This window comes from Streptomyces sp. NPDC040589, from assembly GCF_055594445.1.
The window spans coordinates 56879-114549 of the sequence record NZ_JBVIWP010000014.1 but is presented as its reverse complement, the minus strand read 5'-3'; the positions used below and the strand labels follow the sequence as shown (position 1 = coordinate 114549).

Below are 57671 nucleotides of genomic sequence, written 5' to 3'. Positions count from 1 at the left end.
CCGCCTCCCCGCCGATCAGAGCCGCTCGGCACTCTGGGAGACGGCAAGCGCCGCCCACTGCTCGCCGGTCCCCTCCTGTCGACCCGCATCCCGACGACCGGCGGACGGCCGCCTGACTCGGGGGTTGACATGGCCACACGGAAAATTGGGATACAGGGACTGCGCTCCGCTGCCGCGGCCGGCCTCGGCATGGTGGCCGGCGCTCTCGTCGCCATGGCGGCACAGAAGCAGGCGATGGACACGCTGCACGAACGCCTGGACCAGCTGGAACAGCACGCTCGCACGCAGCAGCGCTCCAATCTGGCCAGGCAGCAGCGGCAGCACTGGGAGCTGTTGAGCAAGGCGATCGACGACACCGAACTCGCCGAGGTCCTGGACATCTTCGAGAGGCCCGTCACCCCTGAGCGGCGTCGGCAGTACCTCTTCGCCAACGCCCTGTACACCAACCTGCTCTGCTACTACCGCATCGGCAACATGGGAAGGGACGAGTTCTTCAAGCACGTCCGGGGCATCTTCCAGAACCCGATCGTCAGGGAGTACTGGTACGCGACCCAGCAACAGCGCGCGAGTCTCACGGGCACCGAGGAGGCGGAACTCGGCCGGCTCGTCGACGACCTGCTACTGCAACTCGAGGAAGCGGACACCGATGAGTGGTGGGTGGTCGGCGAGCCTCCCACCGACCCGTGACGCGAGGAGCCGGCCCGTACGGCACCGCCGAGACGGACCGGCTCCTTCACGACGACGGCACCACTAGGCGTCGGGGATGTCCTTCTTCGCCTTGACCAGGGTCTCCCTGGTGATGACGACGATGCGTTCATAGTCGGCGCGTCCGGCGTCGTCGGGCAGCTGAGTGTCGAGCGAGTCGGTGACATCCGTGCCGATGACCGCGAAGTTCCCGTCGGCCAATTCAAAGATGTCAGGACATGTCCCGCCACCGGCACTGCCTCGATAGCGGGGAGCGACACCGAGGCGGCGGATGATCTGACTCACTGTTGAATTCCCTCTGTTCTCAAGGCACAAGCGCCTGCGCCCGCGGCCGCGCGAGCGGTGGCATCCTCGCAGGCCCGAGCCCTGGCCGCCGTGCGACACGCACACACTCCGCCCCCGCGCCCCAAGGAAGCAAGGCACCTTTGCGGCCCTGTTTTATCACCCGCGAGGGTGGGGGCACTCGCGTTCCTGGAGAACATCCGCAAGAGTGACGGAAGGCAGTGAAGAATCGATCATCAGCCCGTTTAGGACAGTTGTGGCTGTTTATGCAGTCGGCGCGATTACGCAGTCGGCACCGACACCGGCGCCTCCGGCCCCACATACCGCGCCACCGGCCTGATGATCTTCGTGTCCTCCGCCTGTTCCAGGATGTTGGCGCTCCAGCCCACGGCGCGCGCGGCGGCGAAGGTCGGAGTGAACATCTCGCGGGGCAGGCCGCAGAGTTCCATGACCACGCCCGCGTAGTACTCCACGTTGGTATGGAGTTCACGGCCGGGCTTCAGCTCCGCCAGGATCGCCTCCACATGACGCTCGACCTCCACGGCGAAGTCCACGCGCGGCCCGCCGAACGCCTGGGCGACCTCGCGCAGCATCCGGGACCGCGGGTCCTCCGTGCGGTAGATCGCATGCCCGAAGCCCATGATGCGATCCCCCGCGAGCACCCGCTGACGCACCCAGGAGTCGATCCGGTCCGGGGTGCCGATCGCGTCCAGGGTGTCCAGCGCGCGGCTGGGCGCACCTCCGTGCAACGGCCCGGACAGCGCCGCCACCGCACCGGCGAGGCACGCCGCCACGTCCGCACCGGTCGACGCGATGACCCGGGCCGTGAAGGTTGACGCATTGAATCCGTGATCAATGGTTGAGATCAGGTATTGCTCGATCGCCCGTGCGTGCTGCTCGGTCGGTACCGAGCCGGTCAGCATGTAGAGGTAGTTCGCCGCGTACGACAGGTCCTCGCGCGGCTCCACGGGCTCGAGCCCTCGACCCAGCCGGTGCAGCGCGGTGAGCAATGTGGGTACGGCGGCGGCGGCCTCGAGCGTGTCCTGCAGGCGCCGCTCGGCGTCGACGTCGTACACGGGGCGGAACCCCTTCGCCGCACCCAGCAGCGACAGCGCCGTGCGCATCCCGGCGAGCGGGCCGGAGCGCCCGCCGGCCGCCGCTATGGCCGGCAGAGCGGCTCGGACCTCGCCGGGGAGCCGCCGCAGCGCAGCGGTCTCGGCCGCGAAGGCCGCGCTCCGCCCCGCGTCCGGCAGTTCGCCGTGCACGAGCAGGTGCCAGACGTCCTCGAAGCCGCGGGTCCGCGCGAGGTCGACGGCCGAGTACTGCCGGTAGTGGTAGAAGCCCTCGAGACCGCGGACGTCACCGATCCGGGTGTCGGTGACGACGACCCCGGCGAGTCCCCGTGGCACGTCGAGAAGAGTGGCTGCGGACCTGTTGACGGACATGTCTTCCTCCCTGGACTTGATTCGACTGTCCATGATTGACTTTAGTCGTGTCAATATTGATTCAATCAATACATCAATCAATGGGCCGCTAGGCGGATACGGTGACCCCCATGCGCGATCAAGAACCCGTCCCCCGCGACGCGGACAGGCGGCTGAGCACCAAAGAGGCCGCCGAGCTGCTCGGCGTGAAGCCGGAGACCGTGTACGCGTACGTGAGCCGCGGTCAGCTCAGCAGCCGACGGGTGACCGGCGGCCGGGGCAGCACCTTCGACGCCGAGGAGGTCGAGGCGCTCGCCCGGCGCAACAGGCGGGAGGGCGCGGGCAGTTCCGGATCGGGCGGTGAGCTGTCCGTACGGACCCGCATCACGCTCATCGAGAGCGACCGCTACTACTTCCGCGGTGTCGACGCGACCGAGCTGGCCGCACGGCACACCTACGAGGAGGTCGCCGAGTGGCTGTGGACCGGCCGGATGCACCGGGGCGGCACGTTCACCGCGCCCCCCGCCTCCGTCGCCGTGGCCCGCCGCGCCGTCGACGCACTGCCCGAACACGCCGCGCCCACCGACCTGCTGCGCGTCGCGACGATCGCCGCCGCGACCGCCGACCCGCTGCGGTTCGACCTGTCCGAGGAGGCCGTGCTCGGCACGGCACGCACGCTCATTCCCACGCTCGTCGACGCTCTGCCACCCGTGAGGCACGACCGCCGCGACGAGGGCCCCCTGGCCCACCGCCTGTGGACCCGGTTGTCCGGGCAGGACGCCGACGAGGCGTCCCTGCGCGCCCTGGACGCCGCTCTCGCCCTCCTCGTCGACCACGACCTGGCCGCCTCCACGCTCGCGGTGCGCGTCGCCGCTTCGGCCCGTGCCCACGCCTACGCGGCGGTCTCCGCGGGGCTGGGCGTGATCGAGGGCCCGCTGCACGGCGCGGCCAGCGGGCTCGCCCACCGACTGCTCCTCGATGTGCTCGACCAGGGCGACGCGGCGCCCGTCATCGCGGACGAGCTGCGCGCCGGCCGCCGTATCCCGGGACTCGGCCACCGGCTCTACCCGGGCGAGGACCCACGCGCGCGTGCCCTGTTCACCCTCCTGGAACAGATCCCGCGCGCGGAGCCCGCCCTCCTCGCGGCCCGCGACATCGTCGAGACCACCGCCCGCCACGCCCCGCTGCACGCCAACGTCGACCTGGCGCTCGCCGTGCTCACCACGTCCTGCGGCATGCCCTCGACCGCGGGCGAGACGATTTTCGCCGTGGCCCGTACGGCGGGCTGGATCGCTCACGCCCTGGAGGAGTACGGCGAACGCCCGCTGCGCATGCGCCCGAGCGGTCTCTACGCGGGTCCGAAGCCGCCTCAGCCACTGCCGGAGTAGGGCAGGGCGGGCCCGGCCGTCGCCGCGCACCGACTCAGGTTAGGCTCACCTGTGTGAGTACGTGCACGAGCGTCTCCCGGGACTTCGACGAGCCCGTTTCGGCGACCGCGGCCACCGCGAGGACCTGGCTGTTGCTGGAACAGCCCGGTCCGTGGGGTGCCAAGGCGCTCACCTCGAGCCATCTGGACCCCGCGCTGGGCCGTGCCCTGGAGGCGGCCGCGAAGGACACGGGCGTGCGGATCGTGCTCATCCGCCGCCCCGGGCGCCACGCGGACCGCCGTATGCCCGCCTCGCGCCGGGTGTACGCGGCCCACACCGTTCCGGGAAACGTGTGGCTGCACGGCGCCACGGCCTCGGACCCGGAACAGCTGCTCGATCTCGACTTCGCCGCGCTCGGCCGGGGCGACCACCACACGTTCGACTCGGTCCTCGGCGGCCGGCCCCACGACGGTGATCCGCTCGCCCTCGTCTGCACCAACGGCAAGCGGGACCGCTGCTGCGCCCTCCTGGGCCGGCCCCTCGCGGCCGAGCTCGCCGCGTCGGGCGTCGAGGGCGTCTGGGAGGTCACCCATCTGGGTGGTCACCGCTTCTCCCCGACCGTGCTCGTGCTGCCGTACGGATACGCGTACGGCCGGGCCGAGGCCCACACCCTCAAGGAGGTCCTGCACGGCGCCGGGGAGGGGCGGATCGTCGTGGAGGGCTGCCGGGGCAGCTCGGCCTGGGAACGGCCCGGTCAGGCGGCCGAGCTCGCCGTGCGCACCGGGACCGGCGAGTATGCCGCGCAGGCGCTGAGCGTCGTACGGACGTCGGGCGCGGCCCCGCGCTGGGAGGTGACCGTCGCCCACACCGACGGGCGCCGCTGGCAGGTTGAGGTGGCCCAAGGTGCGGCTCTGCCGCCCCGCCCGGAGAGCTGCGGGGCGTCCGTCCTCGGTTCGCCCGCGCGGATGGACGTCGTGGCGGTGCGCGAGATGAGGGTGACGACGACGCTCGCGAGCTGACCGATCGGCCACCGGGGCGGCACCATCCCGATCAAGCATTGATGCCACCTTCGCCCGGCGCGTGGCCGCGCCGGCTTCGCGAGCATTGATCAAGAGATCCACGCCACACCCGTTACGGCAGGTAGGCAGCCGCACGTACCGTCTTGGGTATGAGCCCCACTCCCCCCGCACGCCGCCTGCGCCTCGGCCTCCCGCGGCGGGTGTTCTCGCAGGTGCTGCTGATGCAGGTGGCGATCGCCGCGGGAGTCGCGGTCCTCGCGACCGGGCTGTTCCTCGCGCCTCTGAGCAATCAGCTGGACGATCAGGCGATGCGCCGGGCGCTCGCGATCGCGCAGACGACCGCCCAGCAGCCCGATCTCGCACAGGACCTGAGGGACACCCCTCCCTCCCCGAACGGTCCGGTGCAGCAGGAGGCGGAGCGGATCCGGAAGGCCACCCAGGCCGAGTACATCGTGGTGATGGACTGGCGCGGTGTGCGCTGGTCGCACACCGACAAGAAGCAGATCGGCGGTATCGTCTCGACCGACCCCGGCCAGGCTCTGGCCGGCAAAGAGGTCATGGAGATCGACAGCGGCACCCTGGGCCGCTCCGCCCGGGGCAAGGTGCCGCTGCGCGACAGCGACGGCTCCGTCGTCGGCGCCGTCTCGGTCGGCATCGCCTACGACAGCGTCCGGGCCCGGTTGATCCACGCGATCCCTGGGCTGCTCGCGTACGCCGGCGGCGCCTTGGCCGTCGGTGCGATGGCCGCGTGGCTCATCTCCCGGCGGGTCCACAGGCAGACCCGGGACCTGGCCTTCTCCGACATCGCGGCGCTCCTGTCGGAACGCGAGGCGATGCTGCACGGCATCCGGGAGGGCGTCGTCGCCCTGGACCGCACCGGCCGCATCCGGCTCCTCAACGACGAGGCGCAGCGGCTGCTGAGCATCGGCGACGCCGCAGTGGGCCGTTCCCCGGACGAGGCGCTGGGCGCGGGCCGCACGTCCGATGTGCTGGCCGGGCGCGTGACCGGCACGGACCTGCTCACCGTGCGCGGCCAGCGCGTGCTGGTCGCCAACCGGATGCCCACCGACGACGGCGGCGCCGTGGCCACCCTGCGCGACCGCACCGAGCTGGAGCAACTGGGCCGCGAACTCGACTCCACCCGCGGTCTGATCGACGCCCTGCGCGCCCAGGACCACGAACACGCCAACCGTATGCACACGCTTCTGGGGCTGCTCGAACTGGAGATGTACGACGACGCCGTCGAGTTCGTCGGCGAAGTCGTCGGTGATCACCGGGCCACCGCGGAGCAGGTCACCGAGCGAATCGAGGACCCGCTGCTCGCCGCCCTGCTGGTCGGCAAGGCGACCGTCGCGGCCGAGCGGGGCGTCGCCCTGTGGGTGTCGGACCGGACCCGGCTGCCCGACCGGCTGATCGACCCCCAGGGGCTCGTGACCGTCGTCGGCAACCTGGTGGACAACGCCCTCGACGCCGTGGCGGGCAAGCCGCACGCGCGCGTGGAGGTCGAACTGCGCGCCGAGGGGCGTACGGCGATCCTCAGGGTGCGCGACACGGGCCCGGGAATCCCGCCGGAGCAGCGGGAGTTGATCTTCACCGCGGGATGGTCTACGAAGAAGCCGCCGGCGCACCGCGAGCGGGGCATCGGCCTCTCCCTGGTGCGCAGGCTCGCCGAGCGGCAGGGTGGCAGCGCGACCGTCGACGAGGCATATGGCGGGGGCGCGGAGTTCACCGTCGTCCTGCCCGAGGCGCTCGCCGAGCCGGGCCCCGAACCGGCCCTGACCGTGCCGTCAGCTCCGCAGACCGCCAAGAAGGAGTCGTGATGATCGAGGTCCTGGTCGTGGACGACGACACCAGAGTCGCGCGGGTCAACGCCGCCTACGTCGAGAAGGTGCCGGGCTTCCATGTCGCCGGCGAGGCCCACAGCGCCGCCGAGGCGCTGCTCCAGTTGGAGACGCTGCCCGGGCTGGACCTGGTTCTCCTGGACCACTACCTGCCCGACGAGACGGGACTGACGGTCGTCCAGGAGATGCGGCGACGCGGCCACCAGACCGACGTGATCATGGTGACGGCGGCCCGGGACGTGTCCACCGTGCAGGCGGCGATGCGGCAGGGCGCGCTGCAGTACCTGGTCAAGCCGTTCGCCTTCGCCGGCCTGCGCGCCAAGCTGGAGGCGTACGCGGAGCTGCGCCGCACCCTCGACGGCGGTGGGGAGGCCGAGCAGGCCGAGGTGGACCGCATCTTCGGGGCGCTGTCGACCCCGTCGGAGCCCGATCTGCCCAAAGGGCACTCCCCCACCACCGCGGAGCTGGTCCGTCAGTCCCTGATGCACGCCGACGGCCCCCTGTCCGCCCAGGAGATCGCCGAGCGCACCGGGGTGAGCCGCCAGACCGCCCAGCGCTACCTGAAGCTCCTGGAGCGCACGGGACGGGCCAGGCTGACCCTCAAGTACGGGGACGCGGGCCGCCCGGAACACCGTTACGTGTGGGCGACCCGCGCCTAGTCCAGGACAGTCCGGCGGGGAGGGGGAAGCACCGCCCCTACGCCGCTCCAGCCCCGGTCAGCGACCGCACCTCGGTCTCCGCGTGCCTGGCCTCGTCCGGGACGTCCGCCGAGGTGACCGTGCCCAGCCAGCCCGCGAGGAAGCCCAGCGGGATCGAACCCAAGCCCGGGTTCTGCAGCGGGAAGTACTGGAGGTCGGCGCCCGGGAACAGCGAGTCCGGGCTGCCCGAGACCACCGGTGACAGCACCACGAGCACCACGGCCGGAACGAGACCGCCGTAGACGGCCCACACGGCGCCACGGGTCGTGAAGCGGCGCCAGAACAGGGAGTAGAGCAGCACCGGAAGGTTCGCCGACGCGGCGACGGCGAAGGCGAGACCCACCAGGAACGCCACGTTGAGATCCCGCGCCAGCAGGCCGAGGGCGATCGCCACCACGCCCACTCCGACGGCCGCGACGCGGGCCACCGCCACCTCGCTGCGCGGCTTGCCGCCCCGGCGCCGCAAAGACGCGTACAGATCGTGGGCCACCGAGGCCGAGGACGCGAGCGTGATCCCGGCGACCACGGCGAGGATGGTGGCGAACGCGACCGCGGCGACGATCGCGAAGAGCACCGTGCCGCCTGTGGATCCGGCACCTCCGCCCAGATCGAGCGCCAGCAGCGGAACCGCCGTGTTCCCGGACGCGTTCGACCCTCGTACGGCGTCCGGCCCCACGATGGCGGCGGCGCCGAAGCCGAGCACGATCGTCATCAGGTAGAAGCCGCCGATGAGTCCGACGGCCCAGACGACCGAGCGGCGTGCGGCACGCGCGGTGGGCACCGTGTAGAAGCGGGACAGGATGTGCGGCAGCCCCGCCGTACCCAGCACCAGGGCCAGTCCCAGACTGATGAAGTCGAAGCGAGCGGTCCAGTCGCCGCCGTACTTCAGCCCGGGCGCCAGGAACGCCGCCCCGTGCCCGCTGCGCTCGGCCGCCGTGAGCAGCAGCCGGTCCAGGTCGCCGTGGAAACGCATCAGGACGAGCACCGTCAGCGCGATGGTGCCGCCGAGCAGCAGAACGGCCTTCACGATCTGAATCCACGTGGTCGCCCGCATCCCTCCCAACGACACATAGATCACCATGAGCGCGCCCACACCGATGACCGTCCAGGACCGCGCCGCCTCGCTCGTACCACCCAGCAGCAGTGCCACCAGGCTGCCCGCGCCGACCATCTGCGCCACCAGATACAGAACGGACACGGTGACCGAGGAGGTTCCCGCCGCGATCCGTACCGGCCGCTCCCTCATCCGCGCCGCCACGACGTCGGCGAGCGTGAACCGGCCGCAGTTGCGCACCAGTTCGGCAACGAGGAACAGCACCACCAGCCACGCCACGAGGAACCCGACGACATACAGCAGCCCGTCGTAGCCGAACAGTGCGATGAGCCCGGTGACTCCCAGGAAGGAGGCGGCCGACATGTAGTCACCGGCGAGGGCAAAACCATTCTCCATGGGTGAGAAGAGCCGCCCGCCCGCGTAGAACTCCTCCGCCGAACCACGCCGTTTACGACTCACCCACGTCGTGATCGCCAGCGTGACCGCCACGAACGCGCTGAACAGCAGCAGCGCCAGCGTCTGGTGTTCCCCGGTCATGAGACACCGCCGTTCGCGCCGCGCGTCAGTTCCTGTGTGTCCCAGCGCAGTTCGAGCGCCGCCCGGTCCCTGCGCAGCCGCGCGTGCCGGGCGTATGCCCAGGTGAGCAGGAACGTGGTCAGGAACTGCCCGAGCCCTGCGGCCATCGCCACGTTCATGGCTCCCGCCACGGGCCGGGCCATCAGCTCCGGCGCGGTCGTGGCAGCCACGACATAGCCCACGTACCAGGCGAAGAAGGCCACGAAGGCCGGCACCACGAACCTCCGGTACCGCCGCCGCACCTCCTGAAAGGCCGCACTGCGCTGCACCTCCAGGTACACCTCGGCCGGCGCGGCCCCGGTCTCGCCCTCCCTACGCGCCGACGGCACCACCGCCTGCGCGGGCACCTCGGCACCGGCCGACTCGCCCCAGCCGGAGGCGAGAGCGTCATACCAGGGGTCGTCATACCTGAGGTGCCCGGCCTCTTCGGCCGGGACCGGGTCATGAGCGTCGAGAGCCTCGACCCAACTTTCCTTACCGGCCCCGCTTTCGTGGGGACGGCCCTTGCTTGGCTGCATGCCCAAGGATGGACAGAACGGGAAGATCCCCGACTCTTCTTCCCCTCTCTCTTCACCCCTTCAGGTGACTCAACCCGCTGGTGGCCGCACCAGACCCTTCCGATAGGCATAACGCACCGCCTGGGCACGGTCCTTGATCCCCGCCTTGCCGAAGAGGTTGTTGATATGGGTCTTCACGGTGGCGGTGGAGACATGCAGTCTGCGGCCGATCTCCTGGTTGCTGAGCCCGTCGGCGATGAGAACCAGCACCTCCGTCTCCCGCACGGTGAGCCCGTCCGGCGCCTCGGCAGGCGCCGCCGCCGGTCTCGGCTCCGCCAGGCGCTCCAGCAGCCGCCTCTGGATGCTCGGCGAGAGCCCCGCCTGCCCGGACAGCACGCTCTGCACGGCCCGCACGATCTCGTCTCCGCCCGCGTCCTTCGTGAGATAGCCGCGCGCTCCGGCAGCCAGTGCAGGGAACAGGGACTCGTCGTCCGCGTACGTCGTGAGCACCACGACCTGCGTCCCGGGGTGCTGCGCGCGGATCCTGCGGGTCGCCTCCACTCCGTCGCAGCGGGGCATGCGCAGGTCCATCAGCACCACGTCCGGGGCCAGTTCGGCGACGAGCCTCACCGCGTCCTCACCGTCACCGGCGGCGCCGACCACCTCGATCCCGGGCAACAGACCGAGCAGCATCACGATGCCCTCCCGCACGACGGTCTGGTCGTCCACGACCACCACCCGAGCGGGCTTCCGCTCGGCCTCCTGCGTCATACCGGCACCTTCAACGTCACCACGAACCCCTCCTCGCCCGGCCCGGCCTCGAGCGAGCCGCCCAGCAGCTCCGCACGCTCCCGCATGCCCAGCAGACCGTACCCGGCGCCCGTCCGGGTCAGCTCACCCGGCGAGCCGCCCGAGTCCCGCACGTCGAGGGTCACTTCGTGCGGACGGTAGTCGAGCCGCAGGCGCACCTTGGCACCCCGAGCGTGCTTGCGGACGTTCGTCAGAGCCTCCTGGGCGGCTCTGCGCACGGTCTGCGAGGCCTCGGCCGGCAGCGCCCTGCGTTCACCCGTGATGGTGATCTCGGCGCCGTCGGCCGAACCCACCAACTGATTCAGGAAGTCCTCCAGCGGGGTCAGCTCCCCACGCAGGGCCGAGAGCGCCTGCCGGGTCTCGGAGAGTCCGCCGCGCGCCATCTCGCGTGCCGCCACCACTCGTTCGAGCACCTGCTCACGTTCCCCTCCGCGCTCGATGAGCAGCCGGGCCGCCTCCAGGTGCACGAGCTGGGCCGAGAGGCTGTGCGCCAGCACGTCGTGGATCTCACGCGCCAGGCGGGCCCGCTCCGCGAGCGCGGCCGTCTCCGCCTCGGCCGCGCGTGCGGCCCGCTCCTGGGCGAGCAGCCGCTGTGCGCTGCCACGGGCCTCGGCGTCGAGACGCAGCGTGTATCCGGCGAGGGCGATGCCGACTCCGGTCACCACGGCCGTCAGCATGTCGTCGTTGTTGACGGCCCCGTACGAACCGAGTGCCACGCCCGCTGCGGCGAGGGCGACGGCCGGGGGAAGCCGCTCCAGCGCCGAGACGGCACACCCGCACCACATGACCAGGGCCGCCACCTCGAACCCCGAAATATGGGCCGCGACGGCAAGGCCCTGGAGCAGCGCGAGCGACGCCAGCGACGGCCACAGGCGGTGCTGGAGCGTAGTTCGGAAGAAGGCCCAGGCGAGCAGTGCCGCCAGCAGCACTCCGCCGGCACCGGCAGCCGCCCTCCCGCCACCCGCATGACCGTCGGAGAAGGCACCCCACAGCAACAGGCCGAGAACCAGGGCCCTCACCGTCCAGGCCAGCATGCAGCGGGAGCGTGAGATTCCCTCGCGGCTGAGCGCCTCCCGGGAAGGCCAGCGCGTCCAGGCGTTCTCCTTCACACACGCTCCTTCCCCGCCGGTCGGGCCGTGCTTTCACGGTACGCCCCGCTCATGTTCGCGGCGGGGCGCAGCGACTGACCGCGCCAGGCCAGGATTCCGGCCCGGACAAGGAGGGTTCCCGCGAGCCCCAACAGCAGGGCCGAACTGTCCTGGTGAACACCCACCGCCGCCCCGAGCGCGAAGAGGCCGATGCGCAGTCCGATGCCCACGACCCAGACGGCGGCGCTCGCCATGCTGCTCCTGCTCCACACGGTGCCGTCCGGCTCTGCCCATATGCGGGTGGTCCAGGCCCAGCCGGCTCCGGTGGCCAGGCCGACGAGCAGTTCGGCGCCGAGCAGGAGCACCGAGGCCGTGTGGTGATGCGGATCGAGTATGCCGGGCTCGCGCAGCGCGACGACGGCCAGGATCGCGGGCAGGAGCCACCAGCGGCGCTCGCCGTCGATCCGGCTCGCGCGGAACTGACGGGCGATCACCACTACGGCAACGGCCACGATCACCAACGCGTCGACGAGCCCGGACATCACAACCTCCGTGAGCGAGAAGGGAGTCGCCGGCAGCGGGTGCCGCCGACGCCTTCGACGCTACGGAAATCGCCAGGTCACAGGATCGGAGTCAGGGTGGATCATGGGTGGATGACGGGTGGATCCCAGACCGGGCATCTCTCCACCCACGGGTGGAGAGACACCTCTGGCAAGGCCGGGGGCATGTCCGGACGCCTCATTCGGACACCGCTGGTGCCGCACCTGAACCAGGGCGGCACAGCGATGTCCACGAGCGGTCCACCCCGGTCACCGACGCCCCGCCCCTGCCGGCTACAGCCCGGCGCAGCGGCTACGCGTCGATCCGCGACCGGTCCAGTGTCGCCGCCGAGTTGGAGATGAACTCCTTGCGCGGCGCGACGTCGTTGCCCATCAGCAGGTCGAAGACCTGCTCGGCCGACTCCAGATCGGAGAGGTTGATCCGGCGCAGAGTGCGGTGGCGCGGGTCCATTGTCGTCTCGGCCAGCTGGTCGGCGTCCATCTCGCCGAGACCCTTGTAGCGCTGGATCGAGTCCTTGTAGCGGATGCCCTTGCTCTGGAACTCCATGAGCTTGTCGCGCAGTTCCCGGTCCGAGTACGTGTAGACGTACTTGTCCTGGCCCTTCTTCGGCTGGACGATCTCGATGCGGTGCAGCGGCGGCACCGCCGCGAAGACCCGGCCGGCCTCGACCATGGGCCGCATGTAGCGGTGGAACAGGGTCAGGAGCAGGGTGCGGATGTGCGAGCCGTCGACGTCGGCGTCGGTCATCATGATGATCTTGCCGTAGCGAGCCGTGTCGATGTCGAAGGTCCGGCCCGATCCGGCTCCTATGACCTGGATGATCGCGCCGCACTCGGCGTTCTTCAGCATGTCCGTCACGGATGACTTCTGGACGTTGAGGATCTTGCCCCGGATCGGCAGCAGCGCCTGGAACTCGGAGTTCCGGGCGAGCTTCGCCGTACCGAGCGCGGAGTCGCCCTCGACGATGAACAGTTCGCTGCGGTCGACGTCGTCGCTGCGGCAGTCGGCGAGCTTGGCCGGCAGAGAGGAGGACTCCAGGGCCGTCTTGCGGCGCTGCGCGTCCTTGTGCTGGCGGGCGGCGATGCGCGTACGGGCCGCGGCGACGGCCTTCTCCAGCACGACACGGGCCTGCTGCGCGGCGTCCCGCTTCGTGGAGGTCAGGAACGCCTTGAGCTCCTTGACGACCACGTTGTTCACGATCCGGCGGGCGGCCGAGGTGCCGAGCACCTCCTTTGTCTGGCCCTCGAACTGGGGCTCGGCGAGGCGCACGGTGACGACCGCGGTGAGGCCTTCCAGGGCGTCGTCCTTGACGATGTCGTCCTCGGCGACGCGCAGGAGCTTCTTGGTGCGCAGCACCTCGTTCATCGTCTTTGCGACGGCCTGCTCGAAACCGGCGACGTGCGTACCGCCCTTGGGGGTGGCGATGATGTTCACGAACGACTTGAGCGTCGTGTCATATCCCGTGCCCCAGCGCAGCGCGACGTCGACGCCGAGTTCGCGAGTGACCTCGGTGGGCGTCATCTGGCCGTGGTCGTCGAGGACGGGGACGGTCTCCTTGAAGCTGCCCTGTCCGGAGAAGCGGAGGACGTCGCAGACCGGCTTGTCGTTCGCCAGATACTCGCAGAACTCGCTGATTCCGCCGTCGAAGCGGAATGACTCCTCGCCCTTACTGCCGCCCTCGCCGAGCCCGTACTCGTCGCGCACGACGATGGTCAGGCCGGGCACCAGGAACGCGGTCTGGCGGGCGCGCTGGTGCAGCGTCTCCAGGGCGAGCTTGGCGTCCTTGAGGAAGATCTGGCGGTCGGCCCAGTACCGCACGCGCGTGCCGGTGCGGCTCTTCGGGATCTTCTTTGCCTTGCGCAGCCCGCCCTTGGCCTCGAACTTGGCGTCCGGGCCGTTCCCGGCGAAAGCGCCCGGGACGCCGCGCCGGAAGCTGATGGCGTGGGTGTGCCCGCCGCGGTCCACCTCGATGTCCAGGCGGGCGGAGAGGGCGTTCACCACGGAGGCGCCGACGCCGTGCAGGCCACCGGAGGCGGCGTACGAGCCGCCGCCGAACTTGCCGCCGGCGTGCAGCTTGGTCATGACGACCTCGACACCGGAGAGGCCGGTCTTGGGCTCGACGTCGACCGGGATGCCCCGGCCGTTGTCCCGGACCTCGACGGATCCGTCGTCCTGGAGGATGACCTCGATGTGGTCGCAGTAGTTGCCCAGGGCCTCGTCGACGGAGTTGTCGATGATCTCCCAGAGGCAGTGCATGAGACCGCGGCTGTCGGTCGACCCGATATACATGCCCGGGCGCTTGCGCACGGCTTCGAGCCCCTCAAGGACGAGCAGGTGCCGCGCGGTGTAGTTGGATCCGTCCCGGTCTGCTCCTGCCAGCAGAGCTGTGGACGGCACGGACGTTTCGGCGGTCACGCGGTTCGCTCCTCGCTGAATTTCAGATGGGGCCCTCATGGGTAAGGGCGCGGCTTCAGTCACCGGTGAGAGGGTACCGAGGCCTGGTAGAGCCGTTGTAACGCCACCCTCGTCAGAGACTCAGACTAGTCCAGGCTCGTATGCGTGTTCGATCCCTCGATGGAGTGAAGTACACATCACGTTCCCTTCCAGGCATGAACCATTTAGGCTCCGGGCACGTCCTCATGAACAACCGGCAACCCAGCCGGGAGGACCGACCACCGATACAACGCGAAGCCCCGTAAGACACATGGACACGCAATACGGCACATTCGCCGCCAACCGGCAGCAGACAGCCGCCTCGCAAGATTTTTTCGAGGAAAAGCCACGAGCGGGAACGTTTTATGGCTGGTTGGATGTTGACCCTGGTACGACAGCTCGTCGAGCTAGAGAAGAGGCGACGTGACTACTGTTCTGACCCCCGCGAGCCCGTTGACGGCCGCTGATCGCTGCGACCGCTGCGGCGCCCAGGCGTACCTGCGCGTCGTCCTGCTCAGCGGCGGAGAACTGCTCTTCTGCGCCCACCACGGTCGCAAGTTCGAGCCGGAACTCAAGAAGATCGCCGCTGAGATACAGGACGAGACGGAGCGGCTCACGACCGTTCCCGCGACCGCCTCCGAAGAAGAGCGCTGACACCTCGCGTTCCGACGACGAGCCAGCCCGGCACAGGCCGGTGAATGGGCGGCTGCCTCTGACAGCAGAGGCAGCCGCCCGTCCTCGTCCACACAAGCCCGCCCAGGCTCCGTCGGACACCCTTCGAGCCTTTCCTCACCTCCGTGTCCAGCCGAGCGTCCGCATGACGTCGGACACACGCATGTACACCCCGGGGCTGTCGGCCCGCCCACAGCCGATCCCCCAGGACACGAGCCCGATCAACCGCCCCCGGGCCACCAGCGGCCCCCCACTGTCACCCTGGCAGGCGTCCCGGCCTCCCTCCCTCTCCCCCGCGCACAGCATGCTCTCGGCTTCGTACGTGCCGTCGGATCCGCCCGGATAGGCGTCCTCGCACAGTTCATCGGAGATCACGCGCACACGCGCGGCGCGCAGACTGTTCGGATACTGGCCGGCGCCGGAAGTGTCGCCCCACCCGTACACCATCGCAGTCCCGCCCACCGCGTACGCGGGATCACCGTCGGCCGCCATGCCGATGACCGAGCCGGCGGGCAGAGGTTCGGCAAGGGTGAGTACGGCGTAGTCCCCGAAGTTGCTGACACCGTCGTACGCCGGGTTCACCCAGGCACGCCGCACGGCGACCTCCCGGCCGCTGCGGTCCGAGAGCAGGTTCGTGCGCCCCGCTATGACCTTGAGGTCACGTACGCGCTCCGGTGCCACACCCAAGACCTCCTTGTCCAGGCAGTGGGCGGCGGTGAGCACCGTGCTGCGACCGACCGCCACTCCGCCGCAGAACTGCCCCGCACGCGTACCTCCGAACCGGTCACGGCTGGACAGGGCGACCGTCCACGGACTCTCGGACACATCGACAGGGAAACCGCCTATGACCACGCTGTCGGCGGCCACAGGGGCGCTGGAGGCCGCTGATATGGCGGCTGCCACGGCTGCCAGGACCAGCGGTCGGGCCAGGGGCCGGGCAAGGCGACGACGCATACGCACTCCTCACTCCGTGGTGTTCGCTGAGCACCCAGAGTGATTCACCCTGCGCCGCGCCGCACCCCCGGAGAAGCACGGCAGGACGAAGGCCCGGCCCCCTGAGGGGACCGGGCCTTCCGCGTCGTACGACCGGCGACTAGTCGAGGTAGTCGCGCAGCACCTGCGAACGGGACGGGTGGCGCAGCTTCGACATGGTCTTGGACTCGATCTGGCGGATCCGCTCGCGCGTGACGCCGTAGACCTTGCCGATCTCGTCGAGGGTCTTCGGCTGACCGTCGGTGAGACCGAAGCGCATGGAGACGACACCCGCCTCGCGCTCGGACAGCGTGTCCAGGACGGAGTGCAGCTGCTCCTGGAGAAGGGTGAAGCTGACCGCGTCGGCCGGGACGACCGCCTCGGAGTCCTCGATGAGGTCACCGAACTCGCTGTCGCCGTCCTCGCCCAGCGGGGTGTGCAGCGAGATGGGCTCGCGGCCGTACTTCTGGACCTCGATGACCTTCTCCGGGGTCATGTCGAGCTCCTTGGCCAGCTCCTCCGGGGTGGGCTCGCGGCCCAGGTCCTGGAGCATCTGGCGCTGGACGCGCGCGAGCTTGTTGATGACCTCGACCATGTGCACCGGGATACGGATGGTGCGGGCCTGGTCGGCCATGGCGCGGGTGATCGCCTGACGGATCCACCAGGTGGCGTACGTGGAGAACTTGTAGCCCTTGGTGTAGTCGAACTTCTCCACCGCGCGGATCAGACCGAGGTTGCCCTCCTGGATCAGGTCCAGGAAGAGCATGCCGCGGCCGGTGTAGCGCTTGGCCAGGGAGACCACCAGGCGGAGGTTGGCCTCCAGGAGGTGGTTCTTGGCGCGGCGGCCGTCCTCGGCGATGATCTCCAGCTCGCGCTTGAGCTTGGGGGCGAGCTTGTCGGCGTTGGCCAGCTTGTCCTCGGCGAACAGACCGGCCTCGATGCGCTTGGCGAGCTCGACCTCCTGCTCGGCGTTGAGCAGCGGGACCTTGCCGATCTGCTTGAGGTAGTCCTTGACCGGGTCGGCGGTGGCGCCGGCGGCGGCGACCTGCTGGGCGGGCGCGTCGTCCTCGTCCTCGTCGGACAGTACGAAGCCCGCGTTCTCCGGCGTGCTCTCGGGCTCCTCACCGGCCTTGCCGGGGGCTGCCTCCTCGAGCACCTCCTCTTCGAGGAGTTCGGCGTCGTCCTTCTTGGCGCTGGTCTTCTTGGCCGCCGTCTTCTTGGCGACGGTCTTCTTCGCGGCCGCCTTCTTGGCGGTCGTCTTCTTGGCGGCTGCCTTCTTGGCGGGCGCCTCGTCCTCGACGGAGGGCTCGGCGGCGGGCGCCGCCGGCGTGGCGGTGGCGGTGGCCTTCCTGGTGGTCACCGCCTTGGCCGCGACCGTCTTGGTGGCGGTGCGCTTGGCGGGACTCTTCGCTGCGACGCTCTTTCGGGTGCGCTTGGGCTCTGCGGCACTGACCATCAGCGTCACACCCTCTTCCTCGAGGATCTGGTTGAGGCTGCGCAGTACGTTCTTCCACTGAGTGGCCGGAATCTGGTCAGCTTCGAAGGCCCGACGCACGTCATCGCCGGCGATCTGCCCCTCAGCCTTTCCCCGCTCAATGAGCGCCATGACAGAGACGGACTCGGCGATCTCCGGCGGGAGCGTACGGGATGTGCTGGCCGACACGAACAACCTCTCGGAACGTTGGAAAACGGCTTCCGGCCCCGTCCACAGTGGACAGGGGCCGACCGCCGGCTTGGGGATGGGCCGACGGCGCGGGCGGGGGCCGGGAAGATGCACAGCGCCGTGAACGGCGTCCGTATTCCCTCCGCGGCTGTCACCTCTTAGGTCATCGCGTTCTTCCCGCGAGCGTTACGCCCAATCCGCGTGGCCCGAGTCACACCCCGTAAGCGAATAAAAGCGGTCAGATACGGATAGAGGCTGTCACTCCTGGACGTGACTTTACCGCTGCGGCGGATGGATGGCCCCCTTCGCGCCGTCGGACCCCGCAGGATCGCGAAGGATCCTGCGGGGTCCGACGGGAGGCGGTTCATCGATCGGGCGCTGCCACAGGAGGGGGGTGGCACACCCGACCGCGCCGCCCGCGGAACGCGGTCAGTGCTCGCGCGGGGCGGGCACTACCCGTTCCACCTCGGGGTGGACCGTGAGGAGTTGGCGCATCGCCGCCTCGGACGCGGCTCCGTCACCGGCGGCGAGGGCGTCACAGATGCGGCCGTGGTGCGTCAGCGACGCCTCGTTCGGCCGGTCACAGCCCGTGACCGGACCGCCCGAGACCTGGAGGGCCGAGGACACGATTCCCGAGAGGTGCTCCAGCATGCGGTTGCCCGCGACCTGGATGAGCAGCGAGTGGAACTCGGAGTCGGCGCGGGAGAACGTGAGCGCGTCACCCTGAGCCATCGCGTGCCCCATGATCTCGACCATGTCCACCAGGCGCTGCTGGACGTCCTCGCGGCCGTGGCCGGCGGCGAGGCGGGCGGCCAGCGGCTCGATCGTCCACCGCAGCTCGCTCAGCTCGCGGCGCTGGTCGTCGCGCTGCGGCCCGAAGGCCCGCCACTCGATGATGTCCGGATCGAGGAGGTTCCAGTCGCTGACCGGGCGCACACGCGTGCCGACGTTCGGGCGGGCGCTCACCAGGCCCTTGGCTTCCAGGACGCGGAGCGACTCGCGGACGACGGTGCGGGAGACCTCGAAGCGCTGGCCGATCTCCTCGGGCACCAGCGGGCGGTCGGCGCCCAGGTCGCCGGAGACGATCATCTGACCCAGCTGCTGGACGAGTTGGCCGTGCAGCCCGCGTCCGCGGCTGCCCGCGGCGCGTCGTCCCACACGGCCCAGCTCGGGGTCCGCGCCATCCCAGGCAGAGACCCCGACGCGGTCGACGGCGGGCGCCTCGGCGTACGGGTAGCGGTCGAGTTCGCCCGGGCTCGCGAGGCCGGAGTCAGCGGAGCGGGCGGCGGTCATCATGGTGTGCGCAAGGGTACTCACGCATCCTTTGTCGGCGCCGTCTTCAACTCCCTTGAGGTCTTTGGTGAAAAGCACACGAAAGGGTGATCGCTCACCCCGTCGCAATTGACGCCTTATCGGAAAGAAATGGGCGTTCTGCGGGGAGTTGTGCGCATGGCTGGACGAGGGGTTACGGACAGTCGTCACCGGAACCTGCTCCGCAGGGTGGAGAGCAGGTACGCGCAGAGCAGCGCGGTCAGCGACAACGTCATTGCGCCGCCGACGGGTTGGGACAGCACTCCGAGCGCGGCTTCCAGGTAGCGCTCCCCTCCGAAGGGCCACCGCGGCACGAGGACCTCTCGCAGCCGCATGGGCAGTCCGGCCGCGGTTCGAACGGACGGTCCGTCCAAGACCTTGTGCACGACAGGTACGACAAGGAGGGGTACGGCGGCCACCGCGGCGAGACCCGCCGTAGTGGACCGGAAGACTCCGGCGGCCAGCACGCCCGCCCAGGCGCAGCCGACGACGAGACCGATCCAACTCGCACTCAGCGGCAGCCAGTCGGCGGGAACCTGCGCGAGCTCCCGTCCGTAGACGAGATAGAGCACCTCGGTGTCGCAGCCGACGGTGAGGACGGCCAGCACCAGCGCGGTGGCCGAGGCGACGAGCAGTTTGGCGGCCAGCAGCCCCAGCCGGCGGGGCACGGTGCCGCGGTCCGCGGCCAGGGCGGGGTGGCGGAACTCGTCACCGAAGGCCAGCGCGCCGAGCAGGCCCGCACCGAGCGCCGCGGGGGGCAGGGGCAGCTCCCGCGGCCACGCGGCCAGCAGACGCGGCTGCGGCGTGTGCCCGATACGGGCGAGCACGACGGCGGTCACGGCGGACACGACGAGCACTACGGCCCCGGTGAGAAAGCCGGTGCCGATCCCGGCGGCACGGCGGATCTCGTAACGGAGGGGGCGGAGCGGACTGGGTGCGGGGCGAACGGAGATGGGAGGCGGCAGAGGGGGCAGTGCGCCGAGGGCACGCGCCATGCGGGCTTCGACGGGGTGCGGCGCTGGGCGAGGGGAGGGGGCGGTCGTCTCCCCCTGGGGAGGGGCGGCGGCATTGCCCACGTGGCCGGCCGCGGGCACCTCCGGGCGCTCGTGGGGCTCGGCAACGGGCTGCGCATGACCGGAGGGGGGCAGCGCCTCGTCGGCGGCTGGTTCCGGTGCGTCAGCGATGGGCTGCAGTTCGAGGGTGGGTCGCAGCTCACGAGAGGGCTGCGTATGCCCGGGGGCGGGCAGCGGCTCGTCTGCGGCTGGTCCTGAGACGTCAGCGGCAGGCTTCAGCTCGATGCTGGGTCGCAGCTCAGGGACGGTGGCCACGGGGTCCGCCGCGGTCGGCGTCGACGCGTCGGGGGAGGGCTCCGGCTCATCGGCCCGGGGGGCGGCGATCGGCCAGAGTGCGTGGGTGACGTGACCCGGCTGGGCAGGGATTCGCTCCGGCTCGGCACTGGCTCCCGCCGGCTCGGCGCTGTCGTGATCGGGCTCGACGCCGTCGCGATCCGGCTCGACGCCGTCGCGATCCGGCTCGACGGCGGAGGTTCGCGCCACGTCGGCCCGCTGCCGCTCGTCCGCGGGTGGCTCCGATTCGACCCGGCCCTCATCACACTCGCCGCACGGCTCACCCAGCTGCACAGCTCCCGCGCCGGGACCCATGTCGCCGATCTCGTCGGCGAGTTGGTGGACGACGATGCCGTGGCGGAACGCGGTCTCGCCGACGTCCGCGCAGGTGCTGCCGTACACGGAGAGGCGGTTGTCGCCTTCTCGTGCGACTTCGACGGAGCGCTGCGCGGTACGGGCCTGCTTGGCCAGGAGAGCCGCCAGACGGGCCGCGTGCGGGCTGCGTACGGCTACACGGGGACGCAGGCGGGTGCGCGAGAACTCCGCGGCCTCCTGGTCGGCCACGAGCCGGCCCTGCTCCAGCGTGACGACGCGGTCGGCGGTGCGCGCGGCCTCCTTGGGGTCGGCTGTGGTGAACAGGACCGTGCCGCCGTGGCCGGCGTGTGCGCGAAGCATGCCGTGCAGCCAGTTGCCCTCGCGGGCGGTGAGCCCGTCGGCCGGATCGTCGAGGACGAGGGTGTGCGGGTCGGCGAGCAGGACGCAGGCCAGGCCGAGGCGGCGGTCCATGCCGCGCGAGAGGGCACCGAGGCGTTCGTCGCGCAGGCTCACGAGTCCGACCGCCTCGAGCACTTCGTCGGCGCGCCGGACCGGAACCCCCGCGGCGGCGCACAGCATGCGCAGATGACCACGGACCGTGCGGGCCGGGTGCCCCGGCACGTCGCCCAGCAGCACGCCGACCTCGCGTGAGGGATGGGCGATGCGATGCAGGGGGCGGCCCCGGAAGTACGTGATGCCACGGCCGTGTTGGAGCTCGAGCATGAGCCTGAGGACCGTCGTCTTGCCGGCGCCCGGCGCTCCGAGCAGCGCGGTGACGCGGCCCGCTCGCGCCTCGAAGGAGACGTCGTCGGCCGCGGGCGGAAGCTCTTTGCGAGGGTTGCTGGTCAGTCCGAAGGCCTGGATCACTCACAGCAAGATAGCGCGCTATGTCCGTTTTTCCGGGCAGCGCGAGGCCGTCTCGGGTAGGGCAATCACCCTTGTCCGGGCTGCGGGCGGGTCGCGTTCCAGGCCCGGCGTCACACCTCGGGGCGCAGCATCGGAGGGTTGAGCAGTGTCGCGCCACCTGCCCGGAAGAGCTGTGCCGGGCGGCCTCCCTGGCGGGTGGTCGTCCCACCGGTGGGCACCAGGAAGCCAGGGGTGCCCGTGACCTTGCGGTGGAAGTTGCGCGGGTCGAGCGCCACCCCCCACACCGCCTCGTAGACACGACGCAGTTCTCCGACCGTGAACTCGGGCGGGCAGAAAGCTGTGGCCAGCGACGAGTACTCGATCTTGGAGCGGGCTCGTTCCACTCCGTCCGCCAGAATCTGCGCGTGGTCGAAGGCGAGAGGGGCGACCGGCTCGGCGTCCCGCCCGTAACCGCCCTGCTGCAGCAGTTCCTCGACCGGAGCCCAGCGCGCGTTGCTGGCGTCGCCGCCCGCCCTGGGCGCGGGCAGATCGGGAGCCAGGGCGAGGTGGGCGACACTGACGACCCGCATCCTGGGATCCCGCTTGGGGTCGCCGTAGGTGGCCAGCTGCTCCAGGTGCGCGCCGTTGTCCTGGGCGGGGACGGCCGGGTCGTGGACGCGCAGCCCAGTCTCCTCGGCCAGCTCGCGCGCCGCGGCCTGTGCCAGGTCCTCGTCGGCCCGTACGAAACCGCCTGGGAGCGCCCAACGCCCCTGGAACGGTGGTTCGCCCCTCCGTACCGCCAGCGCGCACAGGGCATGGCGACGCACGGTCAGTACGACCAGGTCCACGGTGACGGCGAAGGGCGGAAACGCTGACGGGTCGTAGGGCATGCGGCGATCATAGTCGTCTGCCTGACGATAAACACTCCCTTCGCGGCTCGCTTCGCTTACTGATCCACTTCGGTCAGGTATGGGCTGCACTGCCGATTCCCGGTGATCCGGCGGTGGTCTGTCGTGGCAGGTCAGGCCCCCAGCTGCAGTCCGTCGGCCGCCTCCTCGACCATGACGAGGCCGAGCCGGCTGACCCGCACGGAGAACGGGGCGCCCACCACGCGCAGCCCCGTGAAGCCGACCTCTCCCAGGGGTGCGCTGCGCACCGGGCGCAGGGTGACAGTCCCGGCCGGGGCGTCGGGGCGGATGCCTGCGAGCGTGGTGAGCAACAGGACCCCGGCCGCCGCGGGGGTGGCTGCGGGACGGCAGGCCGCCGGGTGCGGGAGGGGAGCGCTTCCCTCCGTACGCTGTTCCCCCGCGTACATCTCGGGCAGGCGATGGGCGAAGGTCTCGGAGGCCTCGAGTACGCCGCGCAGCAGCGAACTCGCCTCCTTCTCGTAGCCCGCGGCGGCCAGACCGGCGACGCCGAGTGCCGTCTCCTGGATCCGTACGGCCCCGGCGCGGTGGCCGAACGGATTGAATCCCGGTTCCTTCGCGCCCAGTCCACGCAGGCCCCAGCCCGAGTCCATGACGGGGCTGCCGAACAGCCGGGCCAGCTTCTCGGTCTGGACCTTGTCGAGCAGACCGGGTGCCACAGCGCCCCCGCCCAGCAGGCCGGTATCGAGGAGGTGGACAGCGGCCGCACCCAGGTGAGGCACGGGCCTGCCGTCCGGGGCACGGGCTGCCGCGGGCCGGCCGCCCCCGCGGTCGTCGAGCCAGAAGTCCTCCCGGAACGCGGGTCGTAAGGCCTGCGTCCACTCCCGGAGTGCCGCTCCGCCCGTGCGGCCGCAGGCGTCGAGCAGATCGGCACCGAGCAGTGCGGCACGGTGGGCGTGGGCCTGTGTCTCGCAGCGGATGGGGCCGCCAGGGTGTGGGTCGCGCAGGTACGCCTCGTCGCCCACGGTGGTCCGCAGCCAGGTCAGGCAGCGCTCGGCGGCGGGCAGCAGTTCCTCCGTCTCCTGCTCGCCGAGCCCCCAGCGTCGGGCTTCGGCGAGCAGCACCGGGAAGAGCAGCGTTGCCTCAGTACCGGTGCACTGCGGCGGAAGGTACGGCCCGGCGTCCCGTCTCGGGCCGGGGATCATCCCGGACTGCGGTCCCGGGCCGGTGAGTTGGGTCCGGGCGAGGATCCGCAGCGTCCCTGCTGCCAGGCCGGTGCCGAGCGGCAGGGCCATCCGGGCGGCGACGAGCGCGTCGGCGGGTGCCAGACCGCAGCGCCAGGGTGCCCCGGCCGCGAGATGGGTGTCGGCGGGGTTCGCGGAGTCCCGCAGCAAGAGGGCCTGGAGGTCTTCGATGCTCGTCCGTAGGAGAGCGGAGACTCTGGGGTCGTCGCCTTCCGCACACGCCGCAGCCAAGGGGCTGGTCGCGGCGCGGCCCACGGCTCGGAGAGGCCCCGCACCGTCCGGCCGCACCCGCAGTTCCACACTTCTGCTTCCGCCCGGCGGCAGGTCGAGTTCCCACCGCAGCAGCCCGGCCGAGGCCAAGGCGTCCGAGGGAGGCGGTTCGGCCGTCACGGACGCGTTGCCGGTGGGGCAGGACCAGCGGAGTCCGGAGCCGTGAACGCTGGCGGGGAGTTCGGGTCCCGCAGTGCCCGAGGCGATCGAACCGAGATCGGCCAGGTCCGTGCCCAGGACCACCTCGAGCGGCAGACGCATCGGGCGGGGGGCCGCGCTGTGCAGGGTGATCCGCTCCGTGCCGTCGGCGAAGCGGTTGCGTTCCACCACCACGTCCGGATCCGGGCCGGCCTGCGGGGACGAGCGGAGCGTGCCCACGAACCTGGCGCGGTCGGCCGAGGCCATGCGGGCCTGCACCGCGAGGGGTTCCCGTCCGCCCACGCGGATCTCGCACCGGGAGAGCACGCGCCGGCCGCCGCGGTAGAACCCCTCCAGCCCCCGGCCGGTCATCTGCCCTTCCTCCGTCGAGATGGCCAGGCCGGGAAGGGCGACACAGATCATCGCGGTGTGGGCGGGCGGCAGGTCTGCGGACCAGCGCAGTCCGGGGATCGTGGCACCACGGGGCGGGGGCGTGTGCCCCGGGGACGCCGGCGCTCGGTCTTGGACCGAGGGCGGTGCGGGTGAGCCGTGCCCGGACGTGGATCCGGGGCGACGGCTCTGGCCCGCCCATCGGGGCGACGAACGGCCCGGGCCCGGCGGCGAGGGGGAGCGAGAGTCCGGGCCGGTGGGCGGCGAGACGTGTGAGGCGCCTCCAGGGAACCTGGGCCCGTAACCGTCGACACGGGCCACGGGTCGCGGAGGGGCCTCGTGGTCCCCCGACCGCGGAGCTCCGCCTCCGGGCAGGCCGAGGCCCGGCGCGAAGGGCGGTGGGGGCCCGTCTGTGGAGCGGCGGTCGCCGGCAGCGGAGGAGGGCGGAGTCGGCTGATGCATGGGAAGGCTTCCTCTGCGCTCTGTGCGCCTCGATCGGGTTCGGCGCCGGTGCCGGAGGGCTCCGACGGGGCAGGGGCGGTGCGGCGTCACACCCCGTTCGGGCGTTCCGCCACTCAGGTGAACGCCGTGGACGTCTTCCGAGTCACGCCTGTGTCCCGGCCCTCGTGTGTCAAGGCCACCTGGCGGCAGGGCGCGATGGGTCACTCCTCCTCCGTACCGTGGCCGGGCTGCACGCCTTCCTGGCCCGCGTCCCGGCACGGCATGGCTGCCTTCCGTGAGGTGCGCGCACGCGTGCCGCCCGTGCGCGCACTGCCGGATCGCGCGGGGCCCGTCGTCGCACGCTCGGGGCGCAGGCCCGCTTCCGCGGCACCGGCAGGGCGCGTGGTGCCTGCCGGCTTACGCCCGAGCGAAGTAGGTGTACTCGTGTCGCGGCCGGCGCGGGTACGGCCGGAGGCGGTGTCGGCAGCACCGACGGAACGGGAACGGCGGCGACGGCGTGGAGGCGCCGCTGTGGGCGTGGGGTCGGGGTGGGGCTGTGGCACCACTGTCTCTCGCCCGACGGCCTCGGCGACGTGCGCACGGATCATGGCGTGGTCGACCACCGCTCGCCCACGGCCTTCGCGCTCCGCTCGCAGGCAGGTGCGGATCGACTCCGGGTCGAGGCCTTCGTTGCAAGCCTGGTGCAGGAGACGGGCGAAGAGGTAGTCGGGATCCGCACCCAGGGCCATGGCGAGGGCTTCCCTGGCCTCCAGTTCGTCGCCGGTGGACCATGCGACCCAGCCCGCGAGAGTGAGCGGCGCAGCGGCATGTTCGCCATAGGGCCCGACACAGCGGCGGGCCAGCGTCCGCCAGAGGCGAAGGGCGCGTGCAGCCTCGTCGCCCTCCATCCACTCGGCCGCACGGTCGCGGGTCGCGCGGTCCTGGAGACCGAGGATCAACCGGGCGGCCTCGTCGTACCTCAGAAGTTCGTCGTCGCGGAGGTCCGCCAGGAGCATGCCGGAGACGGGCCGCGCCTCGGCGAAGCGGTCCAGGACCCTCCCGGCCAGTTCCAGCGTCTCGTCGGCCACGGAGGCGCGGCCCACCTCGTCCAGGAGCCTCGGGACCAGCGTCATGCTGGCGGTGTCGAGGGCGGCCTCCTGTTCGAGGGCGGCGGCGTTCTCCCAAGGCAGCAGCCGGGCCCGTAGCTCCCGCAGCGTGCCGCGCACCTGGATCCCCGCGTAGGTGGCCGCGGCGGCCAGCACGGAGGTGCCGGGCAGGCCCATGGGGGCTCCCTCGGGCGGGCAGCATGCCGCGTTGTCACAGCAGTAGGACCAGTAGCGACCCTCCGAGATGCACAGCGCCTCGACCACCACCACGTCCAGGGAACCGCACTCGACGCGCAGCCTCTGGGCCAGAGGCCTCAGCCGCTCCATGACCTGCTGCCCGGACTCGCCCTTCTGCGGCTCCTGGCAGAGGAAGGCGACCATCGACTCGGGCCTGACCCCTCGGCGCTCGCTGCCCGCCACCAGGCCGTGGGCCAGTTGTCCGGCTGCGGACGGCCAGTCGTCCGCGTTGGCGGGGATACCGAGCCGGGCCCGCCCTCCGAACCGTCCGCGTCCGTCCCTGTCGTGCAGGGCCACCAGGACGATGCTGTCCTCGGGGCGGTACCCGAGCAGATACGGCAGGGCATCGGCGAGTTCGGCCGGGGTGCGCAGGGTGACCTGGTGCTCGCCGCCGTGACTGTCGTGCACGGCTTCGGGGGCGTGCAGTCCGGCGGTGTCGCCCGCGTTCGGCTCCCGCTTCCGCTGCCCACCGTCCTTGTGCCCGCCCTGTGCGTCGGGCCCGGTGATGTCGCCGTTTTCAGGGGATCCAGTCGCTTCGCTGTGGTTCGTCATGCGGAGACGATCTCGCGGAATCCGAAGCTCCGGTTTGCCCTGTGGATAACTTCAATCAGGGACACGTCACCAGGAGCCCCAAGGCTCTCGTGTCTGCCGGTGCACCGCTCCCGTTGTCACTGCCGTCCTGTTTCATGGAACGCATGGAGCACACGAGCAACGCGGATCTACGGGCGACGGCCGACACGGTCCTCGCCCGTCTCGTCGGGGACGTCTCGGGAGCGGCCCGGCTGCGCGAGGACCAGTGGCGGGCGATCGAGGCACTGGTCGCCGACAGACGACGTGCCCTGGTCGTCCAGCGCACGGGCTGGGGCAAGTCCGCGGTCTACTTCGTGGCGACCTCGCTGCTGCGGGCGCAGGGCAGCGGTCCGACGGTGATCGTTTCGCCACTGCTCGCTCTCATGCGGAACCAGGTCGAGGCGGCAGCCCGGGCCGGCATCCACGCCCGGACCATCAACTCCTCGAACACCGAGGAGTGGGAGGCCGTTCAGGACGAGATCGCCGCAGGTGAGGTGGACGTCCTACTGGTCAGTCCGGAGCGGCTCAACAACCCGGACTTCCGGGACCAGGTGCTGCCCCGGCTCGCGGCCGCCACCGGGCTCCTGGTGGTGGACGAGGCCCACTGCATCTCCGACTGGGGCCACGACTTCCGGCCGGACTACCGCCGGCTGCGCACCATGCTCGCCGACCTCCCGCCCGGTGTGCCGGTGCTCGCGACCACAGCCACCGCCAACGCGCGTGTGACGGCCGACGTCGCGGAACAGCTCGGCACCGGCGGGAGCTCGGACGCCCTCGTGCTGCGGGGCCCGCTGGACCGCGACAGCCTGAGTCTGAGCGTGCTGCGGCTGTCGGACGCCGCGCATCGGATGGCCTGGCTCGCCGAGCACCTCGACGAACTGCCGGGCTCCGGGATCATCTACACGCTCACCGTGGCCGCCGCCGAGGAGGTCACCGCCTTCCTCCGGCAGCGTGGGCACACGGTCTCCTCGTATACGGGCAAGACGGAGAACGCCGATCGTCAGCAGGCCGAGGAGGACCTGCTCGCCAACAAGGTGAAGGCGCTGGTCGCCACCTCCGCCCTCGGCATGGGCTTCGACAAGCCCGATCTGGGCTTCGTGGTGCACCTGGGCTCGCCCTCCTCCCCCATCGCCTACTACCAGCAGGTGGGCCGCGCGGGACGTGGTGTGGAGCACGCCGAGGTGCTCCTGCTCCCGGGGAAGGAGGACGAGGCGATCTGGAAATACTTCGCGTCGCTCGCCTTCCCCTCGGAAGACCTGGTGCGCCGCACGCTCGATCTCCTCGCGCACGCGGAGAAGCCCCTGTCGCTGCCCGCCCTGGAGCCCCTGGTGGAACTGCGCAGGTCCCGTCTGGAGACCATGCTCAAGGTCCTCGACGTGGACGGTGCCGTCAAGCGGGTCAAGGGCGGCTGGATCTCGACCGGGCAGCCGTGGACGTACGACGCCGAGCGGTACGCGTGGGTGGCACGTCAGCGGGAGACCGAGCAGCAGGCCATGCGCGCGTACGCGTCGACGACGGACTGCCGCATGGAGTTCCTGCAGCGCCAGCTTGACGACGAGGCCGCCAAGCCGTGCGGTCGCTGCGACAACTGCACGGGCCCGCGCTTCGTCGCCGACACGTCCGAGGAGGCACTCGACGCCGCGCGCGTGGACCTGGGCCGGGCGGGGGTCGAGGTGGAGCCCCGTCGCATGTGGCCGACAGGGCTGCCGGCGATCGGAGTGGACCTCAAGGGACGTATCCCGGCCGGCGAACAGGCCGCATCGGGACGCGCCTTGGGGCGTCTGTCGGACATCGGCTGGGGCAACCGGCTGCGGCCCCTGCTCGCACCCCAGGCCCCCGACGGGCCCGTTCCGGACGACGTGGCGAAGGCGGTGGTGAGCGTGCTGGCCGACTGGGCCAAGGGTCCCGGCGGCTGGGCTTCTGGCACCTCGGACGCCCAGCCGCGCCCGATCGGCGTCGTCACTGTGGCGTCCCGCACCCGCCCCGCGTTGATCCACTCGCTGGGAGCGCGCATCGCGGAAGTCGGCCGACTGCCGCTGCTGGGTGCCATCGAGTACACCGACGACGCGCACCCGGGTTCCCGGAGCAACAGCGCCCAGCGGCTGAAGGCACTCGACGGCGCCCTGACCGTGCCGCCCGCCCTCGCCTCCGCCCTGGCCGAGGCCCAGGGCCCGGTCCTCCTCGTGGACGACTACACGGAGACCGGGTGGACCCTGGCGGTCGCGGCCCGCATGCTCCGACGCTCCGGTGCGCAGGGGGTGTTGCCGCTCGTGCTGGCCTTGCAGGGCTGACGACCGGCGCTCCGGGGTCAGGTGTCCGCCCCGGAGCACAGGGCATCCGCCACCTGACCACGTGCGCGCACCTCTGGACGCCGCACGTCCCCGTGACGTACGAACGTGTCGTGCTCGAACGCCCCATGGGTGGCCCGGCGGCGCACTGGGTAGGGATATTAACCGCGCATCATCTGATAACGGTCGACGGCCTCAATTGCTCGTTGCCGCATTCAAGTTCGACAGGAAGAATTGAGGTCCGCTCCCGCACGGCGCGCCCGCCGATCCGGTAGGGCTTCGCTGCGGTGCGCGCTCCCAGGAATCCGACCTCGCCCGCAGTGTGGGCGCGTAGCCGAAGGGAGGACCGTGACCTTCGGATTCGCTCCGGCCTCGGCAGCGGCGTCGATGTCCGCCGCTTCCGCCAACCGCTTGCTCGAACCCGCGGAATGGGCCGCCGCCGGGATCCCACTGTTGCGCGACCCCCGTGAGGTCGTCAGCGGACTGCATGCCCGGCACCACCCGCAGCCGGCGACCGCTGTCGTCGCCGTGCTCGACCCGGACGAGCGGCTGCGGGCGAGCGCCTCGTTCGTACGCCGACAGGCCCTGGCCGACGGCTGGATGTTCCGCAACGTGCTGCTCGCGCAGCTGCGCCGGATCATCCCGCACGATCTTCGGCGCCGCACTCCGGTGCGGACCGCGGTGCTGCTCTACTGCCGTGAGGGCGACGCGCGTTGGACGGAGGAGGACGGCGCGTGGATGTGGGGCCTGCGCGACGCCTGCACCCTGCACGGGCTGCGCTGCGGGGCGTACATCACGCTGACGCGTGACGGCTGGCAGGTCCTCGGCGAGGGCCGCGGCGGACGCCGCCCCCACTCGGCCTCGGCACCGGAGCCGTTCGCCACGTCCGAGGCGGCGCCACCGCTGCCGCGCACCGGTGGCGCCGCCTCGGAGGTCCTGCGCCGCGCAGCGGCGGCACGCTGAAGCTCTGGCCACACCATTTCACGCGGGTGCTGTGCCGTGCCCCCAACGCACGGCATACAAGCCCTTGCGCCGACCCGCGACCCGCGCAGGGGCACAGGACGCGCTCCCCACCCGTACGCAGCCACGGCGTCCAGCCCTCCGGGCATGCCGAACCGCCCGCCCTGCGGAGCCGCAGCAGCGGCGCCTGAAGTCCTCCCCAGCGCCCGACCGGACGCTGAGGAAGCGACTCAGACGCCCGCGCCCAGCACCGAGTTGATCTGCTGCGGGTCACCGCAGACGATCAGCAGGGTGTTCGCGCGGGAGTGGGCCAGGGACAGCGCGCTCGCGGCTGCGGCCTCGGAACCGCCGTTGACGGCGACCACGACCACCGGGCGCGACGCGGCGCGGGCCGCGATGGTGACGTCCGTGTAGAAGACGTCGTCACGGGCGTCGTGCTGGGCCCAGTAGGAGGTTTCACCGAAGGACAGCTCGTGGGTGGCCCACGGGTGCTGTTCGCCGGTCGTGATCACCAGGACGTCGCTGGGCGCGCGACCCGCGTCCAGGAGCAGGTCCACGGCCCCCTCGGCGGCGTCGAGCGCGCCCTGTGCGGAAGCCGGGATCAGCTGGATCTGCGGGGCGGCAGGAGCGACGGCACCGGCGGCGGGTCCGGACGGACCGGGCTTGGCGGCTGCGTCACGCGGCGTACGTTGCACCGGCGGCGCGGGCCGGAGAGGGCCGGGACGACCGGGACGCGACGGAGCCGCGGGACGGGGACCGGGTACGGGACGGGGGGTCGGCGCGGTGCGGCCGCTGGCCGGAGTGGCGCGGGGACCCTGGGCACTCTCGTGAATCTGAGGCTCCTCGGGAATGAGAGGCATGAGTTGATATTTATCAAACGCTGGTACGGCCCGCGTCGGCGGGTGGCGCATGCGTGCGAACGAAACCGTCAGAAATCGAAGCCGAGCTGACCCTCGATTTCCGGAACACTTCCGTCCGCCCAGCTGCGGACCTTCTTGAGGTGCCGCCACTGGGGCAGCGCATCAAGATACGCCCATGACAACCGGTGGTAGGGGGTGGGGCCCCGCTCCGCCAGTGCGGCCTTGTGCACGGGGGATGGATACCCGGCGTTGTCCGCAAAACCGAAGTCTGCATGGTCGATACCCAGTTCGGCCATCATTTTGTCGCGCTGAACCTTGGCGATCACCGATGCCGCAGCTACCGCCACGCAGGACTGGTCGCCCTTGATCACCGTACGGACCCGCCAAGGCGCACCGAGATAGTCGTGCTTGCCATCGAGGATGACCGCGTCCGGACGGACCGGCAGGGCATCCAACGCACGCCCCGCAGCGAGCCGTAGCGCGGCCGTCATCCCTCGTTCGTCAATCTCCTCCGGGGAGGCATGACCCAGGGCGTACGACGTCACCCACGTCCGCAGTGCCTCGGCGAGTTCGGTGCGCCGCTTGATGGTGAGCAGCTTCGAATCCGTGAGGCCCTCGGGCGGCCGGCGCAATCCGGTGATCGCCGCGCAGACGGTGACCGGGCCGGCCCACGCGCCGCGCCCCACCTCGTCGACACCTGCAACGATCTTCGCTCCGGTCGTGGCGCGAAGGGAGCGCTCGACGGTGTGAGTAGGTGGTTCGTACGGCATGGCGCCCCTAGGTTACGCCGCCCGGAAGTGCCCGCGACACCCTGGCCCACCCTGGCGGCATCACACCCCTCGCGAACTCCCGTCAGGAGCCGCTCGGCCGCAGCAGCGGAACCATCAACTGGTCGATCATCTCCTCGATTTCATGATCCTTCCATTCGCAGCCGCACATCTTGGATCGGTACATCATCATCGCCGGGATGGCGTCGAAGACATAGCCGTTCGCAGCGTCAGAACGAACCTCCCCTCGCTGGATTCCGCGCTCGATGACCTCCCGCAGCATCTGGATGGTGGGCTCCACGACCCCATCGAAGATCACGGCATGAAACCGCTCAGCCTGCGTCGTGTCGCATTCGTGAATCACCGAGCGAAGCGCGACACCGGGACGGGAGAACATCGCGTCCCGGGCTCGCAGACACAGCGCCAAGAGGTCCTCGCGCACGCCACCCTCGTCGGGTGCCGCGTCGAAATGCGGCAGACCGGCGCGCAGAGCGTCGGCGACAAGGTCCTCCTTGGACGGCCAGCGCCGGTAGACCGCGGCCTTGCCGGTCTGGGCGCCGGCGGCGACTCCCTCCATCGTCAGGCCGTTCCAGCCGACGGTGCTGAGTTGGTCCAGCGCGGCATCGAGGATCGCTCGCTCGAGCACGGCGCCGCGGCGGCGGGCGGCTGTCTGAGCGGGGGCATCCACCCAGCTCGGGGTAACCATCTGACTCTCTCCAACGAACAGAGAAGCGGGGATTTCGGGGATGTGGTGGCGTGCCGGACGGCGACAGAGGGGGACATGCCGAACGACGACGCCACGAGTGAACGCTTGCGTTCACTGTCGGGGACTCACTACCTTTGACGCGACAGTGAACGCGAGCGTTCACTAACGCACTCGTGGGGGACCCATAGTGACAACCTCTCCATTGCTCCAGGACCAAAAGCCAGGTGCGGCCCGCCGGGAGGGACATCCCGGCATCGCACTCACCGTCATCGCGGCCTGCCAACTCATGGTCGTACTCGACGCGACAATTGTGAACATCGCGCTCCCGCACATTCAAGACGCGCTCAAGTTCAGCACCACCGACCTCACCTGGGTCGTCAGCTCCTACACACTCACCTTCGGCGGTCTGCTGCTCCTCGGCGGCCGGGCCGGTGACATCCTCGGCCGCCGCCGGGTCTTCATGACCGGCATCCTGCTGTTCACCCTCGCCTCGCTGCTCGGCGGGCTCGCCCAGGAACCCTGGCAGCTGCTGGCCGCACGCGTGCTGCAGGGCGTGGGGGGCGCCATCGCGTCGCCCACCTCGCTGGCACTCATCACCACCACGTTTCCCGAGGGCCCCGAACGCAACCGTGCCTTCGGGGTCTTCGCCGCGGTGTCGGCGGGCGGTGGCGCCATCGGCCTGCTCGCCGGCGGCATGCTCACCGAGTGGCTCGACTGGCGCTGGGTGCTCTTCGTGAACGTACCGATCGGCGTGCTCATCGCCGTGCTCACACCGCTCTACATCAGCGAGTCCGATCGGCACACCGGCCGGTTCGACATCGCGGGTGCGGTGACCTCGACCACGGGCATGGCGTCCCTCGTCTACGGCTTCATCCGGGCCGCGGACGAGGGATGGCGGGACAGCCTCACCATCGGGTCCTTCGGCGCCGCGGTGGTCCTGCTGCTGGCCTTCGGGATCATCGAGTCCCGGGCCAAGGAACCGATCACCCCGCTGCGGATGTTCGCCGACCGCAACCGCTCCGGCACGTACGTGATCATGCTGAGCCTGGCCGCGGCGATGTTCGGCATGTTCTTCTACATCGTGCTGTTCGTGCAGAACGTGCTCGGCTACAGCCCGATCGAGGCGGGGCTCGCCTTCCTGCCCGTGACGGTCGTGATCGCGCTCGGCGCGGGTCTGTCGCAGCGGTTCCTGCCGGTGCTGGGCCCCAAGCCGTTCATGATCGCGGGCTCGGCGCTCGCGATGACCGGACTGGCCTGGCAGGCGCTCATCAGCTCCGACAGCTCCTACGTCGGCGGGGTTCTCGGTCCGATGCTGGTGTTCGGCTTCGGTATGGGGCTGAACTTCGTGACGCTGACGCTCACCGCCGTCTCGGGTGTCGCCCCGCACGAGGCGGGCGCCGCGTCCGGGCTGCTCAACACGACGCAGCAGGTGGGCGGATCGCTGGGCCTGGCCATCCTGACGACGGTCTTCGGCACGGCGACCCGGGACGAGGCGGAGAAGCAGCTTCCGCAGTTCATGGCCGAGGGCTCCGCGGAGCAGAAGGCGGAGTTCGCCCGCACACAGCAACTGCCCGCACCGTGGGGGCACGAGGTGCTGGCCCAGGGCATCTCGACAGCCTTCATCCCGGCCGCGGCGATGGCCGTCCTCGCCCTGGCCACGGCCTGGCTGGTGATCCGGGTCCGCAAGAGTGACCTGGAAGCACTCGCCGGGTCGGCCGGGCCGGGACTCGGCTGACACGACAGCACCACGAGCGGGCTTCGGCGGCTTGCCGACGGGCGTGCCACTTGCCTGGCGGCGGCTGCCGGGCCGGTTCGCGACCGGTTCGCTCCGCAGACGGCGCGCGAGAGCGCCCCACCAGTGAGTCAGAACCGCGAGCAGGACGCCCATGTTCACCCCCATCGCTCCACTCCGGTGCCTGCGCGCCCTGATGGCGCGCACAGCGGATGTCACGACAACGAGCGGGCGATTACGGAGAGTTCCCGCGTTGTACGGAGAGTTCCCGAAGAGGGGTAAGAGCCTTTGCCGCTAGGCCGACGCGGGCACCCAGTCCGGGAGCGGTTCCGTCCGCCCCACCCATTCGGCGGGCGGTGTTCCGACCTTGCCCGCGGCGATCACGCCGCCGACGATGGCGCAGGTGGTGTCGACGTCCCCGCCGACCTGCGCGGTCGTCCAGAACGCCCGCTCGTAGTCGCCGAGGCTTCTCGCCGCCGACCACAGGGCGAAGGGCACGGTGTCGTGGGCGGTCGTGCGCCGGCCGCACCCCAGTACCGCCGCCACCGTGGCCGGGTCGCCGTAATCGAGCATGTCCCGGGCCCGGCGCAGCCCCGCGCCCACCGCGCTCTTCGGCACCAGGTCGATGACCCCGTCGAGGAGGGCCTCGGCGCCGGGCGGCCCGCCGGGGTCGGCAACGAACGCGGCGGCCGCGGCGACGGCCATCGCACCGACGACCGCCTCGCGGTGCTGGTGGGTCGTGTAGGCCGAGATCTCCGCCTGGTGGGTCGCCTGCTCCGGGTCGCCCGCGTACCAGGCGCCCAGCGGGGCGATCCGCATCGCGGCGCCGTTCCCCCAGGACCCCTGTCCGTTGAAGAGCCCGGCGGCGAGTTCGCGCCAGTCCCCGCCCTCCCGGACGAGTCGCAGCAGTCGGTTGACCGCGGGGCCGTAGCCACGGTCGAAATCGTGGTGCTCGGCGAAGGAACGGGCCAGGGCGTCCTGGTCGACGCGATGGTGGGCGGCCAGGACGCCGACGACGGAACCGGCCATCTCCGTGTCGTCGGTCCACTGCCAGGGCCCGGACGGCACCTCGCGGCGCTTGAGCAGCGGGTAGTTCACCGGCACGAAGTACTGGGAACCCAGGGCGTCCCCGACGGACAGTCCGCGCAGGCTGGCCAGGGCGCGGTCCAGGCGCCCGTCGGGGGAGGAGTCAGCGGTCATCGCCCTGCCACTCTATCCGGTGATCCCGTACGGTTCGGGATCTCGCCAGCGGTCGAACGGCCGGTCGAGCGTGTACTTGCCGTCGTCCCCCAGAACGAGCATCCGCACCTCGCCGTTCCCCGGGTTCGACAGCGACTCGAACTCCGCGACCGTCCAGTGGAACCACCGCATGCAGAACAGCCGCATGGCCAGACCGTGGGTCACGATGAGGACGTTCGGCGGATGGTCGGGGTCCTCGAAACTGCGGAACAGGCTCTCCAGGAATCCGCCGACCCGGTCGTAGACATCGGCGCCGGACTCGCCCTGGGCGAAACGGTAGAAGAAGTGGCCGTACGCGTCCCGGTAGGCCTTCTGGAGACGGACCTCGTCCCGGTCCTGCCAGTTGCCCCAGTCCTGCTCGCGCAGCCGGGGCTCCTCGCGTACACGTATGAGCTCGGGGTCGAGATGGAACGAGCGCAACGTCTCGTGCGTACGACGGTACGGGGAGACGTAGACACTGACGCGCTCACCGCCGAACCGTTCGCGCAGCTGCTCGCCCGTCGCCTCCGCCTGTCGCCGGCCCTTCTCGGTCAGCGACAGCGCGTGGTCGGGTACACGCTCGTACACGGAGTCATCAACATTGCCCGTTGACTCGCCGTGCCGGACAAGGACGATGCGCCGTGGTCGTGCCATGCCAAGACCCTAGATCGGGTGAGCGCTTGCGCAGCACTCATACCCCACCCATACAGCGTAGGTCACACAGATCCTGCACCACAGGTCTCACAGGTCACGCGTATCTCCGATCGGAACCAATCCATCCAGACCGTTCTGAATCGAACCGTTTCCCGAGTCTGAATCGAACCGTTTCCCGAGTCTGAATCGGACCGTTTCCCGAGTCAGACGGTCCAGCTCGGCTCCATGCCCACGATGTCCCCGGTGAGCGCCGCCACGTCCGCCTCCGTCTGGGCTCTCAGGGCGAGCCGCTCCACGCGTTCGGTGCGGTACTTGCCGTGCTCGGCGTCCGAGCGCCACATCGACAGCACCAGGAATTCGTGCCCGGGCGCCTCGCCGAACAGCCCGCGCACCATGCCGGGAGAGCCGGCCATCGCCGGGTTCCAGACCTTCTCCTGCATCAGCACGAAGTGCTCGGCCCGCTCCTCGTGGGCACGGCAGAGCGCCACCCGCAGCAGGTCGGCGTCCGTGAAGCGCGGTTCGAAGCCGGTCTTCACGTCGAAGCGGTAGTCGAAGAGCCTGACCTGGGCGTCCTTGAAGGTGCCCGACTGGGTCGACGCCAGCCGGTCGTGGGACCGTGCCATGAACGAGTCGTAGAAGGCGCGGCTCTCCCAGAACGCGAATATGTGTGCCACGTCCGGCCGCCCCCGGCTCCAGCCACCCCCCTGCCCGCGAAACCCCGGCTCCCCCAGAAGCCCCGCCCACTTCCGCTGCCCCCGCTCGAAACCGCGGCGGTCCACCACGGTGCAGCGAATCCACTTGACCAGCACCGCGCCATGGTAAGGCCACGGAGCGTGGCGCCGGTCACTCTCGGCCTGACCGCTCCTCCACGCGCGCACCCTCACGCGTGGCAGGATGGACAAACAGTGGTAAGCGCCCGGCAGTTGGGGCGAACAGGCGGGTCGGTACGGGGAAGGGGACTCTGGTGGACGGGCTCAACAAGGGACTGAGCAAGATCGAGATCGCGATGAGGTGGGATCCCAGTCCGGCGGGGCAGCCGTCCACCGATCTGGACCTCGTCGCGGCGACGTACCTGGCGGACGCCCCGCACGGCGATCCCGCCTATGTGGTGCACTTCGACAGCCGCTCCCCCGACGGCACCATCTACCTCAACCGGGACAGCAAGGACGGCCAGGGCTTCGGCTACGACGAGGTCATGATGCTGGAACTCAACCGCCTCGACGACCGGTACGCGCGCGTGGTGGTCGGTGTCGTCATCCAGCAGCGCCCGGCGGAGCGCACCTTCGTCAGCGTGGTCAACCCCGGCCTGCGCATCCGCGAGGGGTACACGGTCCTCGCGGAGGACGACTTCGGCGGTGTCCTGGGGGCGACGGCCGCGACGGTCGCGGAGTTCGTCCGGGACGGCTCCGGCCCCTGGGCCTTCCACTCCGGCCTGCGCGGTTTCGAGGGCGACCCCGTGGCCTTCACCAGGACGATGGGCGCGGCACCCGGGGCGTGAGCACCATGCCGTGACATCCGCAGCCTGTGACGACAAGAGGGGCACCGCCCAAAGGCGGTGCCCCTCCGTCATCGGCTCAGGCGCTCGGCGTCAGCTGCAGCCGCTGGTCGAGCCGCAGCCCTCGCAGATGTAGCACGAACCGGCGCGCTGCATCTTCGTACCGCAGGAGAAGCACAGCGGAGCGTCGGCCTGGATGCCCAGCTGCATCTCTACCAGTTCGGCACTGGTGTGGGCCTGCTGCGGGGCGGGATGAGCCGCCGCTTCGTTCTTCGGCGGGGTGACGGCCTTCAGCTCCTGGGCGCGCGGCGCCGACTGGGCCAGACCCTCGACGTCGACCTCGTCCTCATTCGGCTCGTACGAACCCGTCTCGAGGTGACGCTGGCGCTCATCGGCGGAGTGGATGCCGAGCGCGGAGCGCGTCTCGAAGGGCAGGAAGTCCAGCGCCAGGCGGCGGAAGATGTAGTCGACGATCGACTGCGCCATCCGCACGTCCGGGTCGTCCGTCATGCCGGCCGGCTCGAAGCGCATGTTCGTGAACTTCGAGACGTACGTCTCCAGGGGGACGCCGTACTGGAGGCCGACGGAGACCGCGATGGAGAAGGCGTCCATCATGCCCGCGAGGGTCGAGCCCTGCTTGGACATCTTCAGGAAGACCTCGCCGAGACCGTCGTCCGGGTAGGAGTTGGCGGTCATGTAGCCCTCGGCACCGCCGACGGTGAAGGACGTGGTGATGCCGGGACGTCCCTTCGGCAGGCGCTTGCGGACCGGGCGGTACTCGACGACCTTCTCGACCTTGGCCTCGACGGCGGCGGGCTCCTCGGCCTTCTCCTCCCACTTCTTGGTGGAGAGCGGCTGGCCGACCTTGCAGTTGTCGCGGTAGATCGCGAGCGCCTTGACGCCCAGCTTCCAGGCCTCGAAGTAGATCTCCTCGACCTCCTCGACGGTCGCCGACTCCGGCATGTTGACCGTCTTGGAGATGGCGCCGGAGATCCACGGCTGGATCGCGGCCATCATGCGGACGTGGCCCATCGCGGAGATGGCCCGCTCGCCCATGGCGCAGTCGAACACCTCGTAGTGCTCGGGCTTGAGACTCGGGGCGTCGATCACGTTGCCGTGGTCGGCGATGTGGGCGACGATCGCCTCGATCTGCTCTTCGAGGTAGCCCAGGCGGCGCAGGGCCTGCGGCACGGTGCCGTTGACGATCTGCATCGAGCCGCCGCCGACCAGCTTCTTGAACTTGACCAGCGCGAGGTCGGGCTCGACACCGGTGGTGTCGCAGGACATCGCGAGGCCGATGGTGCCGGTCGGGGCGAGCACGGACGCCTGGGAGTTACGGAAACCGTTCTTCTCACCGAGGCGCACCACGTCCTGCCAGGCCTCGCTGGCGGCGGCCCACACCGGGGTGTCCAGATCGTCCATGCGGACGGCCTTGTCGTTGGCGTCCGAGTGCTGCTTCATGACGCGCTTGTGGGCGTCGGCGTTGCGGGCGTAGCCGTCGTACGGGCCGACCACCGCGGCGAGTTCGGCGGAGCGCCGGTAGGCCGTGCCGGTCATCAGCGAGGTGATGGATCCGGCGAGGGAACGGCCGCCGTCGGAGTCGTAGGCGTGACCGGTGGCCATCAGCAGGGCGCCGAGGTTGGCGTAGCCGATGCCGAGCTGGCGGAACGCGCGCGTGTTGTCGCCGATCTTCTGAGTCGGGAAGTCGGCGAAGCAGATCGAGATGTCCATCGCGGTGATGACCAGCTCGACGACCTTCTGGAAGCGCTCGGCCGCGAAGGACTGGTTGCCCTTGCCGTCGTCCACGAGGAACTTCATCAGGTTCAGCGAGGCCAGGTTGCAGGACGTGTTGTCCAAGTGCATGTACTCACTGCACGGGTTCGACGCGGTGATCCGGCCGGACTCGGGGCAGGTGTGCCAGTTGTTGATGGTGCCGTCGTACTGGATGCCGGGGTCGGCGCAGGCCCACGCGGCCTCGGCGATCTTGCGGAAGAGCGCCTTGGCGTCGACCTCCTCGATGACCTCGCCGGTCATCCGGCCGCGCAGCCCGAACTGGCTGCCCTGCTCGACCGCGGTCATGAACTCGTCGTTCACGCGGACCGAGTTGTTGGCGTTCTGGTACTGGACGGACGCGATGTCGTCGCCGCCCAGGTCCATGTCGAAGCCCGCGTCCCGCAGGATGCGGATCTTCTCCTCTTCCTTGACCTTGGTCTCGATGAAGTCCTCGATGTCCGGGTGGTCCACGTCGAGGACGACCATCTTGGCGGCACGACGGGTGGCGCCACCGGACTTGATCGTTCCTGCGGAGGCGTCGGCGCCGCGCATGAAGGAGACCGGGCCGGAGGCGTTGCCGCCGGAGGACAGCAGTTCCTTGGAGGAGCGGATCCGGGAGAGGTTCAGGCCGGCGCCGGAGCCGCCCTTGAAGATCATGCCCTCTTCCTTGTACCAGTCGAGGATCGACTCCATGGAGTCGTCGACGGCCAGGATGAAGCAGGCGGAGACCTGCTGGGGCTGCTTGGTGCCGACGTTGAACCAGACAGGGCTGTTGAAGCTGAAGATCTGGTGCAGGAGGGCGTACGCCAGCTCGTGCTCGAAGATCTCGGCGTCGGCGGGAGAGACGAAGTACTTGTGGTCCTCTCCGGCCTTCCGGTACGTCTTCACGATGCGGTCGATCAGCTGCTTGAGGCTGGTCTCGCGCTGCGGGGTGCCGACGGCACCCCGGAAGTACTTGCTGGTGACGATGTTGACCGCGTTCACCGACCAGAAGTCGGGGAACTCGACGCCGCGCTGCTCGAAGTTGACCGAGCCGTCGCGCCAGTTGGTCATGACGACGTCACGGCTCTCCCACGCCACCTCGTCATAGGGGTGGACCCCAGGGGTGGTGTGGATGCGCTCGATACGCAGGCCCTTGTTCGCCTTGGTGCCCTTGGCGCGGGAACTCCGTGCCGGACCGCTCGCCGTCTCTGTCATGCCGCCTCCCTGTACGGGCGAAAACGCCCTGAAGTGCCCCGTTGTTCCCGTGGCACGGTGTTCTGTCTGGTGTTGCGGGCACCCACTCACATCGCCCGCAACAGGTCTTCACATCGCCGCCGCCCGGCCGGGCCCGGAGCTGCCGTCCGGGTCCGGCCCGCCGGTCAGTCGGCGGCGCCTGCGGGCTCGGGGACCTGTGTCGTCCCTCCGGACCCGCGGTCGTCTTCCTGGCTCCCCGCACCCGTGTCCTCGCGGTCACCGTCGTCCGCGTCGGGGGATCCCGTCTCTTGCCTCAGCTCCGCGATGGCCGCCTCGAAGTCCTCGAGCGAGTCGAACGCCCGGTAGACGGAGGCGAATCGCAGATAGGCGACGAGATCGAGCTCCTGCAACGGGCCGAGAATGGCCAGCCCCACGTCGTGGGTGGTCAGCTCGGCGCTTCCGGTGGCCCGCACCGCCTCCTCGACCCGCTGGCCGAGCTGGGCGAGCGCGTCCTCGGTGACAGGCCGTCCCTGGCACGCCTTGCGCACACCATTGATGACCTTGGTGCGACTGAAGGGTTCGGTGACTCCGGACCGCTTCACCACCATGAGCGAGCACGTCTCCACGGTCGTGAAACGACGGGAGCAGTCAGGACACTGGCGGCGCCTGCGGATCGACGTGCCGTCGTCGGTCGTACGACTGTCGACGACACGGCTGTCGGGGTGCCTGCAGAAGGGGCAGTGCATGAAACTCCCAACCCTCCTCACAGCAGACTCAATGGCCTCGCCGGGCCTCTTGCGCCCCACGAAGCAGTCCCAAGCATAGGCGATGACCATGGGCACTGAGACCCGGGGGACCACAACTTGTGGGCTGCTGTTGCAATCCAACCACTAGATGTGGGGATTGGCTCATACATCCACGCCACCCACGCGTGTCGCACGCGTAGACGCAGGTCGGGGGCGGCGGACCGAATCACCCCCGCCTTCACCGCACGCCGGCGCCCCGCTTTTCGCACCCGGTCGCACGCGCCACTCACACGCAGCGGCATCCGTTGGCGCACTGCCGTATCGCTACGGCACATGCGGAGATACCGTGGGCGCCGCGAGGAGGCGGCGTGGGACTCCCGCACAGATGAGGGCCGATCCCAGGGCAGGGGAATGCCGGATGGCAGACTGGGGCAACAGTCCACAGACGATCACCCCGGCGGTGAAGAGTACAGCAATGAGCCCTTTTGCCCGCCAGGCAACGCGGTAGCTAATACACCCGGACACATGATCGCGGCAGTCGATTCGCGATTTTTCACTCGAACGTGTGTTTGGCGCAACCTTTCGAAACCAACTACCGTTGTCCAGCAGGGAGACCATCGAGAGGGGCCGACGTGACCACCACCGCAGACAGTGCCACCATCACTGCCCAGGACCGCTCCCAGAGCCGACTCGAGCCGGTGCACGCGATGAACGAAGCCACGAACCCGGAGGGGCACAAGCGTTCCTTGCCCGGACGACCTCCCGGCATCCGGGCGGACAGCTCCGGACTCACCGACCGCCAACGCCGCGTGATCGAGGTCATCAGGGACTCAGTGCAGCGGCGCGGCTACCCGCCGTCGATGCGGGAGATCGGTCAGGCCGTCGGCCTTTCCAGCACCTCCTCCGTCGCACACCAGCTGATGGCACTGGAGCGCAAGGGTTTCCTGCGCCGCGACCCGCACCGGCCCCGCGCCTACGAGGTGCGCGGCTCGGACCAGGCCGCCTCCGTGCAGCCCACGGACACCGCGGGCAAGCCGGCCGCGTCGTACGTCCCGCTGGTCGGCCGCATCGCCGCCGGTGGCCCGATCCTCGCCGAGGAGTCCGTCGAGGACGTCTTCCCTCTCCCCCGCCAGCTCGTCGGCGACGGTGAGCTGTTCGTCCTGAAGGTCGTCGGCGACTCGATGATCGAGGCCGCGATCTGCGACGGCGACTGGGTCACGGTCCGCCGCCAGCCGGTCGCCGAGAACGGCGACATCGTGGCCGCGATGCTCGACGGAGAGGCCACCGTCAAGCGCTTCAAGCGCGAGGACGGCCATGTCTGGCTCCTGCCGCACAACGCGGCCTACGAGCCGATCCCCGGCGACGACGCGACCATCCTCGGCAAGGTGGTGGCCGTACTGCGCCGCGTCTGACGCCACGCACCGCGTCGGGTGGGCCCAGCGGGCCCGCCCTCTGACCGGGCCCCGGGACCCCTGCGCCGGTTCCGGGGCCCTGTGCTGTCCGGGCCCGGTTCCGCGGATCGACCTGAGGCGCGGGGCAGCCTGATGCTGAGTGATGAGGGTCCCTGAGGCTGAGTGGTGGGGGCCCCTGAGGCTGAGTGGTGGGGGCCCCTGAGGCTGAGTGGTGGGGGTCGGCGTGCGGCTCCGCCGCCGCGGACCGACCCCCGAGACTCAACCGGCTTCCGTCTGCTGCGCCGCCGCGTCGATCGCCGCCAGCGACTTCCGCACCTGATTGCGGTCGGCCGTGAACCAGAAGTCGGGCAGCGACGCCTTCAGATAGCCCCCGTACCGGGCCGTCGCGAGCCGCTGGTCCAGCACGGCGACCACACCGCGGTCGCCCGACGCCCGTACAAGACGGCCGGCGCCCTGGGCCATGAGGAGCGCGGCGTGGGTGGCGGCGACCGCCATGAAGCCGTTGCCGCCCGCGTCCTCCACGGCCTTCTGGCGGGCGCTCATCAGGGGGTCGTCGGGGCGCGGGAAGGGGATCTTGTCCATCACTACCAGCTGGCAGCTGGGCCCGGGTACGTCCACGCCCTGCCACAGCGACAGCGTGCCGAACAGACAGGTCTTCGGGTCCGCCGCGAAGTTCTTGATGAGCTCACCGAGCGTCTCCTCGCCCTGGAGGAGGATCGGGAACTCCGGAATCCGCGAGCGCAGTTCCTCGGCGGCCAGCTGCGCTCCCCGCATGGAGGAGAACAGGCCCAGGGTGCGGCCGCCCGCCGCCTGGATCAGCTCCGTGAGCTCGTCGAGCATGTCCGCGCGGTCGCCGTCCCGTGCGGGGCGCGCCAGGTGCTTGGCGACGTACAGGATGCCCTGCTTGCGGTAATCGAAGGGTGAGCCGACGTCGATGCCCTTCCACTGCGGGAGGTCTTCCCCCTCGGTGCCCTCGGGGGCGAGGCCGAGGGAGGCACCGACGCCGTTGAAGTCGCCGCCCAGCTTCAGCGTCGCGGACGTCAGGACCACGGAGCGGTCCGCGAAGAGCTTCTCCCGCAGGAGGCCCGAGACGGACATGGGGGCGACGCGCAGGGAGGCACCGAAGCGGTCGTGGCGCTCGTACCAGACGACGTCCCATTCGGAGCCGTTCGTGATCCGCTCCGCCACGTCGTGCACGTTCTCCACGGACGCCAGAGCCTGCTTGCGGATCGCGTCCTCGTCCTGGACGGACTTGTCGCGGGTCGCGCCGATCGCGGAGATGACGGTGCGGCACGCGTCACGCAATGCCATGAGTGCGTAGCCGAGGTCCTCGGGGATTTCCTCGAGCCGGCCCGGCAGCGCCAGCTCCATCAGCCGCTCGAACCCCTCGGAGGCGGTCTGGAGCTGATCCGCCGCCTTCTCGTTGACGAGTTTCGCGGCGCGGCGCACCGCGCGGTTGACCTGGCCGGGGGTGAGCTCGCCGGTGGCGACTCCGGTGACCCGGGAGACCAGCTCATGGGCCTCGTCGACGATCAGCACCTCGTGCTGCGGAAGGACCGGGGCACCCTCGATGGCGTCGATGGCGAGCAGCGCGTGGTTGGTGACGACGACGTCGGAGAGTTTGGCCCGCTCGCGGGCCATCTCGGCGAAGCACTCCGCTCCGTACGCGCACTTCGAGGCACCCAGACACTCCCTCGACGACACCGACACCTGGGCCCAGGCCCGGTCCGAGATACCGGGCGTGAGGTTGTCACGGTCCCCGGTCTCGGTCTCGTCGGCCCAGTCGCGCACCCGCAGCAGGTCCTGCCCCAGCTTGCTGGTGGGCGCGGCCGCCTCGAACTGGTCGAAGAGGCCCTCTTCCTCGTCCTGCGGGACACCCTCGTGCAGACGGTGCAGGCACAGGTAGTTCGACCGGCCCTTGAGCATCGCGAACTCCGGGCGGCGGCGCAGCAGGGGGTGCAGCGACTCGACCGTTCTCGGCAGGTCGCGCTCCACCAGCTGGCGCTGCAGGGCCAGGGTGGCGGTCGCGACGACCACACGCTCCCCGTGCGCGAGCGCGGGCACCAGGTAGCCCAGCGACTTACCGGTGCCGGTGCCGGCCTGGACCAGCAGGTGGGAACCGCCGTCGATCGCTTCCGCGACGGATTCGGCCATGGTCACCTGACCGGGGCGCTCCGTACCGCCGACGGCAGTGACGGCAGCATGCAGGAGTTCGGGGAGTGAGGGCTTCGTCATAGCGCGACCACCCTACGACCCGGCACTGACAAACGGGCGATCAAGGCGGCGGCGGGGGACGGGATCAAGACCTTGGGCTCCTCGACACGGGGGGGGGACGGGCGGGATGGATCGGGTGGGCCGTGGCCCGTTGGGACAGAACAGGTCGCAGTGGCCCGCGACCGGCCATCGCGGAAGCGCCCAGAGAACCACGAAGAGATCTGCGAAAAGGTCTACGAAAAGGTCTGCGAAGAGATCGTCGAACAGATCGAGAAATCCGTGCGGCTCGTGGGAACCACGGCGTCACGCGCCGCGTTCAATGAGTGATGTCGCGGTGACACAGCGCTACAGGAGATGCCGAAGAGACCGGTCTCGGACCATGAGGGCGGCCCGCTTGGCGGGCAGGTCGACCTCGGCGGAGAACCGGAAGCCGGCGGTCAGGAAAGCGGCGATGGAGGGGGTGTTGCGAATGTCGGGTTCCGCGATGACGCGTGCGCAGGAGGGCCGATGCGCGAGAGCGAGATCGGCTACGGCTCGCACCAGCAGACCACCCAGGCCACGCCCCCGATCGGCGACACCACCGACGAGGAGGTGGAGTCCCGTGTCATGAGGCCGGGCGGGGTAGTGCCGGGCCAGCGGGTCGAGGTCCGCCCGGTAGATCTCCCAGTAGCTCATCGGCGTTCCGTCCAGCACGCCGATACACGGGACGCTGCGTCCGTCGTCGGCGAGCTGGGCCCGCAGGTGGTCCTCGGTCACGTTCTGCGGCCCGGACAGCTCCCAGAACGCCGAGGCCGGGTCGTTCATCCAGCGGCTGATGAGCGGAAGGTCACGGTCCACGCGCACGGCGACGAGGTGGAAGACGCCCGCGGATGTGTGAGCCGGGCCCCAGTCGGCGACGCGGTCGAGGAGGTCGGCCTCGGTCGGGAGGACCGGAGTGTCACGGGTCGCCGTGGGGGCGACGGAGCGCTGAGCCATGCCCTGGTCCCGCCGCCGCGCTCCATGGCGGTCGGACGCGTCGTCCGCGACGAGGGCGATGAATTCCTCCGAGAGTCTCAGATCCATCGTGTCCTCGCCGCGCCCGTCCTTACCGGCGTCCCGCTCACAGGCATCCGCACCGGGATGCGCATCGGCTCCCCTGCGGGGATCGACATCGGAACCGGCACCGCCATGGTGACCGAAGGAGGCGCCGAAGCCGCCATCAGAGCCGAGGTCGGCCGTGAAGGGAACAGCGGTGCCGGGATCGGTGGTGGGGTCGGCGAAGGGCACCGAACGCTCCTCTCAGTAAGGGGGGCGGCACGTCCTCAGGGATAAAGGAGGTCAGTTGTGGTCAGGAACAGTCAGGCTGGTCAGGAGCGCAGGGGGTTGGCGATGGTGACGTAGACGGACTGGGTGTCGACCGGGCCGACGAGTTCGTCGAGTCCGTGCAGCCGGGTCAGCAGGTTGGCCTTGCACCGCAGGACCGGTGAGTCGAGCAGGCAAGCGGGCAGCGACGTGCGCAGCCGGGCTGGGCCGGAGGCGACGTTGCCCAGGAAACGGCGGAAGGCGGCGAGCAGCAGCCGCTCGTCGGCCAGTCCCTGGGAGCCGAACGCGCCGACGAGGCCGAGTACGTTGTTGACGGCCAGGTAGTACGCGAAGCGCTCATCGGCGACCTCGTCACTGACGAATGTGTCGCTCTGCTCTCCGATTCCGGGCAACCGGGCTTCTAGCTCCGCGCGCCGGGACTCGCGGAAGTAGTAGCCCTGGTTGTCGCGGTAGCGGCCGCCCGTGGGCCAGCCCTCGGCGTCCAACAGGAGCAGGGTGTTCTGCTGGTGCGCTTCCAGGGCGATGCCGGCCTCGGCGTCCAGCCACAGGACAGGGCGCACTACGTGCTGGAGGTAGCGCAGGAACCACTCGGCGGCAACGGCTCCATGCGGTCGGCCGGTCCGGCGGGCGAGACGCGTGACGACCTCGGCCAGCCTGGACCGAGTTACTGGGCCGTGTGTCTCCGGGCGGTCCGGAACGGCACCCGACCGGGCCGGGGAGCTCGGGCGCGGCGTGACGAGGCCGGCGACACAGGAGACGTCGTCGGACGGCGCGAACGGGTTGTGGCGGATCACCACGTCCAGTCCGGGCAATGGGGCGCCGTCGGGATCGTCGACAGCCAGCCAGGCCGGGTCGCGCACGATGTCGAAGCCCGGATGCACGGCATGCCACTGCCGCGCGAGTCCGCTGCGGAGCAGGCGGTGGACCTCGACGCCCCGGTGTAGTTCCTTACGGAGGTTCTCGCGGCGGGAGTTGGTGATACGCAGGCCCAGCGACAGCTTGAGCATCGCGGGGGCATCTGTTCGGTAGACGGTTCGTACGGAGGAGGTGGGCTGCCAGGGAGTGCCGTGGGTGCCGAGGTCACGGAGCAGTCCCGTGTCCAGCAGGGCAGCCGTCTCCGGACGGTGCCGGACCTCGCACGCCTGCCAGGGGTGCAGGGGCAGTAGGGCGTACGCGTCCGGCAGTGGCAGGTCGGTGCCGACCAGGCGTGCGGTGAGCCGGGCGGCAGGGACAGAGCGGCCGCGTTCGGTCCAGGCGGAGTCGGTGGCGAGGACGGAGGGAGCGACAGCCATGTAGTGCAGGGGAAAGGAACCGCGCAACTCGGGTGAGTACAGCCGGGCTTCGGTCTCGGAGAGGCCCTCGCGGCTCTTAGGGGACGGATGCAGGGGGTGTCCGAGGAGGAGTGCCTGCTCTGCGGCGAGGAAGAGGTCAGGGCCGTCGGACGGATGTTCCCGGCGGTCGCTGACGAAGGCGGCGACACGGCGGAGGGAGTCGGCGACACCCGCGACCAGCGCGACGCCGCCGAGGCCGTCGCCGTCGCCGTCGCCGGCAGCGACGCCGACCGTCGAGGTGCGGGCGCCGGTGAGACCGGAGTCATGGGCGGGGCTGCTGTCGAGGCCGATGTCGGGGTTTTCTCCGCACGTCTCTCTGGTGAGCAGGGCGGCGACCGTGACGGCATCGGCCGGCGGGGCGTGGTCGGGGGCGTCGGCAAGCTGCGGCAGGCCGAAGCGGTGCCAGCCCGTCGGGGACCAGTAGCGGACCGGGGCGAGAAGGGCCGTGCCGCTGGAGGGAAGGGGGATGCGAAGGATCCCGTCGGCGGGGGCAGACTGGTTGTTCTCACGAGCCCAGCAGCGCAGCAGGTTCTCCACGGCGGCTGCCTGGGCGGCGATGTGCGGCTCGGGGTGGTCCAGGAGGTCGGTGACAGGGCCGGCGTTCAGCGCCTCGGCGGGCGGTGACCCGGGCCTCTGACCGGGGACCGCCGATTCCACTGACGCACCCGACAGCCGGGCGTCGACGGAACCCTCTCCCCGCATGGTGGCGTGCTCGTCGGGCTCGGGGATGGCGTTCAACACGGCTACCTCGTGGGGTGGTTCAGGGGCGTACGGTCGGGGGTGCGAGCCGAGGAGTTCCACTCGGCTCGCTGGTCGGCGGCCGAGGGCTCAAGGCGTGCAGCCTCACCGCATGCGGGCTCATGACGTGAGCCTGCACGGCGTCGAAGCTCACGGCGTGGACAAGCACGGCATGGAGGCTCACGGCGTATACGGCGCCGGTGCCGCGCCCCCATGGCACCGGGCGGCCGCTCGGACGGCGTCGGCCAGGCGGTCCAGCACGGCGGCCGCCTGTTCGTCGGTGATCGTCAGCGGCGGCAGCAGTCGTACGACGCTCGCGTGACGGCCGCCGAGTCCGACGATGAGGCCCCGCCGCAGGCACTCCCGCTGGACCGCGGCGGCCAGCTCGGGGGCGGCGGGAAGGGGCCGGCGCGCTCGGTCCGGCATCACCGATGCCCACGAACCAGAGGACGCCTCCACCACATCGCCCCAGCAGCGTCCCCCCGCTCCACCGCCGACCGAGTCACCATCTCCCCCAGCCCCGGGAACGCGCCCGACTCCCCCGGCTTCCCCCTCGGGATCCACGAACTCCACGCCGATCATCAGCCCCCTCCCCCGCACATCTCCTATGCAGGGGAACTCCCTTGCCAGGAATTGGAGTTGGCTCAGCATGCGCGCACCGAGAGTCGCCGCGTGCTCGGCGAGGCGGTTCTGCCGGACGTGGGCGAGGGTCGCCGTGCCGGCGGCCATGGCGAGTTGGTTGCCGCGGAAGATGCCGGTGGGGGCGCCGGGTTCCCCGGTGTCGAGGTCGTCGCGGTGGACGACGACGGCCAGCGGCAGGCTGCCTCCGATGGCCTTGGAGAGGACCATGACGTCGGGGGTCACTCCGCTGTGTTCCACCGCCCAGAAAGCGCCGGTCCGCCCGACGCCCGTCTGGATCTCGTCGGCGATCAGCGGGACGGACCGGTCGGCCGTGAGCTGCCGCATGCGCCGCAGCCAGGCGTCCGGCGCGGGGATCACCCCGCCCTCGCCCTGGACGGGCTCGACGATCATCCCGGCGGGGAGCGGCACGCCCGACCTGAGGTCGTCGAGGACGGACTCGGCCCAGCGGGCGGCGAGGTCGGCCCCGGCCTCGCCGCCGACTCCGAACGGGCAGCGGTAGTCCTGCGGGTAGGGCAGGCGGGTCACCCGTACGTCGGGTGCGCCCGTGGGCGCTTCGGGCGGCTCGGCCGTCCTGCCGTGGCAGGCGCCGGTGAACGCGATGAGGCCGGTCCGCCCGGTCGCCGCGCGGACGAGTTCGCGGGCGGTCTCCATGGCGTCGCTGCCGACCGGTCCGCAGAAGCGCACACGGGCCCGGTCGGCGAGTCCCGGCGGCAGGGTGTGGAACAGCTCGGTGATGAAGGCGTCCTTGACGGGGGTGGCCAGGTCGAGGACGTTCAGGGGTGCGCCGGAGTCGAGGACCTTGCGGATGGCCTCCAGGACGACGGGGTGGTTGTGCCCGAGCGCGAGTGCGCCGGCGCCCGAGAGGCAGTCCAGGTAGCGGCGGCCGTCCGCGCCCTCGATGGTCAGCCCTCGCGCCCGCACCGGGACGATCGGCAGGGCCCGGGCATAGGTCCGGGCCGCGGACTCGCGCGCGGACTGGCGGCGCAGAATCCCTTCCTGTGCGGCGCGCGTTCCCGGCGCTGTGTCGTCGTCGACCGCATCACCGGGAAGGGTTTTCACCGGCGTACGCAGCACAACGGCCTCCTCTGACGCACATCCCCCACGGGTGGATTCCGCCACGACTTCCCTGACCTCCCACTGGGCACGGGCACACGGGACCGCACACAGACAGCAGACCCCCCACCGCTACCAACCCCCGACCGCTCACCGGGTTACGGGTTGTCTCAAGATCCTTTCCGTGACGGAACTGTTGCGGTTCCGTCGGAGCGCCCCCACAGCCACCGCATAGTGTGTGGTGCCGTTCCCGGGCGCCGGAAGATCGGGCTGAACTCCCCGTGAGTTCGGCGGACACCGCGCTCGAGGCGCCGGTTCATCCCAGTTCGTTCACATCAGGGGGAGTCAGATCATGCGATCCATACGGCCGTCGTCCACCACCAGCCGAGGGGGGTGGACGCGCAACAGGAACTCCCCCGTGCTGGCCGCCGTGGCCCTCGCCTCGGCGCTCGCGCTGACCGCCACCGCCTGCGAGTCGGGCGACGCCGCGGCGGGCGGTGAGGCCTCCGCGTCCGCCACCGCCTCCGACGACGGCAAGCTCAAGATCCCGGACGACATCAGGGACCGGCTCCGCGAGCACGGGATCGACGTCGACAAGTGGAAGAACGGCGCCTGGAAGAACTGGGACCGGGACGACTGGCTGCGCGAGGCCAACGAGTACATCAACCCGATCATCGAAGGCCTCTGGGATCCGGACCGCATGAGGGAGGCCGAGGAGCCCGACCAGGGCGTGGACGACAGCGACCTCGCCGGCGACCAGGGCGTGACCGATCCCACGCCAGAGCCCGTCGAGGCACAGGCCGTGCCGCCGTCGTACCACGCCAACGCCCCCACGGCCGGGAAGGTGTTCTTCGACTCCCCCAAGGGCTCGGCCGTCTGCTCGGCGACGGTGGTGAAGGACCCCGCCCACCCGGGCAAGTCCAACCTGGTGTGGACGGCGGGCCACTGCGTGCACGCGGGCAAGAAGGGCGGCTGGTACCGCAACATCGCGTTCGTGCCGTCGTACAACGACGACGGCAAGCCGGTCGCGGAACTGGAGAACGCCACCCGGGAGGACGTGGCCCCCTACGGTGTCTGGTGGGGCGACTGGGCACAGACCTCGGACCAGTGGATCGAGCAGGGCGGTTCGACGGGCGGGGACGGCGCTCCGTACGACTTCGCGGTCATCCATGTGACGCCGGAGAAGGGCAGCGGCGGCAAGTCGCTCGAGGAGATGGTCGGTTCGGCGCTGCCGGTCGACTTCAAGGCTCCCTCCGTACCGAAGACGAAGAGCGTCACGGCGATCGGCTACCCGGCCGCGCCGCCGTTCGACGGGCAGAAGCTGTTCCGGTGCCAGGACCGGCCCGGCCGGCTGTCGGTCACGGCGTCGGATCCGACGATGTACCGCATCGGCTGCACCATGACCGGCGGTTCGTCGGGCGGTGGCTGGGTCGCGCCGGGGTCTGACGGCAAGCCGGCGCTGGTGTCCAACACCTCGATCGGCCCGGTGACGTCGGGCTGGCTGGCCGGACCGCGCCTGGGCGACGTGGCCAAGGGCGTGTACGACTCGGTCAGCGAGAAGTTCGCGGGCCGCTGACGGCAGCCTGATCAGCGCGGTGGTGAGGCCGGGGGCTCACGGAAACCTTCACCGGCCCACCGCCGTTCGCCCCCAACTCCCCGGGCATAGTGGGGTGTCGCGCATCGCAGCCGCACTGAGGCCTCTGTGTGACAAGCACATGACATCCACACCCAGCAGCACCCAAGCACGCACAGCACGCACAGCACGCACCAACGGGGGTCATCGCACCATGCGTTCCACACGTACGCCCGCGGCACCGAGCCGCGGGCGGCGCACCGTCCTCGCCGCCACCGGGCTCGTCGCCGCCCTGGCGCTCACGGCTACCGCCTGTGACGGTTCGGCGGACTCGGCGAGCGACAAGCCCGACGCCACCACCTCGCAGGCCGCGGACGGCGGCGGCAGGGTCCGGATCCCGGCCGACCTCGCGGGCAAGCTCAAGGAGCACGGGATCGACGCGGACCGGTGGAGGGACGGGGGCTGGAAGGACTGGGACAAGGACAAGTGGCTCAGTGACGCCAAGGACTTCGTCAACCCGGTGATCGAGGGCCTCTGGAAGCCGGACCGGATGCGGTCCGCGAAGGAGGCCGACAAGACGGTCACCACGAAGGACGCGTCGGCCGGCCAGGGTGTCAGCGACCCGGACCCGGCGCCCGTCCGGGCACAGGCGGAGAAGACGCCGTACCACCGGAACGCGGCGCCGGTCGGCAAGGTCTTCTTCGACTCCCCCGACGGCCCGGCCGTCTGCTCCGGCACGGTCGTCAAGGACGTCAACCACCCGGGCAGGTCCAACCTGGTGTGGACGGCGGGCCACTGCGTGCACGCCGGTGGCAGCGGCGGCTGGTACCGCAACATCACCTTCGTCCCCGCCTACAACGACTACGGCAAGTCCGAGGCGGAGCTGACCAACGCGAACCCGACCGAGATCGCCCCGTACGGCAACTGGTGGGCGGACTGGGCCTCGACCTCGAACCAGTGGATCAAGGGCGGCTCGGAGACCGGCGGCGAGGGAGCCGCGTACGACTACGCCGTGCTGCACGTGAAGCCCGAGCGAGGCGGCAAGTCCCTGGAGGAGACGGTCGGCGCCGCGCTGGACGTGGACTTCTCCGCCCCCTCCGCGGCCGAGGCGCGCAAGATGGGCGCCTGGGGCTACCCGGCCGCGCCGCCCTACAACGGCCTGAAGATGTTCAAGTGCGTCGACGTCCCCGGCCGGTTCTCGCTCAGCCCGACCCTGCCGACGATGCACCGCATCGGCTGCACCATGACCGGCGGTTCGTCCGGCGGTGGCTGGTTCCGGGTACGGAACGGCAAGTCCGTGCTCGTGTCGAACACATCGATCGGCCCGGCCGACAACACGTGGCTGGCGGGCCCGCAGCTGGGCCGTGACGCCGAGGCGCTCTACCAGAACATGAGCAAGACGTACGGCGGTCGCTGACCGGAGCATGCCGAAGGCCCGCTCCCTGCGGACAGGGAGCGGGCCTTCGGCGTGCTTGCGCGCTTGCGTCAGAGCGCCGGAGCCGGAGCGTACGGCGCGAGCTCCGCCGCCAGCTCCTCGTGGACCCGCACCTTGAGCAGGGTGCCCTCCGGGGTGTGCTCCTCGGAGATCACCTCGCCCTCGTCGTGGGCACGGGCGACCAGCTTGCCGTGCGTGTACGGCACGAGCGCCTCGATCTCGACCGAGGGGCGCGGCAGCTCGTTGTCGATGAGCGCGAGCAGCGTGTCCATGCCCTGGCCGGTGCGGGCCGAGACGGCGATGGACCGCTTCTCGACGCGCAGCAGCCGCTGCAGGGTCAGCGGGTCGGCCGCGTCGGCCTTGTTGATCACGACGATCTCGGGTACGTCGGTGGCGCCGACGTCCCTGATCACCTCGCGCACGGCGGCCAGCTGCTCCTCCGGGTTCGGGTGCGAACCGTCCACCACGTGCAGGATCATGTCGGACTCGCCGACCTCCTCCATCGTGGAGCGGAACGCCTCGACCAGGTGGTGGGGCAGATGGCGGACGAAGCCGACGGTGTCGGCCAGCGTGTACAGCCGTCCGCTCGGGGTCTCGGCCCGGCGCACGGTCGGGTCGAGGGTCGCGAACAGGGCGTTCTCGACCAGCACGCCCGCGCCTGTGAGGCGGTTGAGCAGCGAGGACTTGCCGGCGTTGGTGTAGCCCGCGATGGCGACCGAGGGCACCTTGTGGCGCTTGCGCTCCTGGCGCTTGATCTCGCGGCCGGTCTTCATCTCCGCGATCTCCCGGCGCATCTTCGCCATCTTCTCGCGGATCCGCCGCCGGTCCGTCTCGATCTTGGTCTCACCGGGACCACGGGTGGCGAGGCCGCCGCCCTTGCCGCCGCCCATCTGACGGGACAGCGACTGGCCCCAGCCGCGCAGCCTCGGCAGCATGTACTGCATCTGCGCGAGCGCGACCTGCGCCTTGCCCTCTCGGGACTTGGCGTGCTGGGCGAAGATGTCCAGGATCAGGGCCGTACGGTCGATGACCTTGACCTTGACGACGTCCTCGAGGTGGATGAGCTGGCCCGGGCTGAGCTCACCGTCGCAGATGACGGTGTCCGCGCCCGACTCGAGGACGATGTCCCGCAGCTCCTCGGCCTTGCCGGAGCCGATGTACGTGGCCGCGTCGGGCTTGTCGCGACGCTGGGTGACACCGTCGAGCACGAGCGCGCCCGCCGTCTCCGCGAGGGCGGCGAGCTCCGCGAGGGAGTTCTCCGCGTCCCGCACGGTTCCCGAGGTCCAGACGCCGACGAGGACGACCCGCTCCAGGCGGAGCTGGCGGTACTCGACCTCGGTGACGTCCTCGAGCTCGGTGGAGAGGCCCACCACACGGCGCAGGGCCGCGCGGTCGGAGCGGTCGAACTGTTCGCCGTCCCGCTCTCCGTCGATCTCGTGGCTCCAGGCGACGTCCTCTTCCATCAGGGCATCGGCCCGAAGACCCTCGGGGTGGCTCTGCGTGAAGCGCTTGGTGTCCTGGGAGGGGGAAGAAGAGGAGGTCATTGGATCCTTACGTAGCTGGGAAGCCGTTCACTGTGCGCAACGCACGAGCGGTCCGGGAGATTCCCGGCGCTCCGTGCCGCGCCGACCCGTCGATAGTCGCACGGCACGGGGCGTCTCGTCACCGTGTTATCGGGCGGCTCCCGGCACGGGCGCGTCCGCCTTCGCGGGCGCCTGAGGCTTCCAGTCCGGGTGTCCCGGCATCGGCGGGGTCTTCTCGCCGTACAGCCAGCTCCTGAAGAAGCCGCTCAGGTCGCGCCCGGAGATCTCGGCGGCGAGCCGGACGTAGTCCTGCGTCGAGGCCGTGCCGTCCTGGTGGCGGCCGAGCCAGGCGCGCTGCAGGCGGTCGAAGGCCGGGCGGCCGATCTCCTCGCGCAGGGCGTACAGGACGAGCGTCGCGCCCTCGTACACGTTGTGCCGGAAGATGCCGGTCTTGCGGCCGGGCTCGGGAACCTTCGGGGCGGCGGGCGGGCCGCCGACCGCCCGCCAGCCGTCGGAGGCGCTGTACGCGGCCTTCATACGGTCCCGCATCGGCTTGCCGCCCCGCGCCTCGGCGTACTGCGCCTCGTACCAGGTGGCGTATCCCTCGTTGAGCCACAGGTCCGACCAGGTGCGGGGGCTGACGCTGTTGCCGAACCACTGGTGGGCCAGCTCGTGGACCATGATCGACTCGACGTACCACTCCGGGTAGGCGGACTCGGTGAAGAGCTCCCGCTCGAAGAGGGAGAGCGTCTGGGTCTCGAGTTCGAAGCCGGTGGAGGCGTCAGCCACGAGCATGCCGTATGTCTCGAAGGGGTAGCGGCCGAGGTTCCTCTCCATCCAGGCGATCTGGGCGGGGGTCTTCCTCAGCCAGGGTTCGAGCGCCTTGCGGTCCCGGGTCGGTACGACGTCCCGCATGGGCAGGCCGTGCGGGCCGGTGCGGTGCAGCACGGTGGAGCGGCCGATGGAGACCTGGGTGAGCTCGGTGGCCATGGGGTGATGGGTGCGGTAGGTCCACGTGGTCGAACCGTCGGACTTTGCCACCCCGGCGGGCAGGCCGTTGGCGACGGCCGTGAGGCCCTTGGGTGCGGTGACCTGGATGGTGAACATCGCCTTGTCGGAGGGATGGTCGTTGCAGGGGAACACCCGGTGCGCGGCATCGGCCTGGTTGGCCATGGCGAGGCCGTCCGTGGTGCGTACCCAGCCGCTCTCACGGCCCTTGGCGGACACGGGATCGCTGGTGTGCCGCACGGTGATCCGCATCCAGGTGCCGTCCGGCACGGCTTCCTGGGGCGTGATCACCAGGTCCTCGCCGGCGGTGCTGAACCCGGCGGGCTCACCGTCGACGTCGACCGAGTCGACCGTGCCGTTGGCGAAGTCGAGATTGACGCGGTCCAGGTCGGCGGTCGTCCGGGCCCTGATGGTGGTGACGGCCCGCAGCGGCCGGCTGTTGCCGCCGGGATAGGTGAACGAGAGGTCGTACGACGCCACGTCGTAGCCGGGGTTGCCCAGGTACGGGAAGAGGCGGTCGCCGACGCCGAGCGGGACGACGGGGGCACTCGCGGCGACGAGGCAGACGGAGACGGCCGAGGCGAGGAGCGCCGCAGCCGTCTTCCGGCGGCGCGAACGGGGGGCCTGGCTCTGGGGGGTGAGGAGCATGCCCCACGGCTATCAGCGCAGGCGAGCGCGATGGGGACGGCGCGCGTCCGGCCCGTCCGGGGCTCACCCGCCCGGCCGTCGTCCGTACCGGTCAGCCGCCCTGCGTCTGCGGCTGAGCCCGGCTGACGTCGTACACCCCGGCCACGTGGCGCATGGCGCGCATGAGGGCGGGCAGGTGGGCCGCGTCCGGGAGTTGCACGGTGTACGTGTGCCGTACCTGCTGCTGGGTCGGGGGTTCGACGGTCGCGGAGACGATCTCGGCGCCTTCGAGGGCCATGGCCTCGGTGAGGTCCGCGAGCAGATGGGGCCGGACGAACGATTCGGCGACCAGCGTGACCCGGCACTCGGTGGTGTCGCCCCAGCGCACGCCGACCTCGGGACGCCCCGCGTCCTTCATACGGGCCACGGCGGCGCACTCGACGCGGTGCACGGTGACCGCTCCGCCGCGTACGGAGAAGCCGGTGATCTCGTCGGGCGGCACGGGCGTACAGCAGCCGGCGAGCCGGACGGTCGCGTCGGTCAGGTCGGCGAGGACGTGGCCGGTGGCGGGGCGGGTGGACGTCTGCTCCGGGGCCGAACCGTCCGTGCCGGGGGCATCGCCGGTGGCGGGCCGGGGAGCCGCCGCGCGTTCCTCGGCCTGCCGGTCCTGCCGGTCCTCGGTCCGCTGGGCCTCGGTGCGCTGGGCCTCGGCCTGCGCCGGGTGGGCGGTCAGCCACCGCTGGATGGCGATCCGGGCCGCGGGTGTGTGGGCGTGCTCCAGCCACTCCCGGGACGGCTCGGACGCCGGGTCCTGGCCCATGAGGAGCTGCACGGTGTCGCCGTCCTTGAGGACGGTGCTCAGCGTCGCCAGGCGGCCGTTGACCCGGGCGCCGATGCACGCGTGCGCGTCCTCGCCGTACTGCGCGTACGCGGCGTCCACACAGGTCGCCCCATCGGGCAGGCCGATCGTGCCGCCGTCGGGCCGGAACACGGTGATCTCGCGGTCCTGGGCGAGGTCCTCGCGCAGCGTCGACCAGAAGTGGTCCGGGTCGGGTGCCGCCTCCTGCCAGTCGAGGAGCCGGGAGAGCCAGCCGGGGCGGGTGGGGTCGACGCGCTCGCCGTCGGCCGGGTCCTCGGGGGCCGGTGCGTAGGGGTTGCCGAGTGCGACGACCCCTGCCTCGGCGACCTTGTGCATCTGGTGCGTACGGATGAGGACTTCTACGACCTGGCCGTTCTCCCGGGCGACGGCCGTGTGCAGCGACTGGTACAGGTTGAACTTCGGTACGGCGATGAAGTCCTTGAACTCCGAGACCACCGGCGTCATACAGGTGTGGAGTTCGCCCAGGACGCCGTAGCAGTCGGCGTCCTCGTTCACCAGCACCAGCAGGCGGCCGAAGTCGGAGCCGCGGAGCCGGCCGCGTTTGCGGGAGACCCGGTGGACGGAGACGAAGTGACGGGGCCGGATGAGGACCTCGGCGGGGATGTCCGCCTCGCGCAGCACGGTCCGCACCTCGTCGGCGACCTCCGCGAGGGGGTCGTCCGCGCGGGCGGCGTTGCGGACGATCAACTCCCGTGTGTGCGCGTACTCCTCGGGGTGCAGGATCGCGAAGACCAGGTCTTCCAGCTCGGTCATGAGCGCCTGGACGCCGAGCCGTTCGGCGAGCGGGATGAGCACGTCACGTGTCACCTTGGCGAT

The 57671-nt window shown here is 70.6% G+C and carries 43 protein-coding genes (1 of these 43 cut by a window edge); 13 read left to right on the top strand and 30 right to left on the bottom strand.

The features are described from left to right. Window positions 1-129: 129 nt before the first annotated feature. Window positions 130-687 (top strand): DUF6082 family protein, encoded by a 558-nt coding sequence (locus tag ACZ58V_RS38695; RefSeq protein WP_468192332.1) that lies wholly within the window; start codon window positions 130-132, stop codon window positions 685-687. A 63-nt stretch (window positions 688-750) separates the two neighbouring features. Here the strand turns inward: ACZ58V_RS38695 and ACZ58V_RS38690 are convergent, their stop codons facing one another. Next, a complete protein-coding gene (locus ACZ58V_RS38690; RefSeq protein WP_184589726.1) occupies window positions 751-990 on the bottom strand; it encodes a hypothetical protein in 240 nt (79 codons plus the stop codon). Between the two features lie 278 nt (window positions 991-1268). Next, window positions 1269-2432, bottom strand: coding sequence for a citrate synthase (locus tag ACZ58V_RS38685; RefSeq protein WP_471295942.1), 1164 nt, complete (start codon window positions 2430-2432; stop codon window positions 1269-1271). Window positions 2433-2542: 110 nt separating this feature from the next. On the opposite strand from ACZ58V_RS38685, the gene ACZ58V_RS38680 reads away from it, so the two are divergent. The 4 genes from ACZ58V_RS38680 to ACZ58V_RS38665 all read left to right on the top strand — a co-directional run bounded on the left by ACZ58V_RS38680 (window position 2543) and on the right by ACZ58V_RS38665 (window position 7297). After that, the gene (locus ACZ58V_RS38680) at window positions 2543-3799 is read left to right on the top strand and encodes a citrate synthase (protein ID WP_468192335.1); all 1257 of its coding nucleotides are present in this window, start codon (window positions 2543-2545) and stop codon (window positions 3797-3799) included. Between the two features lie 53 nt (window positions 3800-3852). Next, window positions 3853-4797, top strand: coding sequence for a sucrase ferredoxin (locus tag ACZ58V_RS38675; RefSeq protein ID WP_471295939.1), 945 nt, complete (start codon window positions 3853-3855; stop codon window positions 4795-4797). A 149-nt stretch (window positions 4798-4946) separates the two neighbouring features. Beyond that, window positions 4947-6617 (top strand): ATP-binding protein, encoded by a 1671-nt coding sequence (locus ACZ58V_RS38670; protein WP_471295938.1) that lies wholly within the window; start codon window positions 4947-4949, stop codon window positions 6615-6617. After that, window positions 6617-7297: a response regulator gene (locus tag ACZ58V_RS38665; protein ID WP_468192338.1), complete on the top strand. Its 681-nt coding sequence runs from the start codon at window positions 6617-6619 to the stop codon at window positions 7295-7297. Before ACZ58V_RS38670 ends, ACZ58V_RS38665 begins: the two co-directional genes overlap by 1 nt. 37 nt (window positions 7298-7334) lie before the next feature. Here the strand turns inward: ACZ58V_RS38665 and ACZ58V_RS38660 are convergent, their stop codons facing one another. The 6 genes from ACZ58V_RS38660 to ACZ58V_RS38635 all read right to left on the bottom strand — a co-directional run bounded on the left by ACZ58V_RS38660 (window position 7335) and on the right by ACZ58V_RS38635 (window position 14337). Then, a complete protein-coding gene (locus ACZ58V_RS38660; protein ID WP_468192339.1) occupies window positions 7335-8927 on the bottom strand; it encodes a solute symporter family protein in 1593 nt (530 codons plus the stop codon). Continuing rightward, entirely contained in the window at window positions 8924-9484 is a 561-nt protein-coding gene (locus ACZ58V_RS38655; protein ID WP_471295935.1) for a DUF485 domain-containing protein, read from the bottom strand. Before ACZ58V_RS38655 ends, ACZ58V_RS38660 begins: the two co-directional genes overlap by 4 nt. A 69-nt stretch (window positions 9485-9553) precedes the next feature. Continuing rightward, window positions 9554-10234, bottom strand: coding sequence for a response regulator (locus ACZ58V_RS38650; RefSeq protein WP_471295934.1), 681 nt, complete (start codon window positions 10232-10234; stop codon window positions 9554-9556). Further along, window positions 10231-11382, bottom strand: a complete 1152-nt coding sequence (locus ACZ58V_RS38645; protein ID WP_471295933.1) for a sensor histidine kinase — start codon at window positions 11380-11382, stop codon at window positions 10231-10233. The genes ACZ58V_RS38650 and ACZ58V_RS38645 overlap by 4 nt, the downstream gene beginning before the upstream one ends. After that, window positions 11379-11903, bottom strand: coding sequence for a DUF1453 domain-containing protein (locus ACZ58V_RS38640; RefSeq protein WP_468192343.1), 525 nt, complete (start codon window positions 11901-11903; stop codon window positions 11379-11381). The genes ACZ58V_RS38645 and ACZ58V_RS38640 overlap by 4 nt, the downstream gene beginning before the upstream one ends. A gap of 310 nt (window positions 11904-12213) precedes the next feature. Further along, entirely contained in the window at window positions 12214-14337 is a 2124-nt protein-coding gene (locus tag ACZ58V_RS38635; RefSeq protein WP_468192344.1) for a DNA gyrase/topoisomerase IV subunit B, read from the bottom strand. A 441-nt stretch (window positions 14338-14778) separates the two neighbouring features. On the opposite strand from ACZ58V_RS38635, the gene ACZ58V_RS38630 reads away from it, so the two are divergent. Then, window positions 14779-15009, top strand: a complete 231-nt coding sequence (locus tag ACZ58V_RS38630) for a DUF7455 domain-containing protein (RefSeq protein ID WP_184589764.1) — start codon at window positions 14779-14781, stop codon at window positions 15007-15009. Between the two features lie 135 nt (window positions 15010-15144). On the opposite strand, the gene ACZ58V_RS38625 is transcribed toward ACZ58V_RS38630, so the two are convergent. The 7 genes from ACZ58V_RS38625 to ACZ58V_RS38595 all read right to left on the bottom strand — a co-directional run bounded on the left by ACZ58V_RS38625 (window position 15145) and on the right by ACZ58V_RS38595 (window position 26724). Further along, entirely contained in the window at window positions 15145-15981 is an 837-nt protein-coding gene (locus ACZ58V_RS38625; RefSeq protein ID WP_471295931.1) for a S1 family serine peptidase, read from the bottom strand. Between the two features lie 139 nt (window positions 15982-16120). Further along, window positions 16121-17662: an RNA polymerase sigma factor gene (locus ACZ58V_RS38620; RefSeq protein WP_468192348.1), complete on the bottom strand. Its 1542-nt coding sequence runs from the start codon at window positions 17660-17662 to the stop codon at window positions 16121-16123. Window positions 17663-18091: 429 nt separating this feature from the next. Further along, a complete protein-coding gene (locus ACZ58V_RS38615; RefSeq protein WP_468192349.1) occupies window positions 18092-18979 on the bottom strand; it encodes a FadR/GntR family transcriptional regulator in 888 nt (295 codons plus the stop codon). Window positions 18980-19140: 161 nt separating this feature from the next. Next, a complete protein-coding gene (locus ACZ58V_RS38610; protein ID WP_471295929.1) occupies window positions 19141-21501 on the bottom strand; it encodes an ABC transporter ATP-binding protein in 2361 nt (786 codons plus the stop codon). Between the two features lie 110 nt (window positions 21502-21611). Continuing rightward, window positions 21612-22370: an NUDIX hydrolase gene (locus ACZ58V_RS38605; protein ID WP_184589838.1), complete on the bottom strand. Its 759-nt coding sequence runs from the start codon at window positions 22368-22370 to the stop codon at window positions 21612-21614. Between the two features lie 131 nt (window positions 22371-22501). Then, complete coding sequence (locus tag ACZ58V_RS38600) at window positions 22502-24370, bottom strand: glycogen debranching N-terminal domain-containing protein (RefSeq protein ID WP_471295926.1); 1869 nt, start codon at window positions 24368-24370, stop codon at window positions 22502-22504. 680 nt (window positions 24371-25050) lie between these two features. Next, window positions 25051-26724, bottom strand: coding sequence for a DUF4192 domain-containing protein (locus ACZ58V_RS38595; RefSeq protein WP_471295925.1), 1674 nt, complete (start codon window positions 26722-26724; stop codon window positions 25051-25053). A gap of 143 nt (window positions 26725-26867) precedes the next feature. Between ACZ58V_RS38595 and ACZ58V_RS38590 the strand changes: the two genes are divergently transcribed. Together ACZ58V_RS38590 and ACZ58V_RS38585 are read left to right on the top strand one after the other, a co-directional pair. Beyond that, window positions 26868-29033, top strand: a complete 2166-nt coding sequence (locus ACZ58V_RS38590) for a RecQ family ATP-dependent DNA helicase (RefSeq protein ID WP_471295922.1) — start codon at window positions 26868-26870, stop codon at window positions 29031-29033. Window positions 29034-29378: 345 nt separating this feature from the next. After that, entirely contained in the window at window positions 29379-29993 is a 615-nt protein-coding gene (locus ACZ58V_RS38585) for a hypothetical protein (RefSeq protein WP_471295921.1), read from the top strand. A gap of 227 nt (window positions 29994-30220) precedes the next feature. Here the strand turns inward: ACZ58V_RS38585 and ACZ58V_RS38580 are convergent, their stop codons facing one another. The 3 genes from ACZ58V_RS38580 to ACZ58V_RS38570 form a co-directional block, all read right to left on the bottom strand. Beyond that, window positions 30221-30850 carry a hypothetical protein gene (locus tag ACZ58V_RS38580; RefSeq protein WP_471295920.1) on the bottom strand — a complete coding sequence of 210 codons (630 nt, stop codon included), beginning with the start codon at window positions 30848-30850 and terminating at the stop codon, window positions 30221-30223. A gap of 68 nt (window positions 30851-30918) precedes the next feature. Beyond that, a complete protein-coding gene (locus tag ACZ58V_RS38575; protein ID WP_184589872.1) occupies window positions 30919-31620 on the bottom strand; it encodes a ribonuclease HII in 702 nt (233 codons plus the stop codon). An 82-nt stretch (window positions 31621-31702) separates the two neighbouring features. After that, window positions 31703-32323 carry a TetR/AcrR family transcriptional regulator gene (locus tag ACZ58V_RS38570; protein ID WP_471295917.1) on the bottom strand — a complete coding sequence of 207 codons (621 nt, stop codon included), beginning with the start codon at window positions 32321-32323 and terminating at the stop codon, window positions 31703-31705. Between the two features lie 187 nt (window positions 32324-32510). Between ACZ58V_RS38570 and ACZ58V_RS38565 the strand changes: the two genes are divergently transcribed. Next, window positions 32511-34058: an MFS transporter gene (locus ACZ58V_RS38565; protein WP_471295915.1), complete on the top strand. Its 1548-nt coding sequence runs from the start codon at window positions 32511-32513 to the stop codon at window positions 34056-34058. Between the two features lie 291 nt (window positions 34059-34349). Here the strand turns inward: ACZ58V_RS38565 and ACZ58V_RS38560 are convergent, their stop codons facing one another. From ACZ58V_RS38560 to ACZ58V_RS38550, 3 genes are all read right to left on the bottom strand, one after another. After that, window positions 34350-35255 (bottom strand): ADP-ribosylglycohydrolase family protein, encoded by a 906-nt coding sequence (locus tag ACZ58V_RS38560; RefSeq protein ID WP_471295913.1) that lies wholly within the window; start codon window positions 35253-35255, stop codon window positions 34350-34352. A gap of 12 nt (window positions 35256-35267) precedes the next feature. Continuing rightward, window positions 35268-35927 (bottom strand): histidine phosphatase family protein, encoded by a 660-nt coding sequence (locus ACZ58V_RS38555; RefSeq protein WP_468192364.1) that lies wholly within the window; start codon window positions 35925-35927, stop codon window positions 35268-35270. 203 nt (window positions 35928-36130) lie between these two features. Further along, entirely contained in the window at window positions 36131-36736 is a 606-nt protein-coding gene (locus tag ACZ58V_RS38550) for a YdbC family protein (protein WP_468192365.1), read from the bottom strand. A 155-nt stretch (window positions 36737-36891) separates the two neighbouring features. Between ACZ58V_RS38550 and ACZ58V_RS38545 the strand changes: the two genes are divergently transcribed. After that, window positions 36892-37425 carry a TerD family protein gene (locus ACZ58V_RS38545; RefSeq protein ID WP_468192366.1) on the top strand — a complete coding sequence of 178 codons (534 nt, stop codon included), beginning with the start codon at window positions 36892-36894 and terminating at the stop codon, window positions 37423-37425. A gap of 90 nt (window positions 37426-37515) precedes the next feature. Here ACZ58V_RS38545 and ACZ58V_RS38540 read toward each other — a convergent pair whose 3' ends face one another. Together ACZ58V_RS38540 and nrdR are read right to left on the bottom strand one after the other, a co-directional pair. After that, window positions 37516-40392: a vitamin B12-dependent ribonucleotide reductase gene (locus ACZ58V_RS38540; RefSeq protein WP_471295910.1), complete on the bottom strand. Its 2877-nt coding sequence runs from the start codon at window positions 40390-40392 to the stop codon at window positions 37516-37518. 164 nt (window positions 40393-40556) lie between these two features. Further along, a complete protein-coding gene (gene nrdR, locus ACZ58V_RS38535) occupies window positions 40557-41117 on the bottom strand; it encodes a transcriptional regulator NrdR (protein ID WP_468192368.1) in 561 nt (186 codons plus the stop codon). A gap of 632 nt (window positions 41118-41749) precedes the next feature. Between nrdR and lexA the strand changes: the two genes are divergently transcribed. Beyond that, entirely contained in the window at window positions 41750-42529 is a 780-nt protein-coding gene (gene lexA / locus ACZ58V_RS38530; RefSeq protein ID WP_184589888.1) for a transcriptional repressor LexA, read from the top strand. A 258-nt stretch (window positions 42530-42787) separates the two neighbouring features. Here the strand turns inward: lexA and ACZ58V_RS38525 are convergent, their stop codons facing one another. The 4 genes from ACZ58V_RS38525 to ACZ58V_RS38510 all read right to left on the bottom strand — a co-directional run bounded on the left by ACZ58V_RS38525 (window position 42788) and on the right by ACZ58V_RS38510 (window position 49815). Then, window positions 42788-44764, bottom strand: coding sequence for an ATP-dependent DNA helicase (locus ACZ58V_RS38525; RefSeq protein WP_471295908.1), 1977 nt, complete (start codon window positions 44762-44764; stop codon window positions 42788-42790). Between the two features lie 324 nt (window positions 44765-45088). Further along, entirely contained in the window at window positions 45089-46009 is a 921-nt protein-coding gene (locus tag ACZ58V_RS38520) for a GNAT family N-acetyltransferase (protein WP_471295906.1), read from the bottom strand. 80 nt (window positions 46010-46089) lie between these two features. Then, the gene (locus tag ACZ58V_RS38515) at window positions 46090-48114 is read right to left on the bottom strand and encodes an IucA/IucC family protein (RefSeq protein ID WP_471295904.1); all 2025 of its coding nucleotides are present in this window, start codon (window positions 48112-48114) and stop codon (window positions 46090-46092) included. Window positions 48115-48294: 180 nt separating this feature from the next. Then, window positions 48295-49815 carry an aminotransferase class III-fold pyridoxal phosphate-dependent enzyme gene (locus tag ACZ58V_RS38510; RefSeq protein ID WP_471296014.1) on the bottom strand — a complete coding sequence of 507 codons (1521 nt, stop codon included), beginning with the start codon at window positions 49813-49815 and terminating at the stop codon, window positions 48295-48297. Window positions 49816-50161: 346 nt separating this feature from the next. Here ACZ58V_RS38510 and ACZ58V_RS38505 point away from each other — a divergent pair, with 346 nt between their 5' ends. Both ACZ58V_RS38505 and ACZ58V_RS38500 read left to right on the top strand, forming a co-directional pair. Continuing rightward, a complete protein-coding gene (locus tag ACZ58V_RS38505; protein ID WP_471295902.1) occupies window positions 50162-51385 on the top strand; it encodes a trypsin-like serine peptidase in 1224 nt (407 codons plus the stop codon). 211 nt (window positions 51386-51596) lie between these two features. Then, window positions 51597-52799 (top strand): trypsin-like serine peptidase, encoded by a 1203-nt coding sequence (locus ACZ58V_RS38500; protein ID WP_471295900.1) that lies wholly within the window; start codon window positions 51597-51599, stop codon window positions 52797-52799. A gap of 68 nt (window positions 52800-52867) precedes the next feature. Here the strand turns inward: ACZ58V_RS38500 and hflX are convergent, their stop codons facing one another. The 3 genes from hflX to ACZ58V_RS38485 all read right to left on the bottom strand — a co-directional run. Then, entirely contained in the window at window positions 52868-54361 is a 1494-nt protein-coding gene (hflX, locus tag ACZ58V_RS38495; protein ID WP_382832458.1) for a GTPase HflX, read from the bottom strand. 126 nt (window positions 54362-54487) lie between these two features. Continuing rightward, a complete protein-coding gene (locus ACZ58V_RS38490; protein ID WP_471295898.1) occupies window positions 54488-55996 on the bottom strand; it encodes a M1 family metallopeptidase in 1509 nt (502 codons plus the stop codon). 91 nt (window positions 55997-56087) lie between these two features. Next, window positions 56088-57671 carry the 3' portion of a RelA/SpoT family protein gene (locus tag ACZ58V_RS38485; RefSeq protein WP_471295896.1) on the bottom strand. It continues 627 nt past the right edge of the window, so only the last 1584 of its 2211 coding nucleotides appear in the window; the start codon falls outside the window, past its right edge; the stop codon is at window positions 56088-56090.

What these genes read in the sequence shown, in the direction of transcription:
- ACZ58V_RS38685 (WP_471295942.1), bottom strand. Translation starts at nt 2,432, where the DNA reads ATGTCCGTCAACAGGTCCGCAGCCACTCTTCTCGACGTGCCACGGGGA.
- ACZ58V_RS38625 (WP_471295931.1), bottom strand. Translation starts at nt 15,981, where the DNA reads ATGCGTCGTCGCCTTGCCCGGCCCCTGGCCCGACCGCTGGTCCTGGCA.
- ACZ58V_RS38570 (WP_471295917.1), bottom strand. Translation starts at nt 32,323, where the DNA reads ATGGTTACCCCGAGCTGGGTGGATGCCCCCGCTCAGACAGCCGCCCGC.
- hflX (WP_382832458.1), bottom strand. Translation starts at nt 54,361, where the DNA reads ATGACCTCCTCTTCTTCCCCCTCCCAGGACACCAAGCGCTTCACGCAG.
- ACZ58V_RS38665 (WP_468192338.1), top strand. Translation starts at nt 6,617, where the DNA reads ATGATCGAGGTCCTGGTCGTGGACGACGACACCAGAGTCGCGCGGGTC.
- ACZ58V_RS38525 (WP_471295908.1), bottom strand. Translation starts at nt 44,764, where the DNA reads ATGACGAAGCCCTCACTCCCCGAACTCCTGCATGCTGCCGTCACTGCC.
- ACZ58V_RS38575 (WP_184589872.1), bottom strand. Translation starts at nt 31,620, where the DNA reads ATGCCGTACGAACCACCTACTCACACCGTCGAGCGCTCCCTTCGCGCC.
- ACZ58V_RS38655 (WP_471295935.1), bottom strand. Translation starts at nt 9,484, where the DNA reads ATGCAGCCAAGCAAGGGCCGTCCCCACGAAAGCGGGGCCGGTAAGGAA.
- ACZ58V_RS38640 (WP_468192343.1), bottom strand. Translation starts at nt 11,903, where the DNA reads ATGTCCGGGCTCGTCGACGCGTTGGTGATCGTGGCCGTTGCCGTAGTG.
- ACZ58V_RS38555 (WP_468192364.1), bottom strand. Translation starts at nt 35,927, where the DNA reads ATGGCACGACCACGGCGCATCGTCCTTGTCCGGCACGGCGAGTCAACG.
- ACZ58V_RS38490 (WP_471295898.1), bottom strand. Translation starts at nt 55,996, where the DNA reads ATGCTCCTCACCCCCCAGAGCCAGGCCCCCCGTTCGCGCCGCCGGAAG.
- ACZ58V_RS38595 (WP_471295925.1), bottom strand. Translation starts at nt 26,724, where the DNA reads ATGACGAACCACAGCGAAGCGACTGGATCCCCTGAAAACGGCGACATC.
- ACZ58V_RS38600 (WP_471295926.1), bottom strand. Translation starts at nt 24,370, where the DNA reads ATGACCGGCCGGGGGCTGGAGGGGTTCTACCGCGGCGGCCGGCGCGTG.
- ACZ58V_RS38505 (WP_471295902.1), top strand. Translation starts at nt 50,162, where the DNA reads ATGCGATCCATACGGCCGTCGTCCACCACCAGCCGAGGGGGGTGGACG.
- ACZ58V_RS38660 (WP_468192339.1), bottom strand. Translation starts at nt 8,927, where the DNA reads ATGACCGGGGAACACCAGACGCTGGCGCTGCTGCTGTTCAGCGCGTTC.
- ACZ58V_RS38560 (WP_471295913.1), bottom strand. Translation starts at nt 35,255, where the DNA reads ATGACCGCTGACTCCTCCCCCGACGGGCGCCTGGACCGCGCCCTGGCC.
- ACZ58V_RS38670 (WP_471295938.1), top strand. Translation starts at nt 4,947, where the DNA reads ATGAGCCCCACTCCCCCCGCACGCCGCCTGCGCCTCGGCCTCCCGCGG.
- ACZ58V_RS38680 (WP_468192335.1), top strand. Translation starts at nt 2,543, where the DNA reads ATGCGCGATCAAGAACCCGTCCCCCGCGACGCGGACAGGCGGCTGAGC.
- nrdR (WP_468192368.1), bottom strand. Translation starts at nt 41,117, where the DNA reads ATGCACTGCCCCTTCTGCAGGCACCCCGACAGCCGTGTCGTCGACAGT.
- ACZ58V_RS38590 (WP_471295922.1), top strand. Translation starts at nt 26,868, where the DNA reads ATGGAGCACACGAGCAACGCGGATCTACGGGCGACGGCCGACACGGTC.
- ACZ58V_RS38500 (WP_471295900.1), top strand. Translation starts at nt 51,597, where the DNA reads ATGCGTTCCACACGTACGCCCGCGGCACCGAGCCGCGGGCGGCGCACC.
- ACZ58V_RS38650 (WP_471295934.1), bottom strand. Translation starts at nt 10,234, where the DNA reads ATGACGCAGGAGGCCGAGCGGAAGCCCGCTCGGGTGGTGGTCGTGGAC.
- ACZ58V_RS38580 (WP_471295920.1), bottom strand. Translation starts at nt 30,850, where the DNA reads ATGCCTCTCATTCCCGAGGAGCCTCAGATTCACGAGAGTGCCCAGGGT.
- ACZ58V_RS38540 (WP_471295910.1), bottom strand. Translation starts at nt 40,392, where the DNA reads ATGACAGAGACGGCGAGCGGTCCGGCACGGAGTTCCCGCGCCAAGGGC.
- ACZ58V_RS38605 (WP_184589838.1), bottom strand. Translation starts at nt 22,370, where the DNA reads ATGCCCTACGACCCGTCAGCGTTTCCGCCCTTCGCCGTCACCGTGGAC.
- ACZ58V_RS38695 (WP_468192332.1), top strand. Translation starts at nt 130, where the DNA reads ATGGCCACACGGAAAATTGGGATACAGGGACTGCGCTCCGCTGCCGCG.